We start from the raw sequence: 57,671 nt of genomic DNA, 5'->3' as shown, positions 1-57,671 counted from the left end.
GCAAGCGCGCCGCCGGGCGCCAAAAATCCCATCAGCCGCTGGAAGACCGCCGGATGCTCCGGCAGCCATTGAAACACCGCATTGGCAAAGATCACGTCGACCGGTTCGTTCGGCTGCCACGCCGCCGCATCCGCCAAGGCAAAGGTGACGCCGGGCAGGCGCGCCTTCGCCTTCTCGATCATGTCGAGGGAGGTATCGAAGCCGCTGATCTGCGCCTGCGGCCAGCGCTCGACCAGCAATTCGGTCGAATTGCCCGGCCCGCAGCCAATGTCGACCACCCGGCGTGGTTCCGGCACCGGCACCTGCGCAACGAGATCGCGCGCGGGGCGGGTGCGCTCGTCCTCGAATTTCAGGTAGAGGGCGGCGGACCAGTCGGCCATCTTGGTTCCTCAGATCATTTGAGAATTCGCCGCCCTGTAAATGTCTTACCGCGTCAGCCGCTTATACGTCATGCGGTGCGGATTGACCGCGTCCGGGCCGAGGCGGCGGATCTTGTCCTGCTCGTAATCCTCGAAATTGCCTTCGAACCATTCGACGTGGCTGTCGCCCTCGAAGGCGAGGATGTGCGTCGCCAGGCGATCGAGGAACATGCGATCGTGCGAGATGATGACGGCGCAGCCGGCGAAGCTCTCGAGCGCGTCTTCAAGTGCAGCCAGCGTTTCGGTATCGAGATCGTTGGTCGGTTCGTCGAGCAGCAGCACATTGCCGCCGGTCTTCAGCATCTTGGCCAGATGCACGCGGTTGCGCTGGCCGCCGGACAGGTTGCCGACCTTCTGCTGCTGGTCGCCGCCGCGGAAATTGAACGACGCGCAATAGGCGCGGGTGTTGGCTTCGAACTTGCCGAGCTTGACCACTTCGGCGCCGCCCGAGATCTCTTCCCAGACCGTCTTGGTCGGGTCGAGCGCGTCGCGGCTCTGGTCGACATAACCGAGCTTGACCGTCTCGCCGACGCGGATGGTGCCGGCATCGGGCTTTTCCTGGCCGGTGATCATGCGGAACAGCGTCGTCTTGCCGGCGCCGTTCGGGCCGATGACGCCGACGATGCCGCCGGGCGGCAGCTTGAATTCGAGATCGTCGATCAAAAGCGTGTCGCCAAAGCCCTTCGACAAGCCCTCGACCTCGATCACCACATTGCCGAGCCGCTCGCCATGCGGAATGACGATCTGGGTGTCGCTCGGACGCCGCTTGTCGGCTGCATCCAGCAGATCCTGGAACGCCTGGATACGGGCTTTCGACTTGGTCTGCCGGGCTTTCGGGCTGGACTGGATCCACTCGCGCTCGCGGCCGATCGCCCGCTGGCGCGCATCGTCCTCGCGGCCTTCCTGCTTGAGCCGCTTGGCCTTGGCTTCGAGATATTTGGTGTAGTTGCCTTCGTACGGGATACCGCGGCCGCGATCGAGCTCGAGGATCCAGCCGGTGACATTGTCGAGGAAGTAGCGATCGTGGGTGATGATCATCACCGCGCCCGGATAGGCCCGCAGATGCTTTTCCAGCCACGCCGTCGTCTCGGCGTCGAGATGGTTGGTCGGCTCGTCGAGCAGCAGAAGGTCGGGCTGGCGCAGCAAAAGCTGGCAAAGCGCGACGCGACGGCGTTCGCCGCCCGACAGCTTGGTGACATCGGCCTCCTTGGGCGGGCAGCCGAGTGCCTCCATCGCCATCTCGACCTGCTGTTCGAGATCCCAGAGGTTGAGCCGGTCCATCTCGTCCTGCAGCTTGGCCGACTCGTCCGCCGTCTCGTCGGAATAGTTCATCATCAATTCGTTGTAGCGCTCGATGATGGCGGTCTTGGCGGCGACGCCTTCCATGACGTTTTCGAACACGTTCTTGTTCGGATCGAGCGCCGGCTCCTGCGCCAGGTAACCGACGGTAGCACCCTCGGCCAGCCAGGCCTCGCCGCTCCACTCCTTGTCGATGCCGGCCATGATCTTGAGGATCGTCGACTTGCCGGCGCCGTTGGGACCGAGGATGCCGATCTTGGCGTCCGGATAGAAGGACAGATGAATGTTCTCGAGCACCTTCTTGGTGCCGTAGGCCTTGTTGAGGCCGGCCATGTGATAGATGAACTGGCGTGCCACGCGCGCTTTCCCTGAAAAGTCGACTGATGTCGGATTGAATGGAAGTTGGGGGCTATGTAAGCGATGCGGCCGCGAACGGCAAACAGTTTTGGCCCCAAGCGGATTTGGTCGCACCCACAAACGCTTAGCCGCTTCATTTCGTGCCGGCGCCCAGGCGAAAGCTCCGGTTAACCATTCCGCGTCAAACAATGTTGGATGGGAAATCGCTGGCAGCCGCGATTTCGGGGAGAGAGATCGGGCCGTGTTGAACAGTTTCCTGCTTTTTGCCGAAGCGGTTCTCTATTTCGGCATCATGGTCACGCTTTTCCGGTTCAGGGGCCGCATCGGCCTCGGCGTCTTTGTTTGCGCCCTTGGCGTCATGCATTTCCTGGAAACCTATCTCGCCAGCGTCTTCTACGTCGCGCTGCCGTTCGGCATGGTATCGCCGGGTTCGGCCGTGCTGTTTTCCGGCAAGCTGGTCATGCTGCTCCTGCTCTACATCAAGGAGGACGCGGCAACGGTCCGGCAGCCGATTTATGGCCTGCTGCTCGGCAATGCCCTGATGATCGGGCTCGTGCTGATCCTGCGCCTGCACGACATCGCACCGCTGCCCGACGGCAAGCTTCCCGACATCGGCTTCATCGACGAGATGGGCTGGCTGATGGTGTGGGGCACGACGCTGCTGTTCGTCGACGCCATCCTGATCATTCTGCTCTATGAAAAGCTCGGCAAATATCTGCGCAAGGCGCTTTTCACCCGCATCCTGGTCTCCGTCGCCTGCGTGCTCACCTTCGACCAGGCAGGCTTTTTCACGGCGCTGCATTTCGTCACCGGCGCGCCGGTCGCGGTGTTCTTCGGCGGCTGGTTCGCCAAGATGGCAGCGGCCCTGGTCTACAGCACCATGCTGGTCGGCTATATCAGGTGGTTCGAGGCGCGGCAGGTGCCGGCGGCGCGCGGGCTTTCCGACATTTTCGACACGCTGACCTATCGCGAGCGCTATGAGGCGCTGGTCGAGCATGTCGGTCGCGACGGCCTCACCGGCCTCCTGCACAGGGGGCGCTTCGACAGCGATGGCGAGGCCGCCGTCGCCGCCAGCCTGCGGACCGCCAGGGCGCTCAGCCTGCTGATCATCGATGTCGACCACTTCAAATCGATCAACGACCGCTTCGGCCACGCCGAGGGAGACAAGGTGCTGAAAGCCCTGGCAATTTTGCTTGGCGAACTTGTCGGGACCGAAGATCAATTGTTCAGGATCGGCGGTGAGGAATTCGCCATCCTCGGCTGGCGTCCGCAGCCGCTCGCCAGACTGCTGGGCGAAACCGTCAGGCAAGCGGTCAAGACGTCCGCGAGCACCAGCCGGTTCGACATTACCGTCAGCGCCGGCATCTCGACGGTCAGCGAGACGACCCGTTGCCTTGCCGATCTCTTTGCGCTGGCCGACCAGCGTCTCTACAAGGCCAAATCCACGGGACGCGATCGCGTTGTCGGCGAACCGGGCGGCAACGAAGCAGACGCCCGCAACACATGGACCAGGCCGGAGCGCAGCGCCGGCGCGTAACGCTGCCCAGGCCTGCGATTGGCTCAATCAGGATTGTTTGCGCCGCTGCCATCCGCCGATCGCAACCGAAACCGCCATCAGCGCGATCGCCAGCCATTTCAACGCGGTAATAATCGGGCCGGCTTCGATGTCGTAGGCAATGAACAGAAGAATGCCCGGTACCAGCAGGCCGCAGAGCACGAGCGTGATCCGGTTGATCTGCCATGACACTTTTGCCGCAAGCGCCTGGTCGCCGGGCACGGCGACAAGCGCGGCCCGCATTGCCTTCGGCGCCACCAGCGTGGTCGAAAGACGCAGCGAAATCGGCAGGCCGATGCCGATGATCAGGAAGGCGCATGCCGCCAGGAGCAGCGAAAACTTGATCGCACTGGTTTCGGCCGGTACCGGGAACAGCAGCGCCGCCAGCGGCAGGAAGACACAGAATATCCCGAGCGCGGCAATGGCGATGAAGATCGCCGCGTTGACCAGCGTGAACAATTGGTAGGTGCCGCCGCCGACGGGTTTGGCGAGCGTGGTCATGCGCGCCCACTCCACTTCGGTGTAGGAAAAGCCCGGCCACTCCATATGGCCGTCGCGGATCGCCGTCATGCCCTTGGCCCAGAACGCCAGCCGCGCCAGCGCGCCGCCCGTCATACCACTCATCGCCACCCCCTATGAATGATGCCCCCGGGATCATACCATCCCCGGTGCAAAGCGACAGTCGCGTACGGCCTGTTTACTGGAACCCGACGGCATCGACCGCGCCCTTCGGGCAGCCAGCCTTGGCTGTCGGCGCCGAGGCAAGCAGCAGGGCACCGAGCGAAGCGTTCGAAGCGATCGGGCCGGTCAGGCCGAGCGTCAGTTCGCCGATCAGCCGCCTGCCGTTCGAAGGATCGACCACGCAGGACACGCGGACCCGGTCGCCCGCGCCTTTGCCGAAGGCACTGTCGAAGGTGCTGCGGATCTGATCGGATGTCAGTTGCTTGCCGATGTTCTTGATGAAGAGATCGCGCACCGGCGACGCATTCATCGCGCGCATCAGGTTCAAAGCGACGGCGAAATACTCCTGCTGGCTCTTGCCGTAGCAGGTGCCGTGCTTGATCCATTCATGCCTTTCGAGGGCGGATGCGGTGCCCGGCATCACCTGGTCGAGTTCCGCTCGCGTTTTCGGGTCAAGGGTGACCGGCGGCAAGTCTCGCCAGTGCGCCGGATCGTCGTTCGCCTTGTCGCTTGCGGCGACCTGGCAATAGAAATTTCCGTTCGGCTGCGGCCACAACCCATGCAAGGTGAAGTGGGTCGCCTCGAAACCGGCGGCGGTCTGCGCACGGCATTCGGCCTTGCTGGATTTGGTCTCGCAGAAAGCCGGCTGCCAGCTCAGCGCGAAGACATATTCCGGCTTTCCGGACGCCGATGGCTTGTTCGGCTCGGCAGGCGCCGGTGCAGCCGGCATCGTCGACGCGCTGCCGCCCGAAACACGACCGCAGCTGATCTTAACCCAGCGGCGCTCCGGATCGGCGCCCGGCACGCGAATGAGATAGTGCGTGGGCGCGTCCTTGTTGCCGGCCAGCAGATCATAACTCTGACCAGCCGCGGTCGAGACATTGCCGGGATTCTTGCCGCTCTTGATCGCCTGCGTTGCCGGACAGGCGGCATCGGCGACGAAAGAGCCGGTCATCTTCACATCGGCGCGCGCCGCGCTTGCGCCAGCAAACGCAAGAAACACCGCCCCCCATATCGCCCAAATCCGCATTCCGGCACTCCTCGTGATTCACGCCGCAAGCTAGAAACTTGCGACATGTCAGAATTACGATTTCTTTCGCCCGGCCGTAAAAACAATCGCCAGCGCATTGAGACGGCTCCCGCGCGGTCGATCAGGATCCGCCCGCCTCCACCCGTTCCGTCAGGGTGCGCAGCAGATCAAGCGAGGCTTTCAGCGCGTCGGCGTCCATACCCTCCGAAACACGGTTCGCCCAAACATGCTGGCGTGTGCCGATATTCTTGACCGCTGCCCGGCCGGCATCGGTTATCGACAACAGCTTGGCGCGGCGATGCGCCGGGTTGTCGGCGTAGGCGGCAAGCCCCTCCGCAGCCAGTATGTCGGCCAGCCGCTGTACACTCTGACGGGCGAGACCCATGTCGCGGGCGATGTCGGCCACAGATTTCGGCTCCTTCAAAACTGCACCCAAAACCTGCCAGCGCGCTGCCGTCAGCCCGGTTGGAGCGGCCAGCCGCTCGGCCGCATCCAGAAAACTGCCGTTCATCCTGAACACGGCAAGCACCAGTTCGGTGAGCACATTTGCCGCTTCGGTCCTGGTCGTCATTTCTGGCCGGCCTCGATGGTCGCGACGAAATTATTAACGGCTTCGGCTACGACCTCCGGCTTGTCAAGCATCACCCAATGGCCGCTGCCCGCCACGATCTGGCGCGGAATGTCCGTGCGCAGCCGATAGAGCGCGGCTGGAGTGTCACTGGCCTCGGTAGCCAATACGAACATAGGCCCGCGATACGCATCGAGTGCCGGCTCCGGGTTCCATTCGGCCAGTGCCTTGCCGACACCTGCCCTCGCCGCCGGATCGACCACTGCCGCATCGGCCAGAACACGCTGGCGAACAGCCGCGTTAGGGCCGGCAATCGACGTGTAATAGGCGTTCAGGACATCACGGCCTTGCGGACCGGCCAGATCGCGGACAAAGCCGTCACGAATCGCCTGCGGCAGCGCACGAGGATCGGTCGCCGGGTCGACGAGCAAGACACCGGCGACCCGGTCGGCATGGCTGGCGGCATAAGCGAGCGCCACGCCACCGCCGCCGCTGTGCGCGACAATGAGAAACCGCTTCAGGCCAAACGCGTCGGCCACGGCACCGACATCCATTGCACGACCGTCATAACCATAGTCACCGTCCTGCGCCGGCGCGGAGGCGCCATGACCGCGAAAATCGAAGGCTACCGCCTCGCGGCCTTCGACGGAGAGCTGCATCACCCGGTCCCAGTGGGAAGCGCGGCTGCAATCTCCATGCAGGAACATGATCGGCAGGCCATTGCCGGCGTTGATCCTATAAGTGGCAAGCTGGCCTTGCGGGCCTGGAACAGTGGACGTCATCATGGATCATCTCCCTGGTTTCCTGACTGAACGCAGCAATCCCTGACAACAGGGTGGCCGTCGTGAAGGCGAAGCCCGCCAGCAAGATTGCACGCCGCGAAATGGCCCCGGTGGTTTTCATAGTCATACCCCCAATCTGCCGCTGACCATTTGACAGTATGCTGTCATGTAGTCACATTGACAGCATGCTGTCAACTACCGTCGAATGGGTACCCTACGTCCCTTGACGTCGATCGCTGCGTCGCCCAACAGTCGCCGACGGGAGCGAGACATGCCATTTGACAAGCAGAGGATGCTGGCATCGCCGACCGGCGCCGAGCTCAACCTTTATGTGAAACACGCCATCGGCCAACCGCGCGCCATTGTCCAGGTCAATCACGGGTTGGCCGAGCACGCGGCGCGCTATGCCCGTTTCGCCGATTTCCTTGGCGAGCGCGGCTACCAGGTCTACGCGCACGACCACCGTGGCCACGGCGCCACCAAGGCGCCCGACGCACCACCTGGCAGGTTCGCCGATGCGGATGGCGGTGCCAAGGTCATCGCCGATGTCGCCGCCGTCCATGATCTCATCGCCAGGGAACAACCTGGCCTGCCGGTCATCGTCTTCGGCCACTCCTTGGGCGCGTCGATCGCGCTGAACTTTGTCCTCCGCCACTCGGCGCGCATCCATGCCGCCGCGATCTGGAACGGCAATTTCTCGGCCGGACTGCTCGGCCAAATCGCGCTGGCCATGCTTGGTTGGGAAAAGTTCCGGCTTGGCTCAGACGTGCCGTCGCGCCTGCTGCCCCGGCTGACGTTCCGGGCCTGGGGCAAGGCGGTGCCCAATCACCGGACGCCGTTCGACTGGCTGTCGCGCGATGCCGTTGAAGTCGAGAAATACATCGCCGACCCGCTTTGCGGCTGGGACGCGTCGGTGTCGATGTGGCAGGACATCGTCATGATGACGCTGCATTGCGGCAGCGACCGCAATTTTTCCGGCGTGCGGCGCGACCTGTTCGTCAATCTGGTCGGAGGCGAGCAAGATCCGGCCTCGGACGGCGGCAAGGCGGTCAGCCATCTTGCCGGCCGGATGCACATGATGGGTTTTTCGAATCTCGTTTCAAAGGTTTACGCCAAAACCCGCCACGAAAGCCTGAACGAGATCAACCGAGACATCATCATGGAGGATTTTGCCGCCTGGGCCGACCGCGTGCTGAGGGCACAGTGATACTGGCCCATTGCAAGGGCCGTGACAGCGGCGCGCGGGATTGATAGAGGCTGCGCTTTCGATCAACCACGGTGATCCATGACTGAGCCTCCGCTCAAAGGCATCCGCGTCATCGAACTCGCACGCATCCTCGCCGGGCCATGGGCCGGACAGCTGCTTGCCGACCTCGGCGCCGACGTGATCAAGGTCGAGAGCCCGGACGGCGGCGACGACACCCGCAAATGGGGACCGCCCTTCGTCATCGGCCATGACGGCGAGAACCTTTCGGCCGCTTATTACCATTCCTGCAACCGCGGCAAGCGCTCCATCGCCATCGACTTCTCGACGCCCGAGGGTGCCGAGACGGTGCGCCGGCTGGTCGCGACATCGGATGTGCTGATCGAAAACTTCAAAGTCGGCGGACTGAAGAAATACGGCCTCGACTATGACAGCCTGAGGAAAATCAACTCGCGGCTGATCTATTGCTCGATCACCGGTTTTGGCCAGTCGGGACCGTATGCGCCGCGTGCCGGCTATGATTTCATCATCCAGGGCATGGCCGGCATGATGTCGATCACCGGCGAAGCCGGCCGCGAACCGCAAAAGGCGGGCGTCGCTATATCGGATGTTTTCACCGGGCTTTATTCGGTCATCGCCATCCAGGCGGCGCTTCGCCATGCCGAGAAGACCGGCGAAGGCCAGCATATCGACATGGCGCTCTACGACACCCAGATCTCGACGCTCGGCAACCAGAACCTCAACTATCTCGTCTCCGGACAGTCGCCGGTGCAGATGGGCAATGCGCATATGAACATCGCGCCCTACGAAGTGGTGCCGGTGAAAAATGGCCACATCATCCTGGCGGTCGGCAATGACGGCCAGTTCGCAAAGTTCTGCGCTGCCGTCGGCCTCGACGAGCTGGCGTCGAACCCTGACTTCGCCACCAATCCCGCCCGCGTCGCCAACCGGGCAAAGCTGCGCGAGCATATGATCGAGGCGCTGAAAGCCTTCGATCGCGACCCGTTGCTGGCCAGACTTGAGACTGCCGGAGTGCCGGCCAGCCCGATCAACAACATCGGCCAGATGTTTGCCGACCCGCAGACCATAGCGCGCGGCATGCGGCTCGACCTCGATGACGGCCATGGCAATCTCTTGCCCTCGGTGCGGGCGCCGATGGTCATGTCCGGCACGCCACTGGTCTATGAGCGCCCGTCGCCGCGTCTCGGCGAACACACCGAAGAAATCCTTGCCGAACTGGAGAGGTCAGGAAAATGAAGACCGGCGGACAACTCATCGTCGATGCGCTCGAAGCCAACGGAACGGACCGTATCTATTGCGTACCTGGCGAATCCTATCTGGCGGTGCTCGACGCGCTGCATGATTCACCGATCCGCACAATCGTCTGCCGCCAGGAGGGCGGTGCCGCAATGATGGCCGACTGCCATGGCCGCCTAACCGGCAGGCCCGGCATCTGCTTCGTCACCCGTGGCCCAGGCGCCACCAATGCCTCGGCCGGCATCCACATCGCGATGCAGGATTCAGTCCCCCTCATCCTGTTCATTGGCCAGGTCGCCAGCCACGCCAAGGGGCGCGAGGCCTTCCAGGAGGTCGACTACGTCAGGTTCTTCGGCGATATCGCCAAATGGGTGGTCGAGATCGACGACGCCGCACGCATACCCGAATTCGTCACACGCGCCTTTGCGGTGGCGACGTCCGGTCGCCCGGGCCCGGTCGTCATCTCGCTGCCCGAGGACATGCTGACCAGCCTCGCCGAGGCACCGGACGCCCGGCATTACACCCCTGTCGAGACGCAGCCCGGCGAAGCCGAGCTCGACGCACTGGAAGTGTTGCTCAACAAGGCAAAGCGGCCCTTCGTCATCCTCGGCGGTACGCGCTGGGACGCGCAGGCCGTTGCACGGATGCGGACGATAGCCGAAGCCTGGTCGCTGCCGGTCGGCTGCTCCTTCCGGCGCCAGATGCTGTTCGACCATCTCCACCCGAACTATGCCGGCGATGTCGGCATCGGCATCAATCCCAAGGTAGCAACCGCCATCAAGCAGGCCGACCTTGTGCTGCTGATCGGCGGCCGCATGGGCGAGATGCCGTCATCCGACTACACGCTGCTGAAGAGTCCCTACCCCGACCAGACGCTGGTCCATATCCATGCCGACGCCGGCGAACTCGGCCGCGTCTACCGGCCGGCGCTGGCGATCAATGCCTCGCCTGCCGCTTTCGTCGAAGCCTTTGCCAGACGCAAGCCGGCCGCAACGCCGGTGTGGGCGGCTGAGGCAGCGAAGCTGCACGCCGCCTATCTCGACTGGTCGACGCCTCCGGAGAGCGGCCCCGGCGCCGTCCAGATGGGGCCGATCATGAATTATCTCGAAACGATTCTGCCGGACGACGCCATCCTCGCCAACGGCGCCGGCAACTACGCCACCTGGGTGCATCGCTACCATCGCTTCCGGCGTTTCGGCACGCAGGCAGCACCTACATCCGGCTCGATGGGCTACGGCACGCCGGCGGCGGTCGCCGCCAAGCAGCTTTTCCCAGACCGCGACGTGATCGCCTTCGCCGGCGACGGCTGTTTCCTGATGAACGGCCAGGAATTCGCCACCGCCGTGCAATACGGGCTGCCGATCATCGTCATCGTCGTCAACAATGGCATCTACGGCACCATCCGCATGCATCAGGAGCGCGAATATCCCGGCCGTGTCGTCGCCACGGACTTGAAGAATCCCGACTTTGCTGCTTTGGCCCGTGCCTATGGCGGCCATGGCGAGACGGTGGAAAAGACCGCCGACTTCGCCGCGGCCTTCGAGCGAGCGCGGGCCAGCGGCAAGCCGTCGATCGTAGAGATCAGGCTCGACCCTGAAGCCATCACGCCGACCCGCACGATGACCCAGATTCGCGACAAGGCCTGACAAAACAGGATGATTGCCCTGTTTTGTCGTCGTGATCTGCCTATTTGGCCTTCTCGATCTGGCCGCGGATCTCGCCGTCCGCGTGGGCCGCGGTGTGGATGTTGACGTAATATTTGCCAGCCTCAAGATCGGTGGCCTGGGCATCAGTCAATGTCGCCGAACCCTTGATCGGGCTCTTCAGCTTGCCTTCGAACGGCACCACTGGATCGGCGTTTTGACCCTTTGCCGCCGGGCCGTGAATGTGTGCGGCCTTCGCCGGCCCGCTGAGGCCGGAATATCTCACGGTCCAGCTGAGTTTCTTGGTGGCGGTGTTGAACCTGAGCGTGGCGGTGCCCTTGCCCTTCGTGGTGACGGGCGGGTTCTGCTCAGCGCCATTGAGCGTCGCCGTCATCTTTACGGTTTCGGCCAGAGCCGGTGACACCGAGAAGATGGTTGCAGAAATGGCCAGCGCCGAAAGCATCGGCGTGAAGGACTGGATGCGCATGGAAACCTCCGTTGTGGCACCTTTGAAGCGGATGCATCGGCACAACGATTTTGCGAGCGGATGTTTCCGCCGGTAACGTTCATTTTACATCCCACTAAAAAGGGGCGGTCGCCCGCCCCTTTTCCGCTACAAGCCAGTTTGACAGCCCTATTTGATGGCCTTGTCGGTGATCGCCGTCGTGTAGGCGCCGGTAGGCTCCTTGCTGATGATCTTCTGGTCGAGCAGCGCCTTGGCGGTGCGCTCGTAGGTCGCCGGATCGAGCTTGCCATCGGCATTGTCGATCAGCTTGGCGACTTCGCCCATCATGCGCTTCTGGTGATTCTCGTCCTGGCCGCCATTGTCCATGACGATGCCGGCCGCTTCGTCGGAATTGTCGACGGCGTATTTCCAACCCTTCATCGAAGCGCGCACGAAACGCACCATCTTGTCCTCGAAGGCCGGATCCTTGAGCTTGTCCTCCAGGGCATAGAGCCCGTCTTCGAGGAGATCGTTGCCCATGGCGGAATAGTTGAAGACGGTCAGCTCTTCCGGCTTGTAGCCGGCGTCGATGAGCTGCCAGTACTCGTTGTAGGTCATGACCGAAATGCAATCCGCCTGCTTCTGGATCAGCGGCTGCACGTCAAAGCTCTGCTTGAGCACGGTGACGCCGTCCGGCCCGCCATCGGTCTTGAGGCCAAGCTTGTTCATCCAGGCATAGAACGGATACTCGTTGCCGAAGAACCAGACGCCGAGCGTGTGGCCCTTGAAATCGGCTTCGGTCTTGACCGGGCCGTCCTTCGGGCAGACCAGCTCCATGCCGGCCTTCTTGAACGGCTGGGCAATGTTGACCAGCGGCACGCCCTTTTCGCGCGCAGCCAGCGCGCCGCCCATCCAGTCGACGATGACGTCGGCGCCGCCGCCGGCGATGACCTGCTCGGGCGCAATGTCCGGTCCGCCGGGCTTGATGTCGACGTCGAGGCCCTCGGCTTCATAGAAGCCCTTGGCCTTGGCGACATAATAGCCGGCGAACTGGGCCTGCGTGACCCATTTCAGCTGCAGCGTCACCTTGTCCGCGGCCAACGCCTGGAACGCGGCAAGCGACATCGCGCCGGCCAGCATCGAAACAACAAGTCTTTTCATGTTTTTACCCTCTGAAGTTAGCGCCCTAAACCCACCGCCCCTATCCACCACGGACAGAGGGATGCCAAAACGTGACTGCTCTCTCGAAAAGAGCGACCACGCCATAAAAGACCGAACCCGCAAGTGCTGCAACTGCGATTTCCGCCCACACCATGTCGATGTTCATCCGCCCGACTTCCGTCGAAATGCGGAATCCCATGCCGACCACCGGCGTGCCGAAGAACTCGGCGACGATGGCGCCGATCAGCGCCAGCGTCGAATTGATCTTCAACGCATTGAAGATGAAGGGTGCCGCCGCCGGCAGCCGCAGCTTGAACAGCGTCTGCCAGTAGCTCGAGGCATAGGTGCGCATCAGGTCGCGCTCCATATGGCCGGAGGCGGCAAGCCCGGCGACGGTGTTCACCAGCATCGGGAAGAAGGTCATGATGATGACCACCGCTGCCTTCGACTGCCAGTCGAAGCCGAACCACATGACCATGATCGGCGCGACGCCGATGATCGGCAGCGCCGACACCATATTGCCGATCGGCAAAAGCCCGCGCCGCAGGAACGGCACGCGGTCGGCGGCGATGGCAACGAGGAAGCCGGCGCTGCTCCCCGCCACATAGCCGAAGATAACCGCCTTGAAGATGGTCTGCCTGACATCGGCCCCCAGCACCGGCAGCGAGCCGACGATGCGTGCACCGATGGCGCTTGGCGGCGGCAACAGGATGAAGGGAATGCCGGCACCACGCGTCACCGCCTCCCAGATGATCAGGATCCAGGCGCCGAAGATGGCCGGAATGATCAGGCGCAGGGCGGTTGACGCCCAGCGCGATGTCGGGCGAAACGACGACAGGACCGTTACGCAGCGCCAGGCCAAAAACCACGCCGCGACGAGCAGCAGATAGAAGGATGCGCGAGCGCTGCCCTCATTGCCGGTTATGCCGGCGAGCAGCATCCACGCTGCGCCGTGCGCGCCAAGGAACAGCAACACCACCCCGATCATCGGTGGAAAGTTGTCGGCCTCGATTGCCACGAGCAGCAAAATGAAAATCAAAACCGTAGTTGCCATGCCGTAACCGGGCGTAGCACTGACGAGCGGCCAAAGAAGCAGCGCGCCGGCAAGCAGGACAAGCGCGGCATACCCCTGCCAGGATCGAGGCGTGATTGAGGAAAGGCTCAGGATGGAGCTCATGCCGGCCTCCCGCCCATGGCGCGGTCGACAAGGCGCCCGGCGATGCCGACGACCATCACCAGCAGCGCCGCGACCACCGACCCGGCAACCAGAGCCGACCAGATGTCGATGGTCTGGCTGTAATAGGCGCCGGCGAGCAATTTGGCGCCGATGCCGGCGACGGCGCCGGTCGGCAACTCGCCGACGATGGCGCCGACCAGGCTGGCGGCCACCGCCACCTTCATCGAGGTGAACAGGAACGGCACCGAAGCCGGCACGCGCAATTTCCAGAAGGTCTGCGAGGCACTGGCATTATAGGTGTGCATCAGGTCGAGATGGGTGAGCTCGGGCGAGCGCAGTCCCTTCACCATGCCGACCGCCACCGGGAAGAACGACAGATAGGTCGAGATCAGCGCCTTCGGGATAAGCCCGGTGATGCCGACCGCCGCCAGCACGACAATGATCATCGGCGCCACCGCCAGGATCGGAATGGTCTGCGAGGCGATGATCCACGGCATCAGACTGCGGTCGAGCGTCGCCACATGCACGATGCCGACGGCGATGACGATGCCGAGCGCCGTGCCGAAAGCAAAGCCGAGCAGCGTCGACGACAACGTCACCCAGGCATTGTAGACAAGGCTGCGGTTCGAGGTGATGCTACGCAGAAAGGTGTTTTCGAAAAAATTCACCGCCACCTGATGCGGCGCCGGCAGCGTCGGCTTCGGCTGTACCAGCGTCTTGCCGATGAATTCCACAATACCCGGTGTCTGATTGGCGCGGCGGTCGAGATCGCGCTGGAACGGCGCGTTGAGGATGACAGCCATGACGTACCAGACAACGACGACGCCCAGAAGGATCGAGGTCACCGGAACGATCTTGTCGCGAAACGAGTCCATCTAGCAGGCCTCGCAGGATGGGTGCCCTCCTCTCCCCAACGGGGAGAGGGTGGCCGGAGCGAAGCGGAGGCCGGGTGAGGGGGTAGAAATCTTTCCGTCGAGGCAAGCCAAGATCGTATCAAGGACCGCTCGGCGTTCGGCCAAGACTTCATGGTTCCAGAACCGAAGAACGGAATACCCGAGACCATTCAGCCAAGCAGTTCTCGCGGCATCGGTTGGAGATTCCGCGTGCTGGCTGCCGTCGATTTCCACGATCAGCGCGCTCTCACGACAGACGAAATCTGCAAAGAACGGCCCAAGCGGCACTTGCCTCACAAATTTGTAGCCGTTGAGATGGCGCCCTCTTAGTTCCCCCCAAAGCCTGTATTCAGCCTCGGTCTCGTCAAACCGCAGCTTTCGAGCGCGAGCGGTCGCCCCGATCTTTCTTTTGGTCGGATCCGCCAAGGCCCCCTCACCCGACCTCCGCTTCGCTCCGGCCACCCTCTCCCCGTTGGGGAGAGGAGGGAGCTCATCTTCCGCCGCCTCAATCATCATAGCTGTGCCCTGCCCTCAGCCCGTCCCGCACGCGTGCCGCGATGGCCAGGAACTCCGGCGTCTCGCGGATATCGAGCGGCCGCTTTTTCGGCAGCGTCGATTCTATGACGTCGCTGACACGCCCCGGGCGCGGCGACATGACGATGATGCGCGTCGACAGATAGACCGCCTCAGGGATCGAATGGGTGACGAAGCAGATGGTCTTGTTGGTCCGCTCCCAAAGCTCCAGCAGCTGTTCGTTGAGATGGTCGCGCACGATCTCGTCCAGCGCGCCGAACGGCTCGTCCATCAACAAAAGATCGGCATCGAAAGCCAGCGCCCGTGCGATCGAGGCGCGCTGCTGCATGCCGCCCGAAAGCTGCCAGGGGTATTTCTTCTCGAAGCCGCCGAGGTTGACAAGGTCGAGGGTTCGCTTGATGCGCGCCGCCTGCTCCGCCCTGGACAGGCCCATGATCTCCAGCGGCAGTGCCACATTGCGCTCGATCGTGCGCCACGGATAAAGTGCGGCCGCCTGGAAGACATAGCCATAGGCGCGGCTCTGGCGCGCCTGCTCGGGCGTCATGCCGTTGACGGAGATGGCTCCCGATGTCGGCTTCTCCAGATCGGCGATGACGCGCAGCAAGGTCGTCTTGCCGCAGCCGGAGGGCCCGATGAAGGACACGAATTCACCCTTGCCGATCGTCAGGTCGACGTTCGACAGCGCCTGCACCGGACCATCATTGGTCTGGAAGGTCAGGCCAAGCTTGCTTGCCGAAACAACGGCTGGCGATACTCCCGTCATCGGCCGTAGCCTGTCGCTTCCGGCCACTGCGGCGCCGGCCGGAATCCCATTGATTTTACCCCGATGTTGCTTTCCACTCGCCCAGTCCTACTCGCCCCAGTTCTACGCGCCCCAGTTCTACGCGCCCTTGTCCCATCAGATAGACGCCCGGAGTTGCCCCGATGTCGCCCAAACCGACTTGCCATCTTATCCGCCCTGAAAGCTCTTATGAAGGCAAGCAGGGCCTGAGTTATTTCGCCGGTATCGCCGCCGAAACAGTCGGCTCGTCCGGCATCTGCATGCATCTGCTGACCATGCCGCCGGGTGCCCGCGCCAAGGCGCATATGCACGAAAACCATGAAACCGCGATCTATGTGCTCTCCGGCGAAGTCCATACCTGGTATGGCGACCGGCTCGAACAGCATATCGTGGTCAAGGCCGGCGATCTTTTCTATATTCCCCCCGGCGTGCCGCATCTGCCGGCCAATCTGAGCGACGGCCCCGCCTCGGCCGTCATTGCCCGCACCGATCCCAACGAACAGGAAAGCGTCGTCCTGCTGCCGGAACTGGACGGGTTGGTCGCCTGACGCCGGCATCGAGGCAGCGGTCGCCATCGGCACCGTCACGAACATGATTTCAGCGGCCCTATCTCCTCAAGGCCGGGAATGGTCACGAAGAAACCGTCCCCTCCTCTGTTGATGACCTTGACGACATCCGTGGTCGTGCCCTCCTCGCCCTCGGCGAAACAGGTGGAGTTCAACAACTGGGTGCCAGGCATCGTCGCCAATCGCTGTGCGAACTCGCAGCCGCTGCCATAGGTTTCGACGCGGTCGGCGGTCAGCACGACATAATCGTCGCTGTCCTGATAACCGAGCCGTACGCCAGCGCAACCGACCTCATTGCCATAGGAGCCGGCAAGGACGTCAGCCGCCGCCGGCCCGGCGGCAAGGATCACCGCGGCCATTGAGATAATCGCTCCGTGGCTCCCCAAGCTCAAACGCCCGTCGCCGGGATGCCTGTACGTTCCACCTTGCGCGGCGCGGAAATCTCCTTCCAGGTCGACAGGGCCCGGTTGACCGCCGCGTTCGGCTCGCGAGCGACGAACTCGCCATGGCCGGGCTTCGCCTTGACCTCGTTTTCCTCGATCGACAGTTCGCCGCGCGAGAAGACGAAGCGCGGCAGGCCGGTTACCTCAAAACCTTCGAAGACATTGTAGTCGATCACCGATTGCTGCTTCTTGGCCGTGATCTTCTTCTTGCGCTTCGGATCCCAGACGACGATGTCGGCATCCGCGCCTTCGACGATGGCGCCCTTCTTCGGATACATGTTGAGGATCTTGGCGATGTTGGTCGAGGTCACCGCGACGAACTCATTCATCGTCAGCCGGCCGGTGTTGACGCCGGTCGTCCACAGCACCGGCAAACGATCCTCGAGCCCGCCCGTGCCGTTCGGGATCTTGGTGAAGTCGCCGACGCCGTTGCGCTTTTGTTTGGTGGTGAAGGCACAATGGTCGGTCGCCACCACTTGCAGTGATCCGGCCTGCAGGCCCGCCCACAGCGAATCCTGGTGCCATTTGTTGCGGAAGGGCGGGCTCATGACGCGCCGCGCCGCATGGTCCCAGTCCTTGTTGAAATATTCGCTCTCGTCCAGCGTCAGGTGCTGGATCAGCGGCTCGCCGAATACCCGCATGCCTTTCTGGCGCGCGCGGCGGATGGCTTCGTGCGCCTGCTCGCAGGAGACATGCACGACATAGAGCGGCACGCCGGCCATGTCGGCGATCATGATGGCGCGGTTGGTCGCCTCGCCTTCCACTTCCGGCGGACGCGAATAGGCGTGCCCTTCGGGGCCACTATTGCCCGCCGCCAGCAGCTTCTGCGACAGCGCCGCCACCACGTCGCCATTCTCGGCATGGACCAGCGGCAGCGCGCCGAGATCGGCACAGCGCTGGAACGACGAATAGAGCTCGTCGTCATCGACCATCAGCGCGCCCTTGTAGGCCATGAAATGCTTGAACGAGGTAATGCCCCTGTCGACGACGGTGGCCATCTCGTCGAACACCTGCTTGCCCCACCAGGTGATCGCCATGTGGAAGGAATAGTCGCAGGACGCCTTCGAAGTCTTGTTGTCCCACATCTGCAGGGCCTCGAGCAGCGATTGCTGCGGCGCCGGCAGGCAGAAATCGACGACCATGGTCGTGCCGCCGGCAAGTGCTGCTCGCGTGCCGGATTCGAAATCGTCGGCCGAATAGGTGCCCATGAACGGCATTTCGAGATGGGTATGCGGGTCGATGCCGCCCGGCATCACATAGCAGCCGCTGGCGTCGAACTCATGGTCGCCATGCAGGTCAGGGCCGATCGCGATGATTTTGCCGTGCTTGAACAGCACATCGGCCTTCCACGTCCGGTCGGCGGTGACGATGGTGCCATTCTTGATGACTTTGGACATTTTCTTGTTCCCTTGTTTCGTTCGCGCTTCTTTGTGAGCGCCTTGCTTGATCAGGTCGGTTCAGCGTCGAGGAACCCTGAACGGCCTCTAAATGACTCCAACTTCCCGCAATATCTCCTCGACGCAACCATCGAAGGAATTTGCCAAGTCTCCAGTCGAAAACCTGAGCACACGATAGCCCTGTCGGCCAAACCATGCATCGCGTATGCGGTCCTTCTCCATTTGCTCCGGCGTAAAGTGATGCTCTCCATCCACCTCGATGACGAGGTTCTTCTCGTGCAGAACGAAGTCCGCAATATAAGGCCCAATCGGCGCCTGCTTCCTTGCATGTAACCCGTAGAGGCGACGGAACTCCTTCAGCTCGGACCAGAGCTTACGCTCGCCCTCTGTCATGTTCCGGCGCAACATTCTTGCACGCTTGATGGCGGCTGGATCGATCGCGGTCGGTGCCAAGACGAGTACCCCCACCCTCAATCCCTCCCCACAAGGGGGAGGGAGGCTTGGTGCCGCGCTGTCACAGCTGAACCCATCAAAGCTTTCGCCATAGAAAAAGGCGTCGGCATTGCTAGCCCCCCTTGTGGCAAGGCAATCGCATTTGGATTCTTACGAAGATGGACCCCCACCCTAACCCTCCCCACAAGGGGGAGGGAACGCTGCCGCGCGCCCTTACTTCCCCTTTTGGCGCCGAAAGGCAGGCAATTTGCCGAGATCAGCGCCAACGGAAGTCTCCCTCCCCCTTGTGGGGAGGGGTTAGGGGTGGGGGTACGGCGCCAACATCTCACCCCACAATCTCCGCCGTGTCGACCACCGCATGGAACAGCACGTCGGCGCCGGCCGCTGCCCATTCCTTGGTGATTTCCTCGGCCTCGTTGTGGCTGAGACCGTCGACGCAGGGGCACATCACCATTGCGGTGGGTGCGACGCGGTTGATCCAGCAGGCGTCATGGCCGGCGCCGGAGACGATGTTGCGATGCGTATATCCCAGGCGCTCCGCCGCATCCCGCACAGCCTTGACGCAGCCCGCGTCGAAAGTGACCGGGTCGAAATGGCCGACCTGCTCGATTTGATATTTGATGTCGAGCGCGTCGCAGATCGTGTCGATGCCTTCGCGGATGCGCTCGTCCATGGCGTCCAGCACCTCCTTTTCCGGCGAGCGGATGTCGATGGTGAAGACGGTGCGCCCGGCAATGATGTTACGCGAGTTCGGATAGACCTCCATATGGCCGACCGCGCCGACGGCGTCGGGTTGGTAGTCCATGGCGATCTCGTGCACCAATTCGATCACCCGCGCCATGCCGAGCCCGGCATTGCGCCGCTTCGGCATCGGCGTCGAGCCGGTATGCGCCTCCTTGCCGGTCAACGTCACCTGCAGCCATTTCAGTCCCTGGCCATGGGTGACGACACCAATGTCGATGCCCTCGTCCTCGAGGATCGGGCCCTGCTCGATATGCAATTCGAAGAAGGCGTGGATCTTGCGCTCGCCGACTTTCTCGGTGCCCTTCCAGCCGATCCGTTCGAGCTCCTCGCCGAATTTCTTGCCATCCTTGTCGACATGCGAATAGACGTCGGCCTGATCGAGCACGCCGGCGAATACCCCGGACGCCATCATCGCCGGCGCAAAGCGGGCGCCTTCCTCGTTGGTCCAGTTGGTGACGACGATCGGATGCTTTGTCTTGATGCCGAGATCGTTGAGCGAGCGCACGACCTCCAGCCCGCCGAGCACGCCGAGCACACCATCATACTTGCCGCCGGTCGGCTGGGTGTCGAGATGGCTGCCGACATAGACCGGCGGCAGGCTGGCATCGGTGCCTTCGCGACGGGCAAACATCGTGCCCATCTCGTCGACGCCCATTTCGAGCCCCGCCTCATCGCACCAGCGCTTGAACAGATGCCGCCCTTCGCCGTCCTCGTCGGTAACGGTCTGGCGATTGTTGCCGCCGGCAATGCCGGGGCCGATCTTCGCCATCTCCATTATCGAATCCCACAAACGGTCTGAATTGATTCGCAGATTCTCGCCGGGGGCGGCCATATTCTAAAACCTCATTGGTTGTGGCACGTCAGCGTCCCCCTCCCCCTCGAGGGGAGGGTGGCCGCGAAGCGGCCGGGTGGGGTCGGCTGACATGCGCGCGACCTTCTCCTTGACCACCTGTGCGACATGCCAGGCGCTGTTTATGACATCGGGCTCATCGACGCGAAAGATATCGAACCCGAGCGATCGCAGATAGGCATCACGGACGGCGTCGTGCCGTTTGCCCTTCTCCTGTTCGTGCAGATCACCATCGACTTCAACGACCAGCTTTACCGCAAGGCAAGCAAAGTCGACGATATAAGGCCCGATCGGACACTGGCGGCGGAACTTGATGCCGGCCGATTTCAATTCGCGCAGTTCATACCACAGCAGGGATTCGCCTTTGGTCGCATGAACTCGAAGCGCGCGCGCCTTTTGGCGCATTTCGAAGCTCACGCGGGTCCGGGGCATCACAGGCACCTATGCGGCCGAAGGTCAGGCTGGCGCACTGCCGCACCGACCCCACCCGGCCGCTTCGCGGCCACCCTCCCCTCGAGGGGGAGGGAAAGCTGCGGCAAATTCGTCAATCCACCGCCCTCAGCACTTCGCGCACATGATCGATCAATTCGTTGATCTGGCCTTTGGTGATGATCAGCGGCGGCGATAGCGCGATGATGTCGCCGGTGGTGCGGATCAATGCACCACGCTCGAACGCCTTGACGAAAGCCGAGAAGGCCCGCTTAGTCGGCTGGCCGGCGATCGGCGCCAGCTCGATCGCGCCGATCAGGCCGATGTTGCGGATGTCGATGACGTTCGGCTCGCCCTTCAGCGAGTGCAGCGCGTCCTCCCAGCACGGCGCCAGTTCCTCGCCGCGCGTCAGCAGCCCCTCTTCCTTGTAGGTGTCGAGCGTGCCCAACGCCGCCGCGCAGGCGATCGGATTGCCCGAATAGGTGTAGCCGTGGAAGAACTCGATCATGTGCTCGGGCCCGGTCATGAACGCGTCGTGGATTTCCTTCTTCACGAACACCGCGCCCATCGGGATGACGCCGTTGGAGACGCCTTTGGCGGTGGTCATAATATCCGGCGTGACACCGAAATAGTCGGCGGCGAACGGCGTGCCGAGACGGCCGAAACCGGTGATGACTTCGTCGAAGATCAGCAAGATGCCGTGCTTGGTGCAGATCTCGCGCAGCCTCTCGAGATAGCCCTTCGGCGGCAGGATGACGCCGGTGGAACCGGCCACCGGCTCGACGATGACGGCGGCAATGGTCGAGGCGTCGTGCAGTGCGACGATGCGTTCCAGCTCGTTCGCCAGTTCCGCGCCATGCTCCGGCACGCCCTTGGTGAAAGAGTTCTTTTCCGGCAGATGCGTGTGTGGCATGTGATCGACGCCGCCGAGCAGCGTGCCGAACATCTTGCGGTTGGTGACAATGCCGCCGACGGAGATGCCGCCGAAATTGACGCCGTGATAGCCACGTTCGCGGCCGATCAGGCGGGTACGCGAGCCCTCGCCTTTTACGCGGTGATAGGCGATCGCCATCTTCAGCGCGGTCTCAACCGATTCCGATCCGGAATTGGTGAAGAACACATGGTCCATGCCCTTCGGCGCGATGTCGACCAGGCGGTTGGCCAGCTCGAACACGATCGGATGGCCCATCTGGAACGCGGGAGCGTAGTCGAGCTCGGCCGCCTGGCTCTGGATCGCCTCGGTGATCTTCGGGCGGCAGTGGCCGGCATTGACGCACCACAGGCCGGCGGTGCCGTCGAGCACCTTGCGCCCGTCGCTGGTCGTGTAGTGCATATCCTTGGCCGACACCATCATGCGCGGCGCCTGCTTGAACTGCCGGTTTGCCGTGAACGGCATCCAGAATGCGCTGAGATCGTTCGGCGTGACTTTCAGCCGGTTGGACATGACCAAGACTTCCCCTTGTAACCTGTTTCGGTGCGGCTAACGCTTGGTCTTTCCAACGCTTGGTCTTCGCGACGTTTTCGTGCTACGCAAATTTTTGACCGGTTGGACAAACGTTAGCACCGCCTTATCAGCGGTCAAGGGATTACTAGCGGAAATGCGGCTTTCGAAGTGCGCTCCACAGGGCGAGGAAAAACTGGTCCAGAGAATTGGTCCAGACACTCCTCACGGCGAAGGTTTTGCGGGGTGACGGGGGCGGTCGAAAGCTCCGCTCCTCGCCGCACCCGCATTCAGCTGGAAAAGCGCGAGCTCATCCTGGAGGCGGCGCTAGAAGTCTTCTCCACCAACGGTTTTCGCGGCTCGACCATCGACCAGATCGCCGAAGCCGCCGGCATGTCGAAGCCGAACCTGCTCTATTATTTCCGCCGCAAGGAGGACATCCACGAGACGCTGATGCAGCGGCTTCTCGACACCTGGCTGGCGCCGCTGCGCGAACTCGACGACATCGGCGATCCGCTAACCGAACTGCGCAGCTACATCAGGCGCAAGCTGGAAATGGCGCGCGATTTCCCGCGCGAGAGCCGCCTGTTCGCCAATGAGATCCTGCAGGGCGCGCCGCGCATCATGCCGATGCTGGAAGGGGAGTTGAAGACGCTGGTCGACGAGAAAGCCAACGTCATCAAGGGCTGGATGCGCGCCGGCAAGATCGCCCGCACCGACCCCTGGCACCTGATCTTTTCGATCTGGGCGACAACGCAGCATTACGCCGATTTCGACGTCCAGGTCCGCGCCGTGCTCGGCCCCGACCGCGGCGGCGACGGCCGCTTCGAGGATGCAGCAAGGTTTCTCGAGCAACTGTTCATCGACGGGCTGAAGCCGAAGGGCTGAGGCAGCTCGGCTGTCGCAAACCTCCCCCATTGCTTCGTCATCCTGGGGCGCAGCAAGGAGCGGAGCGACGCAGCGCAGACCCCAGGATCCATGCCGTGACCTCAGAGCGTTGCTGCAGTGCAGTATTCTGCTCCGCTGCATTCTTCGGCAGATGTCACGGCATGGATCCCAGGGTCTCCGCGACGCCGCTTCGCGGCTGCTACGCCCTGGGATGACGAAGCTGGGTTCACGCGCTGCGCCGCTCGGCCGGAAGCGTCTCCAGCAGTTGTTCGAGCTTGGCGATCGAGTTCTGCTCGGCGAGCGGCGTGTAGACGATCAGCTTCATGTCCGAGCCGTCGTCGATCGACAGGCTCATATGCTCGAACGCCATGGCGCCTGCCGTCGGATGCCTGACATGCTTCACACCCGACAGGTTGCGGGCCACATCGCGCAGCGGCCACCATGCCCGAAACTCCGGGCTCGAGCGTGTCATCAGCGCGATCAGCCGCTCGAAATCCGGGTCGCCGACATATCTGGCGCTTTCCGCCCGGAATGACGCCAGCACGGCACGCGCCAGTTCCTCCCAGTCGACGAGCAGGCGCCGATGCTGCGGGCTGGTGAAAACCATATGGACGATGTTGCGGGCATCGCCCTCCAGCAGGCCATAGTCGCCGAACACGGCTGCCGCGGCAGAATTCCAGGCCAGCACGTCCCAGCGCCGCCCAAGGACATAGGCCGGCTGCAGGACCAGGCTCTGCAGCATGTGCAGCAACGGGCCATCGACCTTTTCCGGCGCATCGAGACGACGCTCCGGCTGCGGCCGGCCGGCAAGGATGAACAGATGCCGTTGCTCGGCCGTGTCCAGGCGCAACGCCTGACTGAGCGCCGTCAGCACCTCCACCGATGGCCTGACGTCGCGGCCCTGCTCCAGCCAGGTGTACCAGGTCGTGCCAACGCCGGCGATCATCGCCACCTCCTCGCGCCGCAGCCCGGGTGTGCGCCGGCGCAGGCCGGTCGAGATGCCCGTGGCCGATGGCGTCAGCCTTTCGCGCCGCGAACGCAGAAAGGCGCCAAGCTCGCGGCGACGGCTGCCTTCGGCAGAATGCGTGGTGGAATCCATCGGCGCTATTATAGCAGTACCGATACCAGGATAAAGTTTGAACTGTTTGGCATGCGTCTGGTGCCCCATCTTTCTGCTCAGAGCGATGACATGGAGGCTCTGAACATGGAACTGAAAGACAAGACGATCCTGATTACCGGCTCGACCGACGGCGTCGGCAGAGTCGTGGCGCAAAGGCTCGGCGCCGGCGGCGCCCGCATCCTGGTGCATGGCCGCGACGCGACAAGGGGCAAGGCGACCGTGGCCGAGATCGAAGCCGCCGGCGGCAAGGCCGAGCTGCTTGTCGCCGACCTCTCCTCCCTGGCCGAAGTCCGCCGCCTCGCCGAAGCCGTCCGCGCTAGGACCAAGCGGCTCGATATCCTCATCAACAATGCCGGCGTCGGCACCGCCGGCCCCAACGCGAAACGGCAGGTCAGCGCCGACGGCTACGAGCTGCGCTTTGCCGTCAACTATCTCGCCGGTTTCCTGCTCACCACGGAGCTGCTGCCACTGCTCAAGTCCAGCGCGCCGGCGCGCATCGTCAACGTCGCCTCGGCCGGGCAACGGGCGATCGACTTCAGTGATGTCATGCTGACCCGCTCCTATGACGGCGTCCGTGCCTACTGCCAGAGCAAGCTGGCGCAGATCATGTTCACCATCGATCTGGCGGAGCAGCTGAAGAGCACCGGCGTCACGGTCAACAGCCTGCATCCGGCAAGCTACATGAACACTACGATGGTGCGGCAGGCGGGCATCACGCCGTGGAGCTCGGTCGAAACCGGCGCCGAGGCCATCATCAATCTCGCCACATCGCCGGCGCTCGAAGGGCGAAGCGGCCTCTATTTCGACGGCCAAAGAGAATCCCGCGCCGATGCGCAAGCCTATGACGCTAAGGCGAGGCAGCAGTTGCGCGAATTGAGCCTCGGCCTTGTCGGGCTCGCACCCGTCTCCGCAACATCGAAGAAAGAAAATTCATGATCGAGAAAACGCAGCACGCCGTGATCGTCGGCGGCTCCTCCGGCATCGGCCTCGCCACCGCGAAAAAGCTGCTCGGCCCGGGGATGAAGGTGACGATCACCGGGCGCAGCAGGGAAAGGCTCGACAATGCATGGCAAAGCCTTGGCGGCGCGGTCGAAAAAGCTGCCTTCGATGCCGCGAAGCCGGACGAGGTTCGCCGGTTCTTCAGCGATCTCGGCCCTTTCGATCACCTGGTGCTGGCCGCCAGCGGCGGCAAGGGGCTCGGCCCGTTCGAAACACTTGACCTGACCGACATCGGCGGTGGCGTCGACGAGAAGGTCCGGCCACAGCTCTCCTGCCTGCAGGCCGCCTTGCCGACGCTGAACAAGAGCGGCTCGGTGACTTTCATCTCGGCGGTGTCGGCGCAATTGTCGGCGCCGGGTGTCGCCGGCATCGCCGCCGTCAACGGCATGCTGCTGACCGTGGTGCCGATCCTGGCGATGGAGCTGAAGCCGTTACGCGTCAATGCCGTGGCGCCGGGCGTCATCGACACGCCGTGGTGGGATTTCCTGCCCGATGAACAGCGCCATGCGGTGTTTGCCGAGTACGCCGGCAAGACGCCGGTCGGCCGTATCGGCCGCGCCGAGGACGTCGCCGAGGCAATTGCGTTCCTGGTTTCGAACAGCTTCGTCACCGGCCAGGCCCTGACCTGTGATGGCGGCTTGCGGTATGCGGCGTGAGCGGCTGCCTCCAAGAGGCATCAGTCGTTGTCAAAGCGACTGCGCGATCAGCGCCAGAAATCCTCCGGCCAGCGCGACGTTGCCGACAAAGCCGTTGATGCGGGACGCGCGCTCCGGGCCCTGATGATCCCAGAAGTTATGGAACATCGGCGTGGCGACGATCAGGAACAGGATCAGGCATGCCGCTGCCGGAGCGGTCCAGATGCCCGCGATCACCAGTGCTCCGGCGATGATCTGCAGGACGATCCCCAGCCACAGCACCAGCCGTGCCTGCGGCATGCCGCGCGTCGTCATCAATTGGCTTACCAACGCCGCGTTCTGAATGTTGCGCAGGCCGGCAAAGACAAAGGCGCCGCCAAGCAGCAGGCGGGCGGCGAATAGGATCTCACTATCAAAGTTTAAAAACATGCTGTCGGGTGTCCTTGGGCAGAAAAGAGGCGCGCGGCGCAAGGCCGCGCACCTGGTCCTCAGGCGGCCAAGACCGCTGGCATCGGATGGATTGCATGGAACGGAACGCAAAGCCGGTTCCAGGTGTTGATCATGCCGAGCGCCACCGAGAGCTTGACCAGCTCCTCTTCCGAGAAATATTCGAGCGTCCTTGCATAGAGTTCGTCCGACACACCGTTGTCGGCAATCCTGGTCAGCGCGTCGGTCCAGGCCAAGGCCGCGCGTTCGCGCTCTGAAAACAGCGGCGATTCCTTCCAGGCGGAGACGAGATAGAGCCGCTGCTCGCTTTCGCCGTCGCGGCGCGCTTCGCGGCTATGCATCTCGACGCAATACGAGCAGCCGTTGATCTGCGACGCCCTGAGCTTGATCAGATGCAACAGGCTTTTTTCGAGCCCGCATTCGTCGACTGCCTTGTTGAGCGCCGACACCGCCTTCATGATCTCCGGCGCCGCGCCGAAAAATTGCAGCCTCTGTTTCATCGTCTGTAGCCTTTCATGCTTGCTTGGTTGAACTTGATTTCTGCGGCCGCCGATGGCGCTCGACGAAGGCGCAGTTCGCGGCGACCGAACGGGGATCGGCATCGGCCGTGTATTCTGCAACGATGTCGGACAGCCGGGCGTCGGCGAGCGCGGCGCGATAGGCACGCTCGGCCTTCAGCATGGCTACGTTGATGCCGCAGGGTTTGACATAGACCGAGGCATCGAGCTTCGCTGGGCCGCGCTGGCGGATTTCGGCGCAGCGGAACGCCGGTTCACGCCCCTCGACGGCCAGCACGATATCGAGCAGCGTTATGCGTTCCGCCGGCCGCGCCAGCCGGTAGCCGCCGGACGGCCCCGGCACTGATTCCAGAATGCCGGACGCAGTCAGCGCGTTGAGATGCTTAAGCAGATAGCTCGGCGACAGCCCGAACGCTTCGGCCATGGCAGCACCTGGCAAGGTCGCGGCGCCGTCAACGCCGGCGAGCATCGCGGCGCAGTGGATGGCCGCTTCGACGCCTTCGCCCAGCTTCATTGTTCTGATCTCCAATTCATGGAGATATACTATCCTGGATAATTTATGTCCGCAATAGCCATTTGAAAAAAGCGGCGCCCGCAGGTGCCGCTTTTCCACAACGGGCTGTGCGCTACTCCGCCGCCACCTTGGCCATCGGATTGTTCGGATGCGTCGTCCAGTTGGCATAGATCGGCGACACCGGCCTGCCGGTGCGCTGGTCCATCACGCCGACCGCCAACGCCTCCATGGTGATGCAGTTCTCGACCGGACAGACATTGACGCAGAGATTGCAGCCGACGCATTCGGCCTCGATCACCTCGAAATGCCTGACGCCGTCGACGATTGCGGTGATCGCCTGGTGCGAAGTGTCCTCGCAGGCGATGTGGCAGCGGCCGCATTTGATGCAGGCATCCTGGTCGATATGCGCCTTGGCGACGTAGTTGAGATTGAGATACTGCCAGTCGGTGACGTTGGGCGTGGCACGGCCGACGATGTCGTCGAGCGTGGCATGGCCCTTCTCGTCCATCCAGTTTTCCAGGCCGGCGATCATCTCCTGCACGATCTTGAAGCCGTAGGTCATCGCCGCCGTGCACACCTGCACATTGCCGGCGCCGAGCGCCATGAATTCGGCGGCGTCGCGCCAGGTGGTGATGCCGCCGATACCGGAGATCGGCAGGCCATGCGTTTCCGGATCGCGCGCGATCTCGGCCACCATGTTCATGGCGATCGGCTTCACCGCCGGACCGCAATAGCCGCCATGCGAACCCTTGCCGTCGATCGTCGGCTCCGGCGCGAAATTATCGAGGTTGACGCCGGTGATCGAATTGATGGTGTTGATCAGCGACACCGCGTCGGTGCCGCCGGCAAGGGCAGCGCGTGCCGGCTTGCGTATGTCGGTGATGTTGGGCGTCAGCTTGGTGATGACCGGCATGCGGGTATTGGCCTTGCACCAACGCACCACCATTTCGATGTATTCCGGCACCTGGCCGACTGCCGCACCCATGCCGCGTTCCGACATGCCGTGCGGGCAGCCGAAATTGAGCTCGATGCCGTCAGCGCCGGTCTCCTCGACCAACGGCAGGATCGCCTTCCAGGCATGCTCCTCGCACGGCACCATCAGCGAGACGACGATCGCCCGGTCGGGCCAGTCCATCTTGACCTGCTTGATCTCGCGCAGATTGACCTGCAGGTCACGGTCGGTGATCAGCTCGATATTGTTCAGGCCAAGCAGGCGACGATCGGCGCCCCAGATGGCGCCGTAGCGCGGCCCGTTGACGTTGACCACCGGCGGCCCTTCTTCGCCGAGCGTCTTCCAGACAACGCCGCCCCAGCCAGCCTTGAAGGCGCGGATGACGTTATAGGCCTTGTCGGTCGGCGGCGCCGAGGCTAGCCAGAACGGGTTCGGCGATTTGATGCCGACGAAATTGTTGCGGATGTCTGCCATGCTCATGCCCTCCCGTTCGAGGTCAGTGCCCGATGAATGCTCTCCGCAGCATCGCGGCCTTGCGCGACGGCTGAAACAGTCAAGTCATCGCCGCCGAAAATGCAGTCGCCGCCAGCCCAGACATTGGCCAGCGAGGTGCGCCCTTCCGCATCGACCTTGATGCGGCCGGCTTCCAGCGCGACCTCCGCACCGCTGCCGTTGAGCGCAGCTGGGACAAAGCTCTGGCCGATCGCCTTGAACACCTGGTCGGCGGTCAGCGTCAGCCGCTCGCCGGTGCCGACGAGCCGGTCGCCGTCCATCGCGGTGTATTCGAGCTCGATCGCCGACACCTTGCCGGCGTCGGCAATGACCCGCTTCGGCTGCAACCAGTGCCGGATGATGACGCCGTTGGCAGCGGCCAGGTCCTGCTCGAATTCGGAGGCGTTCATGTGCTCCGGGCCGCGCCGATAGCAGATCGTCACCTCTTCGGCTCCGAGCAGCTTCGACTGCACCGCCGCATCGATCGCCGTCATGCCGCCGCCGATGACGACGACGCGCCGGCCGACCGGCAGGCTGGCCAGATCGCTGGCCTGGCGAAGCTCGGCAATGAACTCGACGGCATTGCTGACGCCCGGCGCCTCCTCGCCATCCGCTCGCAAGGCATTGACGCCGGCAAGCCCCATGCCGAGGAACACCGCATCGTAATTCCTGGTCAGATCCGACAGCTGGTAATCACGGCCGAGCGCCTTGCCGTTCTGGATGTCGATGCCGCCGATCGACGTGACATAGTCGACTTCGGCCTGGGCAAAATTGTCGACGCTTTTATAGGCGGCGATACCGTACTCATTGAGGCCGCCGGGCTTCGGGCGGGCTTCCAGGATGGTCACGTCGTGGCCATGACGGGCAAGCCGATGCGCGGCGGCAAGCCCCGCCGGTCCGGCGCCGACCACGGCGACCGTCTTGCCGGTCGGTTCGGGGCGCTCGTAGAACTGCTTGTTTTCGGCCATGGCGACATCGGTGGCGTAGCGCTGAAGGCGACCGATCTGCACCGGCTTGCCTTCGGCCACCTCGCGCACGCAGACTTCTTCGCACAGCGTCTCGGTCGGGCAGACGCGGGCGCACATGCCGCCCAAAATGTTCTGGTCAAAAATAGTCTTGGCTGAGCCGATCGGATTGCCCGTCGAAATCTGGCGGATGAACAGCGGGATGTCGATCGAGGTCGGGCATGCATTCATGCACGGCGCATCATAGCAGAAATAGCAGCGGTCGGACTCGACCAGCGCCTCGTGATGATCGAGCGGCGGGTGCAGGTCGGCGAAATTGTCGGCATATTGGTCCGGCGAGAGCCGCCCGCCGGCAATGCCTTGCTTGAACTGGCCTTCTGGCATCGTCAGTTCCCCATGTTCTTGTTTTGGGGAAGGCTAGCACGTTTTCATTTTTTATCAATTGGTCAATTTTCTGCGCAAACCGCTGAAAAGCCACGACTAAACATGACAAGTATACTCATGTTACCAAAGCCGCCGACAGGGAAGCTTGGCCATAGCGGCACTGCCGTTGCTGGACTGAGTGGTCAGCCTGGTAAGCTTAGCGTTGGTTTTGATCACCGAAGGCAAAGGGCCCTGAAGTCTTCGTCCGTCAGCTGCGTCCAGCTGCCATCGGGGCCGGGATCGGCCTCCTCCTGATGGCACAGCGCGACAAGTTCGGAAGTGAGCGACATCCGGCGCATGGATCAACAACCCCTCGTTGACTGCGAGCAAAGTCGAAAACCGCAGGGCGCGCAACCCGGTAACATTTCCAATTTGCCGTCATCTTTTTTGGTTGGCTGTCGGATTTTCGTCGTGAAGATCGTCCTAGAATGGATCGCGCATGATCGATGTACAAACCGCAAGGAGCACGACAATGCCACAGTCCCCCATGCCCTTCTTCTGGTACGAGCTGATGACCACCGATCTCGACGCCGCCGAGGCGTTTTACACCTCCGTGGTGGGCTGGAGGGGGCAGCCTTTCGAAGGGGCCCAGGGCATGCCGCGCTATATCGTCATGAATGTCGGCGAGCGCGGCGTCGGCGGGTTGATGACGCTGCCCCGATGACGCGCGCAAGATGGGCATGCCGCCGGCCTGGGTCGGTTATATCCTCACGAGGGACGTCGATGCCGCAACGGCCTCCCTCAAGAAGGCTGGTGGCGCGGTTCACCGCGAGCCCGACGACATTCCTGGCGTCGGCCGCTTCGCCGTCGTTGCAGACCCGCAAGGCGCGATGTTCAACTTCCTGCAGCCCAGCGGCCCCGACCAGCCGCCGCTACCGTTGGCGACCCCCGGCAACATCGGCTGGCATGAGCTCTACACGTCAGACTGGAAGGCGGCGTTCGATTTCTATTCCAGCCAGTTCGGCTGGGAGAAGGGCGACGCCATGGATATGGGTCCGATGGGCGTCTACCAGCTTTTCGCCTTCGACGGCGAGCCCGTTGGCGGCATGATGAACAAGCCCGAGCAGATCCCGGCGCCGGTCTGGCAGTTCTATTTCAACGTGCCCGGCATCGACGCGGCAGCCAAGCGCGTCACCGACAATGGCGGCAAGATCCTGATGGGTCCGATGGAGGTCCCCGGCGGCAGCTGGATCGTACAGTGCACAGACCCGCAAGGCGCGCACTTTGCTCTGACAGCGCCCGGGCATTAACGGCCGCGCTGATCGCGGGGCCGCCATCGTGCGGCCCCAAGGCTGCAGCACGCCTCACGACTCATTCACCGACAGTTGAATGCAGGCCGGACTATGTGAATGGTCCGGCCTTTGGCGATGACCTATGGCCGGGCTAGGTGAAAATGGAGTCGTAGATGAAGCTTTTCGAAGGCCTCGCCGGATATCAACCGTTCGCCCTTGCCGCCTTGCGCATCATCACGGCGCTGCAGTTCAATTGAGCACGGCACCCAGAAACTGTTCAATTTCCCCGTCGGCGACCATGCCGGCACCATGAGCGGGCTATCGGCGACCGCGGCCATCCTGGAATTCGGAGGCGGCATCCTGCTGGTATTGGGGCTTTTCACCAGGCCGGTGGCATTCCTTCTCAGCGGCGAGATGGCGATCGCCTATTTCATGGCGCACATGCCGCGCGACTTCTTCCCGGTCAACAATGGCGGCGATGCGGCAATATCGTTCTGTTTCATCTTCCTCTATCTGGTGTTCGCCGGCGCCGGCGCCCTGGCGCTGGACAACCGCCGCGGTGCCTGAAACGTCACCCACGCATCCGCTCGAAATTCGCGTCGAACAGCGGGATCGGCTGCATGCGCGCAGCGTGGCGTTTGCCCAGAAGCTCAATCTCGAAACCATCGGCCTCATCGGCGATCTCTTTCGGCACATAACCGATGGCGACGGATTTTTTGGAATGATGTGCGTAGCCGCCTGACGTGACCCAGCCACGCACCGCACCGCCGTACCAGATTGGCTCGTCGCCGATGACGTCGGCATCGACAGTATCGACGACAAAGGCCCGCAGCCGCAGTCTGCCGCCTTGCTTGCGCTCGGCCAACGCCGCCTGCTTGCCGATGAAATCGGCTTGCTTGCCGTAGGCGACGAAGCGGTCGAGCCCGGCTTCCAACGGTCCATAGATCGGCCGGTATTCGCGCGCCCATGAGCCGTAATTCTTCTCAAGCCGCAATGCGTTGAGCGCGCGCGAGCCGAACAGGCCGATGCCGAATTCCTCCCCCGCCGCCATCAGCGCCTGATAGGCGGCGCGCTGATATTCCGGCGCGACCCAGATTTCGTAGCCGAGATCGCTGGTGTAGCTGACCCGCCCGACCAGGCATGGCGCCATGCCAATGTCCATCTTGCTGATGGCCATGAACGGAAAGGCCGCATTCGACACGTCCGACCGTGTGACCTTTTCAAGAAGGTTCCGCGCGCTCGGCCCGGCGATCGACAAGCCGGTGAGTCTTTCTCCTAGCGCCTCGATGCTGACAGAGCCGTCCTTCGGCAGATGCGCTTCGAACCAGCGCATGTGGTAGTGCTCGGCGACGCCGGAGCCGGCCAGGAACCAATCGTCACTTTCCGAATTTGGACTGCCGAGATTGGCCAGCGTGAAATCGCCAATCAGCCTTCCGTCTTCCTTCAGCATCGGCGCCAGCGTCATGCGGCCGGGCCTTGGCAACTTGCAGGCAAGCAGGCGGTCGAGCCAGGCTGCAGCGCCCTCGCCGGTTACTCTGTATTTGGCGAATGACGAGATTTCCGAGAGACCAACGCCTTCACGAACGGTCTTGACCTCATTTGCGACATGCTCGAAATCGCTCGAGCGCCGCCAGGAGAATTCGTCCTTGACGCCTTCGGGCGCGTACCACAGCGGCACCTCCAGCCCATAGGCGACCCCCCATTGCGCCCCTTTGGCCGACAACAGGTCGTAAACCGGTGTCGTCTTGAGCGGCCGGCCGGCCGGTAGTTCCTCGTTCGGGAAGCGGATCGAAAACCGCCGCGAATAGTTTTCGCGCACCTTGGCATTGGTGTAGGCCATCGTCGCCCAGTCACCGTAGCGCGACACATCCATCGCCCAGATATCGGCGCCGGGATCGCCTTCGATCATCCAGTTCGACAGCGCCAGCCCGACGCCGCCACCCTGCGAGAACCCGGCCATGACACCACAGGCCACCCAGAACCCCGGCAGGCCGCGCACCGGCCCGACCAGCGGATTGCCGTCCGGTGCGAAGGTGAAGGGCCCGTTGATGATCTGCTTGATGCCGGTGTTCTGGAAGGCCGGGAAATGCCGGAAGCCGACCTCCAGCGACGGCGCGATGCGGTCGATGTCGGGTTCGAGCAGCTCGTGGCCGAAATTCCATGGCGTTTGGAACTCGGACCAAGGCTTGTTGGCCTTTTCATAAGTGCCCATCAGCATGCCGCCGCGCTCCTGGCGCAAATACAGCTCGCCGTCGAAATCGACGGCATGGATGATTTCGGAACCAGTCTTCTGGTTCCAGGCGGCGACTTCCGGCATGTCCTCGGTGATCAGGTACATGTGCTCCATCGCCAGCACCGGCAGCTCCAGCCCGACCATGCGGCCGACCTCACGCGCCCACAGGCCGCCGGCGTTGACGACATGCTCGGCCACCACCTCACCCTTGTTGGTGATGACACGCCACAACCCGTCGGCGCGCCGCAAGATGTCCTCGACCTTGGTGAAACGCTCGACCTCGGCACCAAGCTTCCTGGCGGCCTTGGCGTAGGCGTGGGTAACGCCGGACGGATCGAGATGACCGTCCTCCTTGTTGCGAACGGCGCCTACGAACTGCTTGGGATCGAGCAGCGGCATCAGCTCGGCCGCCTCGTTTGGCGATATCTCCTCGAGCTCGATGCCGAGATAGCGGCCCTTGGCGACGACACCGCGCAGCCAGTCGAGCCGCGCCTCGGTCGCCGCCAGCAAGACGCCGCCGGTCAGATGCACGCCGGTCGCCTGGCCGGACAGTTCCTCGATCTCCTTGTAAAGCGAGATTGTGTATTTCTGCAGCTTGGCGACATTGGGATCGCCATTGATGGTGTGCATGCCGCCGGCGGCGTGCCAGGTCGAGCCGGAGGTCAATTCATCGCGTTCCAGCAGCACAATGTCAGTCCAGCCGTGACGGGCCAGATGGAACAGCACGGAGCACCCGACAACGCCACCGCCGATAACCACGACCTTTGCATGCGATTTCATGGGATTCTCTCTGACGTCAACGAGTTGGATGGGAACGATGAATTCGGGGAGGAGGAGCCCCACGAGCGCGAGCCTTCGATCATCACGGCTCGCTTTGCCCGATCGCTTCCTTGCGCTTGGCCACGTACGCCTCCAGCGCTTCGCGCCTGGAGATTTCCATCACCGGCTCGACATAGTCCTCCAGCGCCTTCTTCCAAAGCCTCGTCGCCCGCGCCGTGGCATCGAGCCCGCCAGCCTCCTGCCAGGCCTCGAAATTTTGCCAGTTGGACAGCATCGGCTGGTAGAAGGCTGTGGCGTAGCGCTCCAGCGTGTGCGGCTCGCCGAAGAAATGGCCGCCGGTCGGAACCGCACCCAGAGCCTCGACAGCAAGCTCGGCCTCGTTGACCTCGATCGGGCGCAAAAACTCCATCATGTGCTGGATCATCTCGACGTCGATGATGAACTTTTCGAACGACGCTGTCAGTCCGCCCTCTTGCCAGCCGGCGGCATGGTAGACGAGGTTGCCATGGCCGAGCACCGCGCCCCACAGCGCCATCAGCGTCTCATAGGCGCCTTGCGCGTCGGCGGCATTGGAAGCCGAGCCCGGCGTTGTGCGATAAGGCAGGTTGTAACGCCGCGCCAACTGTCCGGACGCGATATTCGCCTTGGTGTTTTCAGGCGTGCCGAACGCCGGCGCTCCCGATTTCATATCGACATTGGAGGTGAAGGCGCCATACATCACCGGCGCGCCGGAGCGGACGAGCTGCGTCAGCACCACGCCGAACAGCGCCTCGGCATTCTGCTGGGCGAGCGCGCCGGCAAGCGTCACCGGGCTCATCGCCCCCATCAGCGTGAATGGCGTTACCGCCACCGACTGGCCGAACTCGGCCATCGTCATCAGCCCCTCGGCCATCATCTCGTCGAAGCGGCGCGGCGAATTGACCGAAATGATCGTGGTAACGCCGGGATCGTCGCGCATCTCGTCAAGCGTCAGTCCGCGCGCGATTGCCATCATTTCGATGCCGTCGAGCGCCCTGCCGCTGCCGATGGCCGAGACGTGAAAGCTTTTGTCGGTCAGTGTCAGATTGGCGAAATAGGTGTCGAGATGACGGGAATTCGCCGGCAATTCTACCGGCGCGCAGACCTGGTTGCCTAGCATGTGGATGCAGTTGAAATGCTGCGCCAGCCGGACGAGATCGGAATAATCGCGCAAATTGCCGGCACGGCGGCCGCGCTCCATGTCGTGCACATTCGGCGGCCCGGCGACGAGCGTGAAGTTGATGGTATTGCCGCCGAGGTGGACGGCATGGGCGGGATTGCGCGGCGTCAGCGTATAGCTGGACTGCGTCGTCTTCAGCGCTTCCTCGATCATGCCGCGATCGATGCGGACGTTCATCGTTGCATGATCGACCTTGGCCCCGGCCTTCTCGAACAGCGACAGCGCCCGCGGGCTCATCACCTCGATGCCGAAATTCTCCAAGATATGCATCGACGCCTGGTGGATCGCCTCGATCTGGTCGGCCGAGAGCATCGCCATCGGCGGATAAGGGTTTGTCACCCGCCTGAGCGGCAGTTGCGGGATGGCGGTCGGTCCCCTGTTGCTGGTTCGCTCGGCGCCGCGCTTGCGTCTTGGTTCGCTCATGCCGCGCATCAAAGCGCCGGCACGAGGATCGAGCTGTCAAGAATCCGCCACCTGCGGGCGTGATTTTAGCCAAGGCGGCATTCCGGGAATTTCACATCGGTAAAAGCGACAACAAACGTCGGAATGGTTATACTTGTTCCGCGTCAGGCAAAGCGGCCGATGAGCCGTTAAGGAACGCAGCAAGATTCCTTTTATGTTTTCGGCCTAATGCTCTTGCAATGCGTAGGTTGAGTTTTAGTAAAATTGTAGCGATTGCCGTGCCGCTGGCGCTTTCGGCCTGCGCGACGCCGCCGAACCACATCAACGATGTCTGCGCCGTTTTCGACCAGAATGACGGCTGGTTCGACAATTGGCAGGCGGCGGCACAACGCACCGAGCAGAAATACGGTGTGCCGGTTCCCGTGCTGATGGCGACGGTGCGCAAGGAATCCGGCTTCAAGAGCAACGCAAGGCCGCCGCGCACCAAGCTGCTGGGCTTCATTCCCTGGAAACATATCTCCAGCGCCACCGGCTTCTCGCAGGCGCTCGACGGCACCTGGGCGCAATACCAGAACGAGACCGGCAGCTGGGCGGCGCGCCGCACCCGCTTTGCCGATGCCGTCGATTTCGTCGGCTGGTATCATTCCAAGACCGCCGAGACCCTCGGCGTCGCCCGCAACGACACCTACAATCTGTATCTCGCCTACTATCTCGGCTGGAATGCCTATAAGCGCGGCAATCGCGGCGACGCCGACGTGCAGCGCTATGCGCATGCCACCGAACAGATGGCGCAGGACTACGCCGCGCAGCTACGGCAATGCGCGCCCTAGCCTATTAACGGCTCTCAGCCGCCCTTGGGTTTGCGCGGCTTGCGCGTGGCGTCCTCGGCCTGTCGGCCGTCGCCGACAGTCGGCGGCATGATTGGTGCCACCTGGCTGTCGGCAGAGCTTGAGGTGCCGGTCTCTGAAACCTCGTCGCGAACCTCGTGACGGCGGGCTTTGGCGACCGCTTCGGCATTCTCCACTGCCTGACCCTCGGCATCGGCTTCAACGCTGCCAGTCTTTCCATGCGGGCGCTTGGGCGGATCTCCGGCAAAGCCAGGGCCAACACCGTGGTTTGCATCATCCGGCACGCCCTCATTCGCGGCGTGCTCCTTGTCGAATTTGATCACCGGCTCCATTTTCGCCAGCACGTCGTCGGACAGCCAGCACAAGCTCATATGGCCGTCGCCGAGATTTTTGACTGGCGGCACCGTGGTTTCGCAAAGGTTGTCCGGCACCAGTTTCTTGTAGCCGCAGCGCGTCTGGAACGGACAGCCGGACGGCGGGTTCATCGCCGAAGGGATGTCGCCCTCCAGCACGATGTGCTTCTTGACCACGCTTGTGTCGGCGATCGGGATCGCCGACAGCAATGCCTCGGTATAGGGGTGATAGGGCGGCGCGAATATCTGGTCGGTCGTGCCTTGCTCAACGATATAGCCGAGATACATGACGACGACGCGGTCGGCGATGTAGCGCACCACGGACAGATCGTGGCTGATGAACAGCATCGTCGTCTTGTTCTTGCGCTGGATGTCCATCAAAAGCTCGGTCACCGCCGCCTGCACCGACACGTCGAGCGCCGAGACCGGCTCGTCGGCCACCACCACCTTGGCGTCGCCGGCAAAGGCACGCGCAACGCCGATGCGCTGTTTCTGGCCGCCTGAAAGCTGGCGCGGCTTGCGTGTCTCGAATGCCCTCGGCAGCTTCACCAGGTCGAGCAATTCCAGCATCCGCTTGCGGCGGTCGGCCACCGAGTCGCCGACATTGAACTTTTCCAGCGTACGGATGATCTGCGAACCGACCGAATGGCTGGGATTGAGCGTGTCGAACGGATTTTGGAACACCATCTGGATCGATGACACCGTGTCGACGCTGCGCTTCTCGATCCCGGTCGACTGGATCTCCTTGTTGCCGAGCTTGACGCGGCCGGAGCTTGCCGTTTCGAGGCCGAGCAGCACCTTGGCCAGGGTCGATTTTCCGCAGCCGGATTCGCCGACGATAGCGACGGTCTCGGATTCGCGCGCCATGAACGAGATCGTCTCATTGGCCTTGACGACACGGCCCTCGCTCGAGCCGAACACTTCGCTGCCGCCGACCTTGTAGTACTTCCGGAGGTCTTCGATCTGGAGCACCGGCGCACCGGGCACCACCCGCTCGTTGACCTTCTTGGCGCCGGGTGGCAGCGCCTCCCAGTCGATCTCGTTGAAGCGCACACAGCGCGAGAAATGCCCGTCATGGCCTTCGACCGCGATCATCGGAATTTCGGCGGCGTTGCAGACGCCCTCGACGAAATGGTGGCAGCGCGGGCCGAAATTGCAGCCCTTCGGCCGCTCGTGCGGTAGCGGCAACTGCCCCGGGATGGAGATCAGCGGCCGCGAATTTTTGTCGGCGCCCGGCAGCGGGATCGAGCGGAACAGGCCTTGCGTGTAGGGATGGCGCATCCGGTCGAAGACGTCCTTGATCTTGCCGGTCTCCACCGCTTCGCCCGAATACATCACCGTGATGCGGTCGCAGGTCTCCAGGATCAGGCCGAGATTGTGCGACACGAAGATCATCGAGGTGCCGAACTTCTCGCCCAGCCCCTTGACCAGGTCGACGATGCCGGCCTCAACCGTCACGTCGAGCGCTGTGGTCGGCTCGTCGAGCAGAAGCAGCGCAGGCTTCGACAGCAGCGCCATGGCAATGACGATGCGCTGCTGCTGGCCGCCGGAAAGCTGGTGCGGGTAGGAACGCATGATGCGCTCGGGATCCGGCAGCTTCACCGCGCGCACCATTTCCAAGGCGCGTTTGTAAGCTTCGTCCTTCGACACCTTGTCGTGGATCAGTGGCACTTCCATCAGCTGCTGGCCGACCTTCATCGCCGGGTTAAGACTGGCCATCGGTTCCTGGTAGATCATCGCGATCTTGTTGCCGCGGATAGCTCGCAGTTCTTCGTCGGACAGTTCTCCCATGTCCTTGCCCTGGAATTTGATCTTTCCGCCAACGATCTTTCCGATGTTGGAGAGGTCGCGCATGATGCCCAGCGACACGGTCGACTTGCCGCAGCCGGATTCGCCGACAATACCCATCGCCTCGCCGGGCATGACCGTGCAGGAAAAATCCATGACCGCCGGGATTTCGCCCTTGCGGGTGAAGAAGGAGATCGACAGGTTCTCGATCTCGATGATCGGCCCATTGGTCGGCCCATTGGTCGGCTTGGCGGGATTTCGAACTGCCTCATTCATGGGTCGCTCCAATCCTTGTTCTTCAGGCATGTCGGGCCGAACCCGGCATCGATCTTCCCGGCATCAATCTTTCATAGACTGTTCGCGCAACGAATCCGCCAGGAGGTTGAGGCCGAGCACGAACGACATCAATGCGATCGTCGGCGGCAGCGCCGGGTGGATGAAGGAGCGCAGCAGCCGGCTGGCATCCTTGATCGCCGTGCCCCAGTCCGGGCTTTCCGGCGCCAGTCCCAGCCCGAAATAGCCGAGCGTGCCGAGCAGGATCGTGGTGTAGCCGATGCGCAGGCAGGCGTCGACGATCAGCGGCCCGCGCGCATTGGGCAATATCTCCCACAGCATGATGTACCAGGGCGATTCACCGCGCGTTTGTGCCGCCGCAACATAGTCGCGCGTTTTGATATCCATGACCAGGCCGCGCACGATGCGGAACACGCCGGGGCTGGAGGCGAACACCACCGCCACGAAGATGTTGAGCTGGTTGGGATCGATGTGGATGATCTTGAACGGATCGGCATCGAAGACAAGGCCTGCATAGATCCAGCCGCCAAGTACCAACGTCAGGCCAAGCAGGATATAGAGGCGGTCGGGGCGGTTCTTGTAGCGCGTCCAGAACAGCACACTGAAGAAGATGATCGGAAACAGGAAGAACAGCCCTGCCATCGCGTAGGGGATCGGCGTGTCCATGATGCCCGGCGTCACCAGCAGGTAGAACAGGAGGATCACCGGGAAGGCCAGCACAAGGTTGGCGAGGAAGGACAGCACCGTATCGATCTTGCCGCCATAATAGCCGGCCGGCAGGCCGAGCGTAATGCCGACCATCAGCGCAAAACCGGTCGCCGCCGGCGCGATGATCAGCACGATCTGGCTGCCATAGACCATGCGCGAGAACACGTCGCGGGCGAGCTTGTCGCCGCCGAAATAGTATACAAGTTTCGACGCCGGCTCGATTGCGCCCGGCAGCGCGTCCTTCATGATCGGCACTTGGGCGAGCGGATCGAAGGGCGAGATGGTCGACGCGAAGATCGCCGTAAACAGCCAGAACAGGCAGATGCCGACGCCGACGATGCCGACGCCGCTGTCGAAAAGCTGGCCGTAAAGGCCTAGCTTCTTCTTGTAGCCGAAGCTCGCCCCCATCACCAGGGCGAGAGCGATCCAGACCGGCCAGAAGCGGGTAAGCACGCCGAGTACGACGTTGAAGGCGCTGAGATATTCGACCTGCATCCGCCGGTCTCCTATTGAACTCTGATGCGCGGATTGAGAAACGCGTAGCCGACATCGGAGATGAGCTGTGTGATCAGGACGATAAACACCGAGACCAGCGAGCAGCCGAGCAGAAGATCGATGTCGTTGTTGCCGGCGGCCTCGACCAGCGTGTAGCCGAACCCCTGGTAGCGGAACATCACCTCGACGATGACGACGCCGGTGAGCAGCCAGGGGAACTGCAGCATGATGACCGTGAATGGCGCGATCAGCGCGTTGCGCAGAGCGTGCTTTATCACCACGCTGCCGAAGGAGAGGCCCTTCAGCCGGGCGGTTCGGATATATTGCTGTGTCATCACCTCCACCATCGAGGCGCGGGTCATGCGAGCGATGTAGCCGATGCCGTATATCGCCAGCGTCATCACCGGTAAGGTGAAATTATAGAAGGTGATGCCCTGGCTGGCCGAGGCCGCCGAACCGTTCAGCACGCCAAGCCAGGAGGCAAAGATCACGGTGAAGATAACGCCCGAAACATATTCGGGCGTCGCCGTCGAGGCGATCGAAGCCACCGACAATGTGCGGTCGGTGCGTGAACCCTCGCGCATGCCGGCGAGAATACCGATCAAAAGCGAGATCGGCACCATTACGGCCAGCACGCAGAGCATCAGGATGCCGGTGGCGCTGAGCGCCGGAAAGAGTTTCGAAGCGACCGTCGTCTTGAACTTGGTCGAGCAACCGAAATCGCCTTGCAGGATGCCGGAGAATGTCGGCACGACCGGATCGTTGCAGAAGGAGAAACGCTGTGCGGGCTTGCCGGTCGCCGGGTCGGTCACCGGCTGCTTGGGCATGATGCCCAGCCATTGGCCGTAGCGGATAAAGAAATTCTGCCGATAGCCATGGTTGACCAGCCAAGCCTCAAGCTGCTCGGCGGATGTGTGCATTTCGGTCTGGCTGATCGCGAGCTTCTTCAGATTAGGCCCGAGATTGACCAGGAAGAAGACGATCATCGTCAGGCACAGCATCGTCAATGCCATGGTGCCGAGACGCCTGATAACGAAAGAAAGCATGGCGGTCCCCTGCCGGTCGGGTTGGGGGGTGGAACCGGTTTGCAAGCCGTGCGCTGCCGCCAGCGGCAGAACAAGCCTTCAGACCAGTCCCAGATGCAATACCCTTTTTATTGCAGACCCAGGCCGAAGAGTCCGCAACTTTTTGCTGCGCCGACTTCCGGTCCAAGGACCATGCAAAGAGCGAGGGAAAGGGGCGAGACGCCCCTTTCCGGATCGTCCGGTCAGGCCTGCTCGAGCCAGACCTTGCCGTAGTCGCGCTCGAAGGTCGGGTGCATCTTGTAGTTCTGCACCGCCTTGACCGAATGGCTGTAGAGCTTGCGCCAATAAGGCTGGATGATAATGCCGGAATCCTGCAGGATCTGCTCGATGTCCTTCATCATTTCCTTGCGCTTGGCTGCGTCGGCAACCGCGAGCGCAGCGTTGAGCTTGGCATCCCACTCCGGATTCGACCAAGCCGTCTCATTCCAGGCTTCACCGGTACGATACCCGATCGCCAGAACCTGGACGCCGAGCGGCCGCATGTTCCAGTTGGTCATCGACAGCGGATACTTCGTCCAGTCGTTCCAGAAGGTCGAACCCGGCAGCACCGTACGTTTGACCTTGATGCCGGCGTCGCGCATCTGCGCGGCGATCGCATCGCCTGTGTTCTTGTGCCAGTCCTCGTCGACCGTGATCAGCTCGTGCTCGAAATCGGCCTGGCCGGCTTCCGCCATCAGCGCCTTTGCCTTCGCCGGGTCGCGAGCAACCTTCGGCAATTCGTAGTATTCCGGATGGATCGGGGCGACATGGTGGTTCTCGGCAACCGTGCCGGCATTGCCGTAGCCGAGCTGGAGGACGACAGCGTTGTCGACCGCGAGCTGCAGGGCGTTGCGAACCTTCTGGTCGCCGTAAGGCTTGTTGGCCACATTGGTGCGGCAGACGATCGTCGAGGCGGTGACGACCTCGGACTTCGCCAAGTCCATGCCGTCGAGGATCGACACATAGTCGGCCGAGGTTTCGAAATTGGTGTGCACTTCGCCTGCTTCGAAAGCGCTGACCATCGCCGCCGGATCGGTGCCGTAGTCGATGAACTCGATGCCGTCGAGGAAGACGTCACCATCCCACCATTTGTTGTCTTCGCGGCGCTTGTAGACCACTTTCTGGCCGACATCGTAGGAGACCAGCTCGAACGGCCCAGTGCCGATCGGGCAGGACTTGAAGTCGCCGCCTTTTTCGTCGAACGTCTTGTGGACGATGAGGCCGGGATAGTCGCACACGTTGGGAATGAGGGCGATATCCGGCTTGCTGAGCGTCAGCTTGATCGTGTGGTCATCGACCTTGGTCACCGCGCTCTCATCCAGCTTGTCGTCCTTGACCAGCGAACCGAGGCGACCCGGCATGGAATTGCCTTCGGCCTTCTTGTCGGCCCAACGCTTGAGGTTGAAGATGACGTCGTCTGCGGTGAACGGATCGCCGTTGTTCCAGGTGACGCCTTTGCGCACATGCAGCGTGTATTCGGTGGCGTCGTCATTCACGTCCCAGCTCTCCAGCAGATAGGGGCGGAACGTGTATTCGGTGGTGTATTTGACCAGCGGCTCGAGCGCCTGGCGCTCGGCATTGGCGATTTCCGACCAGTCGGACTTGCGCGGATCCTTCGGATCCTTAATCCATTGCGCGACCTTCAGTATCCCGCCTTTCTTGCCCTTCACCTCTTCCGCCTTGGCCGGCGTCGGGTCTGCAAGGCCAAGCATGCCATAGGCCATCGCCGTCGAGGCGCCGAAGACGCTGGCGAGAGCCAGAAATTCGCGACGATCCATCTTGCCTGCCTTGGCATCTTCGGCCATGGCCAGGATGTGATCGGGAACGCGGTCGCCGTTACTCTTGTAGATCGTCATGACTAACTCCCATTGTTGGCTTTCTGCCTTTTAACATTCCGCATCCGCGCCATGATGTCAAAGACGGCACGGATTGGGAACATGCCAAGGAATGTGCAACTTTGAAAGCAGGGCGGTTCGCGCGATAACGACAGTCTTGGCGCAAATTTGCTACTGCGCCAGGGATTTCGTCTGAAATCTCAACGGGCAATTAAACTGGGACATTCGCCGCTGCGCCGCTCGTTCTTCAGGCAACCAGTTGTTCTGCGCGAACGGCCGGTTTCAATATTCCCGTTCGTAGAAAACACCGCCTTTGGCTTCGCCGGCGTCGGTTGCCTCGCCACGCAGCTTGACGCCGCGCCCAACGTCGAGATCGACGGTTGCCTTACCCGAGCCCGGCCTGTCGCCCTTCTGGATCGTCACATAGGTACGGTCGTTGAGATACTTGCCCGCCGAGACGGCGGTGCCACCCTGTTCATCGGTGATTACGTCGAGATCGTCGACGCCGATTGCGCTGCGCAGGTTCTGCAGCAGGGAGGTCGAGCCGCCGACGCCGGCCAGTTGTCCGGCAGCCTCGGCAAGCTGCGCGATCTGCAGCGGCGACAGGTTCGACATCGAACGGCCGAAGATCAGCTGCGCCAGCACCTCATCCTCCGGCAACGCGGGTACCGAGGAGAAGGTGAATTTCGGGTTGTTCGCCTCGCCCGACACCACGATGGTCACGGTGGCGCTGGTCGTCTTCGATTGCGCCGTGAGATTGAGGTAGGGCACCAGAGAGCCGGAAAAGCCGACGGTGCCTTCGGTGAAGGTCAGCCGCTTGGCAAGGATCGTCAACCGCCCGCGCCGCAAGGTGAAGGTGCCGACCGCCTGGGGTGACGATGCCGGGCCGGTCAGCCGCAGCGAACCGCCGAGCTCGGCGTCGACACCCCTGCCCTGGATGAAGATCTGGCTCGGCGCATTGACTGTGACGTCGAGATTGAGGCCGCTGCCGCCGCCACCGCTGCTTGCAGCGGCCGGGCGCAACGCCTTGTCCTGCGCACGTACGGCGGCCGGCGCATTCTTGTGCTTGACGTTGAGCTCGGCCAGCGAGCCGGGCAGCTTTTCGGGTACGGTGATGACGGTCTTGGCCAAGTTGACGGTACCGGAAATCACCGGCGCGGAGATGAGCGGTCCCTTGACGGTCAGGTCGCCGCCAAGATTGGCAGTGACCACCTTGCCGTCGGTATAGCGGCCGTCGACGAGCTTGATCGACAGATCGGCTGGAAAACCCTTAGCCGGATCGATGCCGACGGTGCCGCTGGCCGAAAGGCTGCCGCGTGTCGACAGCGTGCCGGTCAGGCGATTGATCCTGGCCACGCCATTGCCGATAGCGACATCGGCAGTGATGTCGTTGATCGCAAGCCCCGAGCGCGCGTCGAGCAGGCGGGCGCCTGACGTGCGGACCGTGCCTGAGATCACCGGCGACGTCGCCGGGCCGCGCACCTGCACATCGACGTCGGCCGTGCCGCTCAGGGACAGGCCTTGCGCGGCGAGTGTCCTGGTGAGGAAGGCGAACGGCACCTTGCCGGAAAAGTTGAGATCAAGGGTGGGCCCGCCTGATGTCGTCATCGTGCCGCCGCCCTTGAGGCCGAGGCCGGCGGCATCGCTCATGTTGGCGTCGAACGTCAGTCTGTTGCCCGAATACGTACCTGAGGATGAAACGCCCATGCCGCCGAAACCTGCACCACGGGTCTGCGACGTCTGAACGCCTGCGGCGTCGATCTTGAAGGCAACGGCCGGATTGGCCGGCGCGCCCGTCACCTTCACCGTGCCTGAGATGGAACCGGCGGCATCGAGGCCCGGCGAAAAACTGTTGGCTATCGAGATCGGGATGCGGGCCAGCGTCGCGTTGAGGTCGAACGCCTGCCCAGCCTTGCCCGTGACCGTCGCCGTGCCGCCGCCGAGGTTGAGCACCAGCCTGTCGAGGCTGGTCACTCCATTGGCGATGTTGATGGTCGAGGCCTGGGCGATGGCCGCCTTGATGCCGCGGATGGTCGCCTCGCCGGAGGCAAGTTCGACCGTCGTCGTGCCCTTGACCGCCTTGACCCGGCCGGCCGCCCTCAGCGGAATATCCTTGACGGTGGCGCCACCGGAAAAGCCGGTCCATTCGCCGTCGCGCTTGAGATCGACGTTGACGCCCCGAATAGCCGTGCCGCCGGAAGTTACGCTGTCGGCACGGATTTTGCCCGAGATCACCGGTGCCGCCAGATAGTTGGCGATCAGCGCGTCGATGCTCACGGCCTTGGCCGAGACATCGCCGCGCGAGATCGAGGCCGTCGTCGCCTTGACGGCGACTTGCGGCACGGTACCCGCCTTGGAGAAGGCGATCGTGCCGCGCACATCGCCATCGGCCTTTTCCAGTGCCAGGGCCGCAAGCGGACCGATATCGGGCAGGTCGAGCGCCACGGTGCCGGCCGGCAGGAAGGCATCGTCGAGCGCCAGGTCGCCGGAGATACGGTTCTTGCCGAGCGACAGCAAAAGTCCATTGATGGCGCGTTTGCCGTCCGATGTCGCCAGCACGGCGCTGCCCTGCAGCGGTTGGCCGCCGACATTTCCGGTGAGTTGCACATTCGCAGCCGGGTTGGCGGCATCAGCCTTGCCGGTGGCAGTGAGCTTCAGACCGGTGATCTCGCGCGCCGCGACCGAAAGCCTGTCGCTGTTGATACTCAGCGACAGATCCGGCGCGGTGCTGGCGCCTTGCGCATTCAGCGCGAAAGAGATGGCGCCTTTGGCGTCCTTGGATAGCAGCGAGACGTCGCCTAGCGCGCCTTTGACGTCGGCGCTGAGCTTGTTGTCGGCAAGGCTCGCCTGGCCGTCTGCCGTCAGCGAACCGGACGACAGCCTGACGGTATTGGCGGTGACATTGCCATTGGCGTCCCGCTTCAGCGCGGCACTGAATTGCGTTCGCTCGGCGAGCACGCCACGTACCGACCCCGGCAGTGCCGCCGAGGCGGCGTCCGCCTTGACATTGAGGGCGATGGCGCCGTCGGCCAGCGAGACCCGCCCGTTGAAGCCGCTGTTCAACGCGTCGCTGGTCACCGTGCCGCTATCGATGACGATGGCATCGGCGGCAAGGCTGCCGGCGAGTTTGGCGGTGACCTTGCCGGCGATCAGCGGCGCGATAGTCGGATTGTCGAGGCCGATTTTTTCGGCAGTCACGGTGCCGGAGATCGGCCCGCTCCGGGCTTTCACGTCAAAGCGATCGGAGTGCAGCGCAAGCGTGATGCCCTCGATCTTAGCCAGATTGGTGGCGGCCGATGGCAGCGTCGCGGAAATGTCGAGCTTCGGCTGGGCGCCCTGCCCGGCCGCCGTTAGCGATATCGCCTGTAGCTCGAGCTTGATCGGGCTCTCCTTGCTGCCAAGTGACAACGGCAGGCTCGGACCGGTAGAGGCCAGGTCGAGCGAAAAATCGCTGGCACCGTTCGGATTGATGGTGCCGGCTGCCTTGCCGGAGATTTTCTCGCCGGCAAGCGTCGCCTGCTCGATGGCCAGGCCGCTGGCCGACGAGAAACGGCCTGCCGCGTCGAGATCCAGCGGCCCGAGGCCAGCCTGCCGGGTCTGGCTGGTTTCGGCGCCGCTGAGGCGGGCGGTGAAGCGAATATCTGGGGCAGCCGACGATCCGGTGACCTGCGCGGTGCCGCTGAGCGCGCCGACGGCATCGAGACCCGGTGAAAAATCATTGGCAAGCGCTGCCGGCACCGCCGACAAGGTGGCAGCGAGATCGAGCGTCTGGCCGGCCGTACCCGACACGGCAACCGAACCACCGCCGACACCGAGCGCCAATTTCTCTATGCTCACCCTGCCATTGGCGATTGTCAGCGCTGATGGCTGCGCGACAGCTGCCTTGATGCCGCGGATGGTCGCCTCGCCCGAGGCAAGCTCGATGCTGGTGGTGCCGTTCGCAACCCTGACCCGCCCGGACGCGCTGGCCGGAATGCCGGCGACCGTGGCGCCGCCGCTAAAGCCGGTCCAGTCGCCATCGCGCTTCAGGTCGACATCGATGCCGCTGATCACCGTGGTTCCGGAGGTGATCGTGTCGGCCTTGATCTTGCCGGCGATTGCCGGTGCTTTGAGATAATTGGCGACCAGCGCGTTGACGGCGATTGTCTTCGCCGCCAGTTCGCCGCGCGAAATCACGGCGCTCGTCGCATCGATCGCGACCGTCGGCGCTCCGTTGTCGTTCGCAAAGCGGATGGTGCCGCGCACGTCGCCGGCTACCGACTGGCCCGCGAGTGCGGCCAGCGGAGCAATATCGGCGGCATCGAGGGTCAACGTGCCGAGCGGCAGCAGGTTGTCGTCGAGCCCGAGGTCGCCGGAGACCTTGTTGTCGGCTAACGAGACGGCAAGTCCATTGATGGAGCGCTTGCCGTCGGTTGTGACCAGCGATGCCTTGAGGTCGAGCGGCTGGTCGTCGACCGAGCCGGTCAGCGAGACATCGGCGGCGGGACTGGCGATATCGGCCTTGCCGCTCGCGCTCAGCTTGATCTGCTTCACCGCATGGCCGGACGCCGTCAGGCTGTCGCTGTTGGCCGAAACCGAGAAATCCGGTGCGCTGCGCGCGCCGCTTGCGGTAAGCCCGAAACCGACGGCGCCGCCGACCTTGGCGCCGACCAGCGGCGACAGCACCGACACGTCGCCCAGCGTACCCTTGATATCGGCCCGGATATCGGTGCCTTGCGCACTGGCGGTGCCGCTGGCGCTAAGCGTGCCGGAGGTGAGTTGCAATGCGTTGGCGGCGAACGCACCGTCCGGGTCGCGTGTCGCGGTTGCGGAAAACTGCACGCGCTCGCCGAGAACCGAGCTGATTTGCGGCGGCAGCGCCGTCGAAGCCGCGTCGGCATTCATCTTGAGCGTCATCGACAGATCGGCAAGCGCCACTGTGGCTGTTACGGACGCATTGAGCGCGTCGCTGCGTAGCGTGCCTTCGTCGACGACAATCTGTTCCTTGCTGACGGAGCCGGCGAGACCGGCGCTGACCCTGCCCGTTATCAGCGGCGCCAAAGTCGCGACGTCGGTGTTCAGGCCGGCCGCCGTCAGCTTGATGGTGACCGGCCCGCTACGGTTCTGGATGTCGAAACCATCGGAATGCACTTGCCCGATCAGGTCGTCCACCCGCGTGCCGCCCGCCACCACCGAGACCAGCGACGCGCCGATATCCACCATCGGCGCCTTGCCATCGCCGAAAGCGCGGGCCGTGGCATCCTTGATTGCCACGGTTATCGGTTGCGCCTCGCTGCCGAGGCTGAGCACGATCGGCGGCCCCTTTGCGGCGAGCTTCACCGAAAGGTCGCTGGCGCCGTTCGGATCGACAATGCCGGCGGCGGTCGCGTGCAAGGCGCCGCTGTCGATATTGGCGCGCTCGACATCGACGCCGCCGGCCGCGGTCGCCGTGCCGGCGAGGTCGAAGCTGGTCTTGCCGGCAAACAGCGGTTTCAGGGTTTCGGGCAGGAAGCGCTCGAATTCGCCATCGCCGTTGGCCTCGACATAATGACCCTTGTCGGTGAGCTGATGGCGACCGGTAAGCTGGGTGACGATCCGGCCGTCGACAACGAAGGTCCCGATGCCATTCCAGTTGGCGAGCGGTCCGGTGCCGGAAACGACAATGTTGACCGGCGGCGCGCCCGGCAGGTTGAGCAGGTTGGCGATGATGCCGCCGGCCGGCTCGGATGCCTTAAGGTCGAGGTCGAGCTTGTTGTCGGCCGGCGCGAAATGGGCTTTGGCGTCGACCGTGCCTTGCTTGCCGTCGTGGCGAACGATGTTGAGGTTGGTCTCGATCGCCAATGGTGAGGCGTCCGCCTTGAGCGCTCCCTTGGCTGCAAGTTCGGCGACACCGCTGCCGGCCAGAGCCTGCCCGAGCGCGATTTCGGGAAGGTCGAGTTGCCTGACGTCGATGGAAACCGGCAGCGTCGTCGCTCCGCTTTGGCTCGACTGTGTATTGGCCACCGGCAGCCTTGCCAACTCGATACGCTCGGCCCCAATGCGATCGGCGCTGAAGCTCTTCGACAGGAGTGCCAGCGGCGACCAATCGACGGCCACGTTGCGCGCCACCATCCAGGCGCCTTCGCGATCCTCCAGAACGACATGATCGACCCTCAGCGCGCCCGACCAGATACCGTCGATGCCGACGACAGTGACCTTGCGATCACCGGTCGAGGCCATGGTCGAGATGATGCCGGCAAGGTTTTCGCGGCCGCGCTCGGTTTTGGTCAGCACGACGAGCGCCCCCACCGCCGCTGCCACGACGATGAGCAGCGTGTAGAAAAGGATACGGAGGATGCGCCTGAATATTGCCATCAGAATGCCTGGCCGATGCCGGCATAAATGCCGAAATGAGGATCGTCGGGGCCGCGGTTGAGCGGCACCGCCGCGTCGACGCGCAGCGGCCCGAACGCCGTCAGATAGCGCAAGCCTACACCCGCGCCGACCTTCATGTCCGAAAAATCGGGGACCTGCCTGGTCGACACCGTGCCGGCATCGACGAACGGCACGACGCCGATCTTGTCGGTGACGGCGATGCGCATCTCGACCGAGGTCTCGAAGAACGAAAGCCCGCCGATCGGCTCTCCATTGCTGTCCTTCGGGCCGATGCCTTGATAGGCATAGCCGCGCACCGAACCGCCGCCGCCTGAGTAGAAGCGTCGATCTGCCGGAACATCTTGAAGACTGGCGCCGATGATAGAGCCGATGGCGACACGTTCGGCGAAAACGAATTTCGAGGCCGAATCGAGTGACTGGTAGGCCGACCCCTCGCCCTTCAGCTTGACAAACGCAGCCCCGCTCAAAATGTCGTAGCTCGGCTCGCCATAGGCCAGCACCCTGAAGCCCCGGGTCGGATTGAGCTTGCTGTCGCGATTGTCGTAGACATATTGCAGTGGAATGCTGGCGATCAGATAGGTGTGCTTGCCGAAAGCGTCGTGGATCCTCGAATAATCCAGCGCGACTTGCGCGGAAACCGTCTGCTTCTTGTCGAGTTCGTAGGATAGGCCGGTGCTGCCCTTGACCGAGAAATGGTCGTAGGCGTCGGGGTGCTCCAGCACGGTATTGACGCTGGCAATGAACTTCGACGCCGGCCCGACCACGCCCGGCTTTTCGAACATGACGCCGGCATTGTAATTGAGCTGGGTCAAGTCGTTGCTGCCGATGCCGCTGATCTTGCCGTCGATGCGCAGCTTTTCGGCGCGGCCAAACAGATTGCGGTGCCCCCAATAGCCTTCGAGGCCCAGCCCCTCGGTGTTTGAGAAGCTGCCGCCAATGCCGAAATAGCGTGGCTTGCGCTCGCTGACCTCGACACCGATCGGGATGTTGCCCTCGGCGTCGAGCGCGTCGGCTTCCTTCACCGTCACGCTGTTGAAGACCTCGAGCCCAAGCAGCCGGTCGCGCGCGTCGTCGATCTCATCGGGCGAATACTGGCGGCCGCGCTTCAGGCCGGTCATATATTCGGTGAAGTCGCGGTCGACCTTTTCGGTGCCCTCGACAGTGGTGTCGCCATAGCCGGCGACCGGGCCGGCCGCGACGGCAAGCGTCACGTCGAGCGTCGAACCGGCGTGCTCGGCGACGATCTCGCGGCCCGTCACCTTGGCCAGCGGCCTGCCTTCTTGCTTGAGTGCCCGCACGATCGCCGCCTCGGCCTTGAGCACGGCGCCCGAACTGGCGTCACCGCCGGCGATCAGGCCGAAATCGGCACTTGCCAGCCCCGCCGCATCGCCTTCCAGTCTGATGTTGCCAAGCGTGAATTTCGGCCCGGCTGCTATGCTTATCACCACCGGTATCGGCTGCGGACCCGAAAACTCGGCATCGGGCGGCAGATCGTCGAGCGGCTTGCCCTGAATAGTGATGGTGACGACACCCTCGTAGCGGGCGTCAGTGTAGAGTGCGGCAACAAGTTGCTCACGGTCACTGCGCGCCTTGGCCAGCAGGCCGAGAGAACCGGATACCGGGTGTTCCTCGTCGGCCTTCAGCGCCGAGGCGTTTTCGAGCTTCTCGGCGAGATCCTTGTCGGCGTCCGGCGCCTCGATCGTCACCGCATAGCGCAGCGGGTCGACGATATCGGCATCTTCGTCTTTGGATCCCCACAGCTTGATGCCGAAAATCTCGAAGGCTGCCGCACTTCCGGTTTCGGCAACAAGTGCCGTAGAGCACAACAATGCGAAAAGCAGGGCGCGCGAAAGCGCGCGCCGTGGCGCGGTTCCTCCCGACATCTGCCTTTCATACGCCGGCATTACGCTCCTAGCCTAGCTCGCAAACCTAAAATTGGAATGAAGTTCTGAAGCACTCGTAAAGGGGCCACAATCCAATTGCTGAAATAGACAGGGCTTGGAACTCACACCTTCTGCGTCGCCGCAAGAAAGCGTGATCCCCTGTCCTATGGAGCTACTACCGGTCACCGGCCGGAAAGCAAACCGTTGGCAGGCGGATCCTGCCGCGTCCCGATGTTGACAAGCGCGACTGAAGCTTGAAGATTTCTGGACGTAAGCACTTGTCTGGAGGGGTTTATGGCAATGCGCGCGGCTCGTGGTTTATCGATTCTTTTCCTTCTCTTTTTTGCCTGGAGCGGTGTCGCGCAAGCGGCCGAAGCCCGGCGGGTGGTGACATCGGACAATTCCGAATATTTCGGTTTCGATCTCAGATCCGACCAGAATGTCAGCCTCGACCAGTGCAAGACCACCTGCCTCGGCGACCCGGCCTGCCGCGCCTTCACCTACAACCTCAAGGCCAAATGGTGCTTCCTTAAATCCGATTACAATTCGTTGAAACCCTTCGGCGGCGCCGTCGCCGGCAAGATCGTCAACATCGATGGCGATCCCGACATCGGCGCGCCACCCGAACTCGCCTTCTTCCCCAACTGGATGGCCGACCAGGCCCAGCAATACCGCAACAAGCTCACTGGCCCGACCTACACCAAGCCGACAGAAGGGCTGACGGCGCTGAGGGCCGCCGCCGAACAGTCGGCGCTGACGGGCGATCATCGCTCGGCCATGCACAAATACGAAGCGGCGGTTTCGGTGTTGCCTGATGATGGCCAGCTCTGGCTCGAGCTGGCGCGCGAAACGCTTGCCGTCCATCCGACCGCCAACAGCTCGGAGCCGTCGACCCTACCGGCGAACGCCACTTCCGCCGCCTTCAACGCCTACAAATTGCTGCGCACCACCAAGACGCGCGCCGACGTGCTGGCGCTGCTCGGGGACGGCCTTGATCGCCGCGATCTCTACAGGCCGGCCCTGCAGGCCTACGAGGCGAGCCTCGCTCTCGTCAATTCGCCGGCAGTCAGGGCCGCCTATCAGGATCTCAAGGCCCGCAAGGGCTTCCGCGTCATCGATCATACCGTCGATGCCGACACCAGCGCGCCACGCATCTGCGCGCAGTTCTCCGAGGAACTGGTCAAGACCGGCGTCGACTACTCGCAGTTCGTTACTGTCGACAACGCCGCTCCCAAGGGCGTCGAAGCCAAGGACAAGCAGATCTGCGTCGAAGGACTCGAGCACGGCCAACATTATGACGTGACCTTCCGCGCCGGCTTGCCGGCCGCCATTGGCGAAGTCACCGCGGCACCGGTGGTTCTGTCGATCTACGTGCAGGACCGCGCGCCTTCGGCCCGCTTCACCGGCGACAGCTTCGTGCTGCCCGCAGGCGCACGCCGCGGCATACCGGTCGTCACCGTCAACATGAATGCCGCCGAAATGAAGCTCTTCCGCATCGGCGACCGCTCGCTGGCCCAGCTTCTGTCGGGATATCAGTTCCTGCGCCAGCTTGACGGCTACGACATTTCGAACATCTCCGAACAGATGGGCGAGCCGGTCTGGCAAGGCCAGCTCGACATCGCCAACGACCTCAACAAGGAAGTCACCACCTCCTTCCCAATCGACGAGGCTTTGCCGAAGCGCAAGCCCGGCGTCTATGTGCTGACCGCACAAGCCGTCAACGATCGCAGCGACGACTATGATTCGCACGCCACGCAATGGTTCGTCGTCTCCGATATCGGCCTGTCGACCTATACCGGACAGGATGGGCTGAACGTCTTTGCCCGTTCGCTCGCAACCGCCAAGCCGATCGCCGGCGCCGAGCTGACGCTGCTGGCCAGGAACAATGAAATCCTCGGCACCGCGACCACCGACGCGGAAGGGCGGGCGGTGTTCAATCCCGGCCTGACGCGCGGCGACAGCGGCATGGCCCCGGCCGTGCTGATGGCCAAACAGGGCGACGACGATTTCGTCTTCCTCGATATGGGCCGCGCCGGCTTCGACCTGTCCGACCGTGGCGTCGCCGGACGGCCGGCACCTGGCGCGCTCGACGTCTATGCCTGGACCGAGCGCGGCATCTACCGCGCCGGCGAAGATGTCCATGTCGCGGCCCTTGCCCGCGACAGTGCCGCCAAGGCGGTCGAGAACCTGCCGCTGACCTTCATCTTCTCGCGGCCCGACGGCGTCGAGGACCGCCGCATCGTCAGCGATGGCGCATCGGCCGGTGGTCACGCGGTCGACCTGCCGCTGGAACCCAACGCCATGCGCGGCACCTGGACGGTGGCGATCCATACCGATCCCAAGCAGGCGGCGGTCGCCAGCCAGATGTTCCTGGTCGAGGACTTCGTACCGGATCGCATCGAGTTCGACCTGTCCTCCGACAAGCAGGAGATCGCGCAGGGCGAGACCGCCAACATTACCGTCGACGGCCGCTTTCTCTACGGCGCGCCGGCCGCGGGCCTCGCGCTCGAAGGCGAATTGACGCTGTCGACCGCCCGCGACTGGGACCGCTTCAAAGGCTATTCCTTCGGTCTGGCCGACGAACAGTCGGCTGAACCGACGGTGACGCCCTTCACCGGCCTGCCGGTGGTCAGCGAGGACGGCAAGGCGACCTTCCCGGTCTCCGTCGATCAATTGCCATCCACCACCAAGTTGGTCGATGCAAAGGTCACTGTCAGGATGCGTGAAACCGGCGGCCGTGCCGTCGAGCGCTCGCTGAATATCGGCATCCGCCCGCAGGGCCACATGATCGGCATCCGCCCGGATTTCGACGACGACGAGGTGCCGCAAGGCGGCACGGCCAAGTTCAGCCTGATCGCTGTCGACCCAGACGGCAAGCGTGAGGCGCTGAAGGGCGCGCAGTGGTCGCTGGTCAAGGTCGAGCGTAGCTACCAGTGGTACCGCTCGAGCAACTCCTGGAACTATGAGCCGGTCACCTTCACCAAGGCGGTGGCCAACGGCCAGGTCGACCTAAGCGCCGATGGCGAGGCGACGGTGTCGCTGCCGGTCGACTGGGGCCGCTACCGGCTCGAGATCGAGACAGCGGATCCGGAAGGCCCGGCCACCAGCTACGAGTTCGACGCCGGCTGGTATGTCAGTTCCACCACCACCGAAACGCCCGACGGCCTCGAGATCGCCCTCGACAAGGATACCTATGCGGCGGGTGAAGTGGCCAAGCTCAAAGTGTCGCCGCACTTTGCCGGCGAGCTGCTCGTCACCATCGGCGCCGACAAGCTCCTGAAGACCGTCACCGCCAGCGTGCCGGCCGGCGGCAGCACCGTCGACATCCCGGTCGGCGACGACTGGGGTGCCGGCGCCTACGTCACGGCAACGCTGTTCAGGCCGGGCGATGCGCAAGAGACACGTATGCCGGCGCGCGCCATCGGCGTCAAATGGCTGAAGCTCGATCCCGGCTCGCGGAAGCTTGCCGTCAGCTTGGCGCCGCCGGACAAGACCATGCCGCGCCAGCAGCTGTCGATCCCCGTGGCCGTAGCCGGCGTGCAGCCCGGCACCAACGCCTATGTCATGGTCGCGGCCGTCGACGTCGGCATCCTCAACCTGACCAACTACAAGGTACCGGATCCGGAGAACTGGTTCTTTGGCCAGCGCATGCTCGGTCTCGAGGTTCGCGACATCTATGGCCGGCTGATCGACGGCTCGCTGGGCACAACCGGTAAGCTGCGCACCGGCGGCGACGGCGCCAACATGCAATCGCAAGGCAGTCCGCCGACCGAAAAGCTGGTCGCCTTCTTCTCCGGCCCGGTCCAGCTCGACTCCGACGGCAAGGCGCGGATCGACTTCGACATACCGCAGTTCAACGGCACCGTGCGCGTCATGGCCGTCGCCTGGACAAAGGAAGCAGTCGGCCATGCCCAGTCCGACGTCATCGTTCGCGATCCGGTGGTGATCACCGCCGGCCTGCCGCGATTCCTGGCGCCCGGCGATTCCGCCGTCATGCGGCTCGACGTCGCCGACACCGACGGCCCCGCTGGCGACTACAAGCTGACCATCAACACGACGGGCGACCTGTCTACCCGCAGTGCCGCCTTGCCTGAAAAGCTGACGCTGGCCAAAGGCAAGCGGCAGACGCTGACCGTGCCGTTGATTGCGCAGACCGCAGGCAACGCCTCGATCACCATCAAGCTTGCGCATGCCGGCGGCACCGCCGTCGAGCAGACGCTCTATGTGCCGGTGCGCCCGGCGCAACTACCGGTGACCACCCGCATGGTCGTCGACCTCAAGGGCAATGGCGGCGCGCTGCGCGTCGACAAGGAACTGCTGGCGGCAAGCCTGCTCGATGGGGCTTCGGTCAGCGTCGGCGTTTCGCAGGCGGCTGCCTTCGATGTACCGTCGCTGCTGATGACGCTCGACCGCTATCCCTATGGTTGCGCCGAACAGACCACCAGCCGCGCCATGCCGCTTCTCTACGTCAACGAGATGGCTTCCGGCATCGGCATGGCCAGCGACCCCGATCTGCATGGCCGCGTCCAGGACGCCATCTACAAGGTGCTGAGCTATCAGGCCTCGGCCGGCAGCTTCGGCCTGTGGGGTCCGGGTTCCGGCGATCTGTGGCTCGACGCCTATGTCACCGATTTCCTCGCCCGGGCGCGCGAGCAGAAGTACGACGTACCGGCCCTGGCGATGAACCAGGCGCTGAGCAATCTGCAGAACGCGATCGGCTACGATCAGGACGTCCAGGATCGCGGCAGCGAGATCGCCTATGCGCTCTATGTGCTTGCCCGCAACAAAAAGGCCTCGGTCGGCGATCTGCGTTATTATGCCGACACCCAGCTCGAAGCCTTTACCAGCCCGATGGCCGTCGCCCAATTGGCGGCGTCTCTCGCGCTCTACGGTGACACCCAGCGCTCGGAGGCAACCTTCCAGGCCGCGCTGCAACTGGCCAAGTCGACGCCCGAATATGACTATTACCGGTCCGACTATGGCTCGCCACTGCGCGACGGCGCGGCGATCCTGGCGCTTGCCGCGGAAAGCAAGCCGGTGCCGACCATCGTGCCGGCGCTGATCCAACTAGTGACCAGGGAACGCGCCGACGCCAGGTGGACCAGCACACAGGACGAGTCCTGGATGCTGCTGGCGGCCCGCGCGCTGAAGGCCGGCAATGATTCGATCGCGCTGACCGTCAACGGCGCACCGCATGCCGGCGGCTATTCGGACCAGATCGCCGGTGGCGACCTGGCCGACAGTCCGCTGACCATCGTCAACACCGGCAGAAATCCGCTGCAGGCGGTCGTCACCACCGTGGCTTCGCCGATCCAGCCTCTGCCGGCCGGCGGCAACGGCTTTACCATCAGCCGTACCTACTACAAGCTAGACGGCACAGAGGCCAACGTGACGGAGGTCAAGCAGAACGAACGCTATGTCGTCGTGCTCAAGGTTTACGAGCAGAACACCTGGCCTTCGCGACTGCTGATCACCGACCTGTTGCCGGCCGGCTTCGAGATCGACAATCCGGGCCTGGTCTCCAGCGCCCAATTGACGAACTTCTCCTGGCTGGCGCAGACCGATGCCGCCCATCTCGAATTCCGCGACGACCGTTTCGTCGCGGCGTTCAATCCCAACGACGGCGACGGCGACCGCAACATCACACTCGCCTACGTCGTGCGCGCGGTGACGCCGGGCACCTACGCCCACCCGGCGGCAACGATCGAGGACATGTACCGGCCGCAATATTCGGCCCGCACCGCCACCGGCATGATGGAGGTCAAGGTGCCGTAAGGCAAAAATGGCGGATAGGAATATGGCGATGGAGCTGCCCCTCATTGCCCTGCCGGGCATTTCTCCCCGTATAGAGACGGGGAGAAAGAGCCATGCGCCGAAGTTTTCGCCGAACTTTAACGTCGCAGAAAAGGCGCCAAGGGTCGCGACAGCCCCCTTCTCCCCGTCACTAAACGGGGAGAAGGTGCCGGCAGGCGGATGAGGGGCGGCGCCATGCTCTCCAGAAAATTCCTGCGCCGAGCGGCCATCACGGGCATTTCCTTGGCCGGTCTCGCTGCAATCACCGCCGCCGCCCTCTGGCAGCTCGACCGCGCCTTTCCGCCGCCGCTGCCGGCGGAGCTGACGGTCTCAACCGAGGTGCAGGACC

Annotated in this window: 43 protein-coding genes and 3 pseudogenes (2 of these 46 only partly in view); 13 read left to right on the top strand and 33 right to left on the bottom strand. The window is 63.2% G+C overall.

Going from position 1 to position 57,671, the window contains the following annotated elements; all coding sequences use genetic code 11:
* Both tam and ettA read right to left on the bottom strand, forming a co-directional pair.
* Nucleotides 1–380: the beginning of a trans-aconitate 2-methyltransferase gene (gene tam / locus NKJ73_RS27905; protein WP_352571801.1), read on the bottom strand. 391 nt of this gene lie to the left of the window's left edge; 380 of the gene's 771 nt are visible here — the first part of the coding sequence; its start codon is at nt 378–380; its stop codon lies off the left edge, out of view.
* A 45-nt stretch (nt 381–425) separates the two neighbouring features.
* Nucleotides 426–2,075: an energy-dependent translational throttle protein EttA gene (gene ettA, locus NKJ73_RS27900; RefSeq protein ID WP_292659428.1), complete on the bottom strand. Its 1,650-nt coding sequence runs from the start codon at nt 2,073–2,075 to the stop codon at nt 426–428.
* A 241-nt stretch (nt 2,076–2,316) separates the two neighbouring features.
* On the opposite strand from ettA, the gene NKJ73_RS27895 reads away from it, so the two are divergent.
* Complete coding sequence (locus NKJ73_RS27895; RefSeq protein WP_352571800.1) at nt 2,317–3,612, top strand: GGDEF domain-containing protein; 1,296 nt, start codon at nt 2,317–2,319, stop codon at nt 3,610–3,612.
* A gap of 27 nt (nt 3,613–3,639) precedes the next feature.
* On the opposite strand, the gene NKJ73_RS27890 is transcribed toward NKJ73_RS27895, so the two are convergent.
* The 4 genes from NKJ73_RS27890 to NKJ73_RS27875 form a co-directional block, all read right to left on the bottom strand.
* Nucleotides 3,640–4,254 (bottom strand): hypothetical protein, encoded by a 615-nt coding sequence (locus NKJ73_RS27890; RefSeq protein WP_156937311.1) that lies wholly within the window; start codon nt 4,252–4,254, stop codon nt 3,640–3,642.
* A gap of 73 nt (nt 4,255–4,327) precedes the next feature.
* Nucleotides 4,328–5,341, bottom strand: a complete 1,014-nt coding sequence (locus tag NKJ73_RS27885; RefSeq protein WP_352571799.1) for a ribonuclease T2 family protein — start codon at nt 5,339–5,341, stop codon at nt 4,328–4,330.
* Nucleotides 5,342–5,462: 121 nt separating this feature from the next.
* Nucleotides 5,463–5,912, bottom strand: a complete 450-nt coding sequence (locus tag NKJ73_RS27880; protein ID WP_352456202.1) for a MarR family winged helix-turn-helix transcriptional regulator — start codon at nt 5,910–5,912, stop codon at nt 5,463–5,465.
* Nucleotides 5,909–6,694 (bottom strand): alpha/beta fold hydrolase, encoded by a 786-nt coding sequence (locus NKJ73_RS27875; protein ID WP_352456203.1) that lies wholly within the window; start codon nt 6,692–6,694, stop codon nt 5,909–5,911. Before NKJ73_RS27875 ends, NKJ73_RS27880 begins: the two co-directional genes overlap by 4 nt.
* Nucleotides 6,695–6,962: 268 nt before the next feature.
* Between NKJ73_RS27875 and NKJ73_RS27870 the strand changes: the two genes are divergently transcribed.
* The 3 genes from NKJ73_RS27870 (at nt 6,963) to NKJ73_RS27860 (ending at nt 10,798) form a co-directional block, all read left to right on the top strand.
* On the top strand, nt 6,963–7,898 hold the full coding sequence (locus tag NKJ73_RS27870) for an alpha/beta fold hydrolase (protein ID WP_352571798.1): 936 nt from the start codon (nt 6,963–6,965) through the stop codon (nt 7,896–7,898).
* 78 nt (nt 7,899–7,976) lie between these two features.
* Entirely contained in the window at nt 7,977–9,152 is a 1,176-nt protein-coding gene (locus NKJ73_RS27865) for a CaiB/BaiF CoA transferase family protein (RefSeq protein WP_352571797.1), read from the top strand.
* Nucleotides 9,149–10,798: a thiamine pyrophosphate-binding protein gene (locus NKJ73_RS27860; protein ID WP_352571796.1), complete on the top strand. Its 1,650-nt coding sequence runs from the start codon at nt 9,149–9,151 to the stop codon at nt 10,796–10,798. The genes NKJ73_RS27865 and NKJ73_RS27860 overlap by 4 nt, the downstream gene beginning before the upstream one ends.
* Before the next feature lie 40 nt (nt 10,799–10,838).
* Here the strand turns inward: NKJ73_RS27860 and NKJ73_RS27855 are convergent, their stop codons facing one another.
* From NKJ73_RS27855 to NKJ73_RS27830, 6 genes are all read right to left on the bottom strand, one after another.
* The gene (locus NKJ73_RS27855; RefSeq protein ID WP_352571795.1) at nt 10,839–11,282 is read right to left on the bottom strand and encodes a CHRD domain-containing protein; all 444 of its coding nucleotides are present in this window, start codon (nt 11,280–11,282) and stop codon (nt 10,839–10,841) included.
* A gap of 147 nt (nt 11,283–11,429) precedes the next feature.
* The gene (locus NKJ73_RS27850; RefSeq protein ID WP_352571794.1) at nt 11,430–12,401 is read right to left on the bottom strand and encodes an ABC transporter substrate-binding protein; all 972 of its coding nucleotides are present in this window, start codon (nt 12,399–12,401) and stop codon (nt 11,430–11,432) included.
* A 40-nt stretch (nt 12,402–12,441) separates the two neighbouring features.
* Nucleotides 12,442–13,578 (bottom strand): ABC transporter permease, encoded by a 1,137-nt coding sequence (locus tag NKJ73_RS27845; RefSeq protein ID WP_031211556.1) that lies wholly within the window; start codon nt 13,576–13,578, stop codon nt 12,442–12,444.
* Entirely contained in the window at nt 13,575–14,453 is an 879-nt protein-coding gene (locus tag NKJ73_RS27840; RefSeq protein WP_352471508.1) for an ABC transporter permease, read from the bottom strand. The genes NKJ73_RS27845 and NKJ73_RS27840 overlap by 4 nt, the downstream gene beginning before the upstream one ends.
* A complete protein-coding gene (locus NKJ73_RS27835) occupies nt 14,454–14,984 on the bottom strand; it encodes an endonuclease domain-containing protein (protein ID WP_352571806.1) in 531 nt (176 codons plus the stop codon).
* Nucleotides 14,977–15,768 carry an ABC transporter ATP-binding protein gene (locus tag NKJ73_RS27830; protein WP_352571793.1) on the bottom strand — a complete coding sequence of 264 codons (792 nt, stop codon included), beginning with the start codon at nt 15,766–15,768 and terminating at the stop codon, nt 14,977–14,979. The genes NKJ73_RS27835 and NKJ73_RS27830 overlap by 8 nt, the downstream gene beginning before the upstream one ends.
* A 161-nt stretch (nt 15,769–15,929) precedes the next feature.
* Here NKJ73_RS27830 and NKJ73_RS27825 point away from each other — a divergent pair, with 161 nt between their 5' ends.
* Nucleotides 15,930–16,334, top strand: coding sequence for a cupin domain-containing protein (locus NKJ73_RS27825; protein WP_023675871.1), 405 nt, complete (start codon nt 15,930–15,932; stop codon nt 16,332–16,334).
* A gap of 35 nt (nt 16,335–16,369) precedes the next feature.
* On the opposite strand, the gene NKJ73_RS27820 is transcribed toward NKJ73_RS27825, so the two are convergent.
* The 6 genes from NKJ73_RS27820 to aptA all read right to left on the bottom strand — a co-directional run bounded on the left by NKJ73_RS27820 (nt 16,370) and on the right by aptA (nt 22,112).
* Nucleotides 16,370–16,711: a hypothetical protein gene (locus NKJ73_RS27820; protein ID WP_352571792.1), complete on the bottom strand. Its 342-nt coding sequence runs from the start codon at nt 16,709–16,711 to the stop codon at nt 16,370–16,372.
* A 29-nt stretch (nt 16,712–16,740) separates the two neighbouring features.
* The gene (hydA, locus tag NKJ73_RS27815) at nt 16,741–18,192 is read right to left on the bottom strand and encodes a dihydropyrimidinase (RefSeq protein WP_352571791.1); all 1,452 of its coding nucleotides are present in this window, start codon (nt 18,190–18,192) and stop codon (nt 16,741–16,743) included.
* Between the two features lie 87 nt (nt 18,193–18,279).
* Nucleotides 18,280–18,645, bottom strand: a complete 366-nt coding sequence (locus NKJ73_RS27810) for an endonuclease domain-containing protein (RefSeq protein ID WP_352571790.1) — start codon at nt 18,643–18,645, stop codon at nt 18,280–18,282.
* 325 nt (nt 18,646–18,970) lie between these two features.
* Nucleotides 18,971–20,221, bottom strand: a complete 1,251-nt coding sequence (locus tag NKJ73_RS27805; RefSeq protein WP_352571789.1) for a Zn-dependent hydrolase — start codon at nt 20,219–20,221, stop codon at nt 18,971–18,973.
* A gap of 3 nt (nt 20,222–20,224) precedes the next feature.
* A complete protein-coding gene (locus tag NKJ73_RS27800; RefSeq protein ID WP_352571788.1) occupies nt 20,225–20,671 on the bottom strand; it encodes an endonuclease domain-containing protein in 447 nt (148 codons plus the stop codon).
* A 112-nt stretch (nt 20,672–20,783) separates the two neighbouring features.
* Entirely contained in the window at nt 20,784–22,112 is a 1,329-nt protein-coding gene (gene aptA / locus NKJ73_RS27795; RefSeq protein WP_352571787.1) for an omega-aminotransferase AptA, read from the bottom strand.
* A gap of 243 nt (nt 22,113–22,355) precedes the next feature.
* Here aptA and NKJ73_RS27790 point away from each other — a divergent pair, with 243 nt between their 5' ends.
* Nucleotides 22,356–22,997, top strand: a complete 642-nt coding sequence (locus NKJ73_RS27790) for a TetR family transcriptional regulator C-terminal domain-containing protein (protein WP_254819042.1) — start codon at nt 22,356–22,358, stop codon at nt 22,995–22,997.
* 226 nt (nt 22,998–23,223) lie between these two features.
* Here NKJ73_RS27790 and NKJ73_RS27785 read toward each other — a convergent pair whose 3' ends face one another.
* On the bottom strand, nt 23,224–24,096 hold the full coding sequence (locus tag NKJ73_RS27785; protein ID WP_352571786.1) for a helix-turn-helix transcriptional regulator: 873 nt from the start codon (nt 24,094–24,096) through the stop codon (nt 23,224–23,226).
* A 105-nt stretch (nt 24,097–24,201) separates the two neighbouring features.
* Here NKJ73_RS27785 and NKJ73_RS27780 point away from each other — a divergent pair, with 105 nt between their 5' ends.
* The gene (locus tag NKJ73_RS27780; RefSeq protein ID WP_352571785.1) at nt 24,202–25,053 is read left to right on the top strand and encodes an SDR family NAD(P)-dependent oxidoreductase; all 852 of its coding nucleotides are present in this window, start codon (nt 24,202–24,204) and stop codon (nt 25,051–25,053) included.
* Nucleotides 25,050–25,772, top strand: coding sequence for an SDR family oxidoreductase (locus NKJ73_RS27775; RefSeq protein WP_352571784.1), 723 nt, complete (start codon nt 25,050–25,052; stop codon nt 25,770–25,772). The genes NKJ73_RS27780 and NKJ73_RS27775 overlap by 4 nt, the downstream gene beginning before the upstream one ends.
* 30 nt (nt 25,773–25,802) lie before the next feature.
* On the opposite strand, the gene NKJ73_RS27770 is transcribed toward NKJ73_RS27775, so the two are convergent.
* From NKJ73_RS27770 to NKJ73_RS27745, 6 genes and pseudogenes are all read right to left on the bottom strand, one after another.
* A complete protein-coding gene (locus tag NKJ73_RS27770; RefSeq protein ID WP_352571805.1) occupies nt 25,803–26,180 on the bottom strand; it encodes a DoxX family protein in 378 nt (125 codons plus the stop codon).
* A gap of 59 nt (nt 26,181–26,239) precedes the next feature.
* Complete coding sequence (locus tag NKJ73_RS27765; RefSeq protein ID WP_352505556.1) at nt 26,240–26,698, bottom strand: carboxymuconolactone decarboxylase family protein; 459 nt, start codon at nt 26,696–26,698, stop codon at nt 26,240–26,242.
* A 13-nt stretch (nt 26,699–26,711) separates the two neighbouring features.
* On the bottom strand, nt 26,712–27,230 hold the full coding sequence (locus tag NKJ73_RS27760; RefSeq protein WP_352453193.1) for an RrF2 family transcriptional regulator: 519 nt from the start codon (nt 27,228–27,230) through the stop codon (nt 26,712–26,714).
* Between the two features lie 112 nt (nt 27,231–27,342).
* Entirely contained in the window at nt 27,343–28,656 is a 1,314-nt protein-coding gene (gene preA, locus NKJ73_RS27755; protein WP_352571804.1) for an NAD-dependent dihydropyrimidine dehydrogenase subunit PreA, read from the bottom strand.
* Between the two features lie 2 nt (nt 28,657–28,658).
* Nucleotides 28,659–30,023: an NAD(P)-dependent oxidoreductase gene (locus NKJ73_RS27750; RefSeq protein ID WP_352571783.1), complete on the bottom strand. Its 1,365-nt coding sequence runs from the start codon at nt 30,021–30,023 to the stop codon at nt 28,659–28,661.
* A gap of 215 nt (nt 30,024–30,238) precedes the next feature.
* Nucleotides 30,239–30,361 (bottom strand): annotated as a pseudogene (locus tag NKJ73_RS27745) (gamma-glutamylcyclotransferase); the annotation flags it as partial.
* A gap of 173 nt (nt 30,362–30,534) precedes the next feature.
* Between NKJ73_RS27745 and NKJ73_RS27740 the strand changes: the two are divergent.
* A pseudogene (locus NKJ73_RS27740) lies at nt 30,535–31,312 on the top strand (VOC family protein).
* Between the two features lie 155 nt (nt 31,313–31,467).
* A pseudogene (locus tag NKJ73_RS27735) lies at nt 31,468–31,861 on the top strand (DoxX family protein).
* 4 nt (nt 31,862–31,865) lie between these two features.
* Here NKJ73_RS27735 and NKJ73_RS27730 read toward each other — a convergent pair.
* Both NKJ73_RS27730 and NKJ73_RS27725 read right to left on the bottom strand, forming a co-directional pair.
* Nucleotides 31,866–34,307, bottom strand: a complete 2,442-nt coding sequence (locus tag NKJ73_RS27730; protein ID WP_352571782.1) for a GcvT family protein — start codon at nt 34,305–34,307, stop codon at nt 31,866–31,868.
* A gap of 82 nt (nt 34,308–34,389) precedes the next feature.
* A complete protein-coding gene (locus NKJ73_RS27725) occupies nt 34,390–35,928 on the bottom strand; it encodes a trimethylamine methyltransferase family protein (protein WP_352571781.1) in 1,539 nt (512 codons plus the stop codon).
* A 218-nt stretch (nt 35,929–36,146) separates the two neighbouring features.
* On the opposite strand from NKJ73_RS27725, the gene NKJ73_RS27720 reads away from it, so the two are divergent.
* The gene (locus NKJ73_RS27720) at nt 36,147–36,737 is read left to right on the top strand and encodes a transglycosylase SLT domain-containing protein (protein ID WP_023675850.1); all 591 of its coding nucleotides are present in this window, start codon (nt 36,147–36,149) and stop codon (nt 36,735–36,737) included.
* A gap of 14 nt (nt 36,738–36,751) precedes the next feature.
* On the opposite strand, the gene NKJ73_RS27715 is transcribed toward NKJ73_RS27720, so the two are convergent.
* The 6 genes from NKJ73_RS27715 to NKJ73_RS27690 all read right to left on the bottom strand — a co-directional run bounded on the left by NKJ73_RS27715 (nt 36,752) and on the right by NKJ73_RS27690 (nt 51,550).
* Complete coding sequence (locus tag NKJ73_RS27715; protein WP_352571780.1) at nt 36,752–39,172, bottom strand: dipeptide ABC transporter ATP-binding protein; 2,421 nt, start codon at nt 39,170–39,172, stop codon at nt 36,752–36,754.
* A gap of 63 nt (nt 39,173–39,235) precedes the next feature.
* Nucleotides 39,236–40,393 carry an ABC transporter permease gene (locus tag NKJ73_RS27710; protein WP_023675848.1) on the bottom strand — a complete coding sequence of 386 codons (1,158 nt, stop codon included), beginning with the start codon at nt 40,391–40,393 and terminating at the stop codon, nt 39,236–39,238.
* An 11-nt stretch (nt 40,394–40,404) separates the two neighbouring features.
* The gene (locus tag NKJ73_RS27705) at nt 40,405–41,439 is read right to left on the bottom strand and encodes an ABC transporter permease (RefSeq protein WP_023675847.1); all 1,035 of its coding nucleotides are present in this window, start codon (nt 41,437–41,439) and stop codon (nt 40,405–40,407) included.
* 221 nt (nt 41,440–41,660) lie between these two features.
* Nucleotides 41,661–43,313 carry an ABC transporter substrate-binding protein gene (locus NKJ73_RS27700; RefSeq protein ID WP_023675846.1) on the bottom strand — a complete coding sequence of 551 codons (1,653 nt, stop codon included), beginning with the start codon at nt 43,311–43,313 and terminating at the stop codon, nt 41,661–41,663.
* Nucleotides 43,314–43,574: 261 nt separating this feature from the next.
* The gene (locus NKJ73_RS27695; RefSeq protein WP_352571779.1) at nt 43,575–49,625 is read right to left on the bottom strand and encodes a translocation/assembly module TamB domain-containing protein; all 6,051 of its coding nucleotides are present in this window, start codon (nt 49,623–49,625) and stop codon (nt 43,575–43,577) included.
* Complete coding sequence (locus NKJ73_RS27690; RefSeq protein ID WP_352571778.1) at nt 49,625–51,550, bottom strand: autotransporter assembly complex protein TamA; 1,926 nt, start codon at nt 51,548–51,550, stop codon at nt 49,625–49,627. The genes NKJ73_RS27695 and NKJ73_RS27690 overlap by 1 nt, the downstream gene beginning before the upstream one ends.
* Before the next feature lie 273 nt (nt 51,551–51,823).
* On the opposite strand from NKJ73_RS27690, the gene NKJ73_RS27685 reads away from it, so the two are divergent.
* Complete coding sequence (locus NKJ73_RS27685; protein ID WP_352571777.1) at nt 51,824–57,304, top strand: alpha-2-macroglobulin family protein; 5,481 nt, start codon at nt 51,824–51,826, stop codon at nt 57,302–57,304.
* A 213-nt stretch (nt 57,305–57,517) separates the two neighbouring features.
* Nucleotides 57,518–57,671, top strand: partial view of a penicillin-binding protein 1C gene (gene pbpC / locus NKJ73_RS27680; RefSeq protein ID WP_352571776.1) — the 5' end (the start) only. 1,937 nt of this gene lie beyond the right edge of the window; 154 of the gene's 2,091 nt are visible here — the first part of the coding sequence; it begins with the start codon at nt 57,518–57,520; its stop codon lies off the right edge, out of view.

Origin of the sequence: Mesorhizobium sp. M0074, assembly GCF_040322975.1 — a bacterium.
In the GTDB taxonomy this organism is placed as follows: domain Bacteria; phylum Pseudomonadota; class Alphaproteobacteria; order Rhizobiales; family Rhizobiaceae; genus Mesorhizobium.
Note: the sequence above shows the minus strand (reverse complement) of the source record. Positions and strands in the feature narration are given on the sequence as shown.

Bases quoted from the DNA above. Each gene is read 5' to 3' on its own strand.
- NKJ73_RS27890 (WP_156937311.1), bottom strand. From the start codon at position 4,254: ATGAGTGGTATGACGGGCGGCGCGCTGGCGCGGCTGGCGTTCTGGGCC.
- NKJ73_RS27885 (WP_352571799.1), bottom strand. From the start codon at position 5,341: ATGCGGATTTGGGCGATATGGGGGGCGGTGTTTCTTGCGTTTGCTGGC.
- NKJ73_RS27880 (WP_352456202.1), bottom strand. From the start codon at position 5,912: ATGACGACCAGGACCGAAGCGGCAAATGTGCTCACCGAACTGGTGCTT.
- NKJ73_RS27875 (WP_352456203.1), bottom strand. From the start codon at position 6,694: ATGATGACGTCCACTGTTCCAGGCCCGCAAGGCCAGCTTGCCACTTAT.
- NKJ73_RS27870 (WP_352571798.1), top strand. From the start codon at position 6,963: ATGCCATTTGACAAGCAGAGGATGCTGGCATCGCCGACCGGCGCCGAG.
- NKJ73_RS27865 (WP_352571797.1), top strand. From the start codon at position 7,977: ATGACTGAGCCTCCGCTCAAAGGCATCCGCGTCATCGAACTCGCACGC.
- NKJ73_RS27860 (WP_352571796.1), top strand. From the start codon at position 9,149: ATGAAGACCGGCGGACAACTCATCGTCGATGCGCTCGAAGCCAACGGA.
- NKJ73_RS27855 (WP_352571795.1), bottom strand. From the start codon at position 11,282: ATGCGCATCCAGTCCTTCACGCCGATGCTTTCGGCGCTGGCCATTTCT.
- NKJ73_RS27850 (WP_352571794.1), bottom strand. From the start codon at position 12,401: ATGAAAAGACTTGTTGTTTCGATGCTGGCCGGCGCGATGTCGCTTGCC.
- NKJ73_RS27845 (WP_031211556.1), bottom strand. From the start codon at position 13,578: ATGAGCTCCATCCTGAGCCTTTCCTCAATCACGCCTCGATCCTGGCAG.
- NKJ73_RS27840 (WP_352471508.1), bottom strand. From the start codon at position 14,453: ATGGACTCGTTTCGCGACAAGATCGTTCCGGTGACCTCGATCCTTCTG.
- NKJ73_RS27835 (WP_352571806.1), bottom strand. From the start codon at position 14,984: ATGATTGAGGCGGCGGAAGATGAGCTCCCTCCTCTCCCCAACGGGGAG.
- NKJ73_RS27830 (WP_352571793.1), bottom strand. From the start codon at position 15,768: ATGACGGGAGTATCGCCAGCCGTTGTTTCGGCAAGCAAGCTTGGCCTG.
- NKJ73_RS27825 (WP_023675871.1), top strand. From the start codon at position 15,930: ATGTCGCCCAAACCGACTTGCCATCTTATCCGCCCTGAAAGCTCTTAT.
- NKJ73_RS27820 (WP_352571792.1), bottom strand. From the start codon at position 16,711: ATGGCCGCGGTGATCCTTGCCGCCGGGCCGGCGGCGGCTGACGTCCTT.
- hydA (WP_352571791.1), bottom strand. From the start codon at position 18,192: ATGTCCAAAGTCATCAAGAATGGCACCATCGTCACCGCCGACCGGACG.
- NKJ73_RS27805 (WP_352571789.1), bottom strand. From the start codon at position 20,221: ATGGCCGCCCCCGGCGAGAATCTGCGAATCAATTCAGACCGTTTGTGG.
- NKJ73_RS27800 (WP_352571788.1), bottom strand. From the start codon at position 20,671: ATGCCCCGGACCCGCGTGAGCTTCGAAATGCGCCAAAAGGCGCGCGCG.
- aptA (WP_352571787.1), bottom strand. From the start codon at position 22,112: ATGTCCAACCGGCTGAAAGTCACGCCGAACGATCTCAGCGCATTCTGG.
- NKJ73_RS27785 (WP_352571786.1), bottom strand. From the start codon at position 24,096: ATGGATTCCACCACGCATTCTGCCGAAGGCAGCCGTCGCCGCGAGCTT.
- NKJ73_RS27780 (WP_352571785.1), top strand. From the start codon at position 24,202: ATGGAACTGAAAGACAAGACGATCCTGATTACCGGCTCGACCGACGGC.
- NKJ73_RS27775 (WP_352571784.1), top strand. From the start codon at position 25,050: ATGATCGAGAAAACGCAGCACGCCGTGATCGTCGGCGGCTCCTCCGGC.
- NKJ73_RS27770 (WP_352571805.1), bottom strand. From the start codon at position 26,180: ATGTTTTTAAACTTTGATAGTGAGATCCTATTCGCCGCCCGCCTGCTG.
- NKJ73_RS27765 (WP_352505556.1), bottom strand. From the start codon at position 26,698: ATGAAACAGAGGCTGCAATTTTTCGGCGCGGCGCCGGAGATCATGAAG.
- NKJ73_RS27760 (WP_352453193.1), bottom strand. From the start codon at position 27,230: ATGAAGCTGGGCGAAGGCGTCGAAGCGGCCATCCACTGCGCCGCGATG.
- preA (WP_352571804.1), bottom strand. From the start codon at position 28,656: ATGGCAGACATCCGCAACAATTTCGTCGGCATCAAATCGCCGAACCCG.
- NKJ73_RS27750 (WP_352571783.1), bottom strand. From the start codon at position 30,023: ATGCCAGAAGGCCAGTTCAAGCAAGGCATTGCCGGCGGGCGGCTCTCG.
- NKJ73_RS27730 (WP_352571782.1), bottom strand. From the start codon at position 34,307: ATGAAATCGCATGCAAAGGTCGTGGTTATCGGCGGTGGCGTTGTCGGG.
- NKJ73_RS27725 (WP_352571781.1), bottom strand. From the start codon at position 35,928: ATGAGCGAACCAAGACGCAAGCGCGGCGCCGAGCGAACCAGCAACAGG.
- NKJ73_RS27720 (WP_023675850.1), top strand. From the start codon at position 36,147: ATGCGTAGGTTGAGTTTTAGTAAAATTGTAGCGATTGCCGTGCCGCTG.
- NKJ73_RS27715 (WP_352571780.1), bottom strand. From the start codon at position 39,172: ATGAATGAGGCAGTTCGAAATCCCGCCAAGCCGACCAATGGGCCGACC.
- NKJ73_RS27710 (WP_023675848.1), bottom strand. From the start codon at position 40,393: ATGCAGGTCGAATATCTCAGCGCCTTCAACGTCGTACTCGGCGTGCTT.
- NKJ73_RS27705 (WP_023675847.1), bottom strand. From the start codon at position 41,439: ATGCTTTCTTTCGTTATCAGGCGTCTCGGCACCATGGCATTGACGATG.
- NKJ73_RS27700 (WP_023675846.1), bottom strand. From the start codon at position 43,313: ATGACGATCTACAAGAGTAACGGCGACCGCGTTCCCGATCACATCCTG.
- NKJ73_RS27695 (WP_352571779.1), bottom strand. From the start codon at position 49,625: ATGGCAATATTCAGGCGCATCCTCCGTATCCTTTTCTACACGCTGCTC.
- NKJ73_RS27690 (WP_352571778.1), bottom strand. From the start codon at position 51,550: ATGCCGGCGTATGAAAGGCAGATGTCGGGAGGAACCGCGCCACGGCGC.
- NKJ73_RS27685 (WP_352571777.1), top strand. From the start codon at position 51,824: ATGGCAATGCGCGCGGCTCGTGGTTTATCGATTCTTTTCCTTCTCTTT.